This window comes from Mesorhizobium sp. LjNodule214, assembly GCF_964252735.1.
Classification (GTDB): Bacteria; Pseudomonadota; Alphaproteobacteria; order Rhizobiales; family Rhizobiaceae; genus Mesorhizobium.
In genome coordinates, this window is record NZ_CAXUPE020000001.1 from 2,640,572 (window position 1) to 2,695,469 (window position 54,898).

A 54,898-nucleotide genomic window follows, 5' to 3' on the forward strand; every position below is an offset into this window, starting at 1 on the left:
GCGATCATGCAGCCGGAACGGCCGGTCGTGCCAGAACTCGATCGTCTGCGGCACGATGCGGAAACCCGACCAATGTTTCGGGCGCGGAATCTCGCCGATCGGATAGCGCGCCGTGTATTCGGCGACGGCCTTTTCCAGTGCAAAGCGGCTTTCCAGCGGCCGCGACTGTTTTGAGGCCCAGGCACCGATGCGGCTGCCGCGCGGCCGTGTCGCGTAATAGGCATCCGCCTCGGCATCGCTGACGATCTCCACCGGTCCGCGCACGCGCACCTGCCGGCGCAGCGATTTCCAGTGGAAGCACATCGCCGCCTTCATGCTGCCAAGAATCTCGCGGCCCTTGGCGCTCTCGAAATTCGTGTAGAAGACAAACCCGCCTTCATCGAACCCCTTGAGCAGCACCATCCGCACATCCGGCATGCAGTCGGCATCGACGGTCGCCAGCGCCACGCCGTTGGCGTCGTTGATCTCGCTCTTCGTCGCGTCGTCGAGCCATGCGGCGAAAAGGCGGAATGGCTCGGCGGCCTCGGTAAAGTCACCGCTTGTTAACTCAGTTTCGCTCATAGTTTTTCTCAAATTGTCACGATGGCTGGGGAGGTTGCCGATTGTTGCGTATCGCGCAAGCTTTTGACAGCAGGCAATGGGGCGTTATCGCTTCGGCCAGCGCCAAGGCCTGGATCGTGATGGTCGCGCTGCCTCTTGCCGCTTGCGGCGCCGGCGGCTTCAGCCTGGAAAGAGCCGAGGTCGACCGTTCGATCCTGACCAGCAGCACGCCTGCTTCCGCCACGCCGACCGATCAGGACCGCGATTCGGATCAGACAACGATCGGCAATGCTGTGTCTTCCGCCGACATCGAACAGCTTGGCGGCCAGGCCGTGCCATGGGCCAACGCCGGCACCGGGTCGCGCGGATCGATCACCGAACTGGTCGAGCTGAAGGACGCGGGTCAGACCTGCCGCCGCTTCACCGCCTCGCGCGAGAGCTTCGACGGCGTCTCGATGTTCAAGGGCGAGTTGTGTATCGCCGGCGCCGGCAGCTGGCACATGCAGGACTTCAAGGCGCTCTGATTTTCCACCGCCATTTCTCTCCTTGCGCTACTGGAATTTCTTCCTATGCAAGCGCATATAGGGGGCAACCATGGACTCACTCCTTCTCCAGGGCAGGAAGCATGCGCGACCCCTATGAGGTCCTGGGCGTTGCCAAGAACGCATCGGCCAAGGACATAAAATCGGCGTACCGCAAACTCGCCAAAAAACATCATCCGGACCAGAATCCGAATGATCCCAAGGCGAAGGATCGTTTTGCCGCCGCCAACCAGGCTTACGAGATCGTTGGCGACGAAAAGGCGCGCGCCGCTTTCGATCGCGGCGAGATCGACGCCAACGGCAAGCCGCGCTTCCAGGGCTTTGAGGGCGCGGCCGGTGGTGGCGATCCGTTCGCGGGCTTCCGCCGCCAGCAGGGCGCCGGCGGCTCGCGCTTCGAGTTCCGCTCGGGGCGTCCGGGCGGCGATCCGTTCGACGGCAACAGCGACATCTTCAGCCAGATCTTCGGCGACGCCTTCTCCGGCGCGCGCGGGCCTGGTGCGGGCGACCGCCGCCAGCCGGCGGCAGGCGCCGACCTCAACGTGACGCTCGATGTGACCATCGAGGAGGCGGCCACAGCCGAGAAGGTGACGGCGATGTTCCCCGACGGCCGCAAGGTGGCGGTCAAGCTGCCGGCCTATGTCGAGGACGGCCAGACCATCCGCCTGAAAGGCCAGGGCGAGCAGGGGCCGGGACAGCCGGGCGACGCGCTGGTCAAGATCCGTTTTCGCCGCCATCCGCGCTACCGTCTCGAGGGCCGCGACCTGCATGCCGACCTGCCGGTGGCGATGGCCGATGCCGTGCTAGGCGCCAAGGTGGCGGTCGAAACGCCGACCGGCCGGCTGGCGGTCAATATCCCGGCATGGTCGAGCTCGGACAAGGTGCTGCGGCTGAAGGGCAGGGGCCTGCCGGAAAAAACCGGTGGCCATGGCGATCTCTATGCCCATGTCAGGCTGATGCTGCCTGAGGGCGGCGACAGCGAGCTCGAAGTGCTGATGCGCCGTCGAAAAGGCTGATCGAGAGACTTTTCTCCCATGAACTGTCCGTTTTGAACGCTTGATGGGGCCTTGTGCCTGTGCGATAGGGCTCTCCACAAAGCAGACATTCTTGCGGAGAGTGCTCACATGGCGGGTGGACAGGGTCTTATGGCCGGCAAGCGCGGGCTGATCCTCGGCGTCGCGAACAATCGGTCGATCGCCTATGGCATCGCCAAGGCCTGCGTCGATCACGGCGCCGAAATCGCGCTGACCTATCAGGGCGAAGCCTTCAAGAAGCGCGTCGAGCCGCTGGCGGCCGAACTCAACGCCCATGTCGCCGGCCATTGCGACGTCACCGATCCGGAAAGCCTCGACGCGGTGTTCGCCGACATCACCAAGCACTGGGGCAAGCTGGACTTCCTCGTCCATGCCATCGCCTTTTCCGACAAGGACGAGTTGACCGGCCGCTATGTCGAGACGACGCGTGACAATTTCCTGCGCACCATGGACATTTCGGTGTTTTCCTTCACCACCATCGCCAAGCGCGCCGAGCCGCTGATGACCGATGGCGGTTCGCTGCTGACGCTGACCTATTACGGCGCCGAAAAGGTGATGCCGCACTACAACGTCATGGGCGTTGCCAAGGCGGCGCTCGAAGCCAGTGTGCGCTATCTGGCCGTCGACCTCGGCGCCAAGAAGATCCGCGTCAACGCCATCTCGGCCGGTCCGATCAAGACGCTGGCCGCATCCGGCATCGGCGACTTCCGCTACATCCTGAAGTGGAACGAATACAATTCACCGCTGAAGCAGACGGTCACCCAGGAAGAAGTCGGCGATTCCGGCGTCTATTTCCTGTCCGACCTCTCGCGTGGCGTCACCGGCGAGGTGCATCATGTCGATTCAGGCTACCATGTCGTCGGCATGAAGGCGGTCGACGCCCCCGATATTTCGACCGTCAAGGACTGAAGCAATTCCAGGAAAAGTGTGTAGCGGTTTTCCGTCCGGAATTGCGCAAAAACAAACGGTTAGCTTCCGACTGAAATCCCCTTGCGTCCAAGTCTGGCCCGAGCCTCGGAAGATCTGATGTACCCGCTCGTCTACTTCGTGCGCCACGGCCAGACGCAATGGAACGCCGAGTCCAGGCTGCAGGGGCAGGCCGACACCGATCTCAACGCGCTCGGCCGCGAGCAGGCGAGTCGCAACGGCAAGCAGCTGGCCGAACTCGTGCACAATCCGGAAGATTTCGACTTTGTCGCCAGCCCGATGCGGCGCACGCGCGAGACGATGGAGCGCCTGCGCGCCGCCATGAAGGTCGATCCGCACGCCTACCGTACCGAGCCGCTCCTCGTCGAGTTGAGCTTTGGCGACTGGCAGGGTTTCACCTTTGCCGAGCTCGAAGCCAGGGATCCCGGTTCGACCAGGCTGCGCAGCCTCGACAAATGGAACTTCCAGCCGCCTGGCGAGGGCGCCGAAAGCTACGAGATGCTGCTCGAGCGGGTGAAGCCGTGGTTCGAAGCGCTCGATCGCGACACCGTCTGCGTGACCCATGGCGGCGTCGTGCGCGCGCTGTTCCGCGTCGTGCTGGGGATGCCCACGCGAGAGGCGGTCAGGATGGACGTGCCTCAGGATCGCCTGCTCCGACTACAGGGCCGGAGCCTGGAGTGGTTGTAGCTGTCATTCGATATAGGTCACCGCACCTGTTTCGAGATCATAGATCGCCGCAACGACCTTCAGCTTTCCGTCCCGGGTGAGACCGGCCAACAGCTTGCTCGAAACGGACAGGCGCGTCGCGGTCCTGCGCGCGCTCTCCCTGGCGGTGTCGTCGACGAAATCGCCCGACTCACCTCGCACTGCGATCGCCGCGGGAAGGATTGGTTCGATCATCGGACCGATCGCGCCCGGATAGGTCGCGTTCTTGGCGACCACGTCGCAAGCCGCCTTGACGGCGCCGCAGCTTGTGTGCGCAAGGACGACGATCAACGGCGAGCCGAGCACCGCCGCACCGTATTCGACAGTGCCGAGCGTCGCCGTGTCGACGAGATTGCCGGCATTGCGGGCGACGAACAATTCTCCAATGCCATGGCCGCCGAAGATCAGCTCCGGCGGAACGCGACTGTCGGCGCAACTGATGATCGTGGCCCAGGGCGCCTGATGTGCGGCGACGGCGCTCCGCTGCGCGGCAAGGTCGATCAAGCAGAGTTCCGGGTGGCTGACATAGCGTTCGTTGCCGGATTTCAGCGCGGCGAGCGCTTCATCGGGGGATAGCGCGGGCGCAGCAGCCTCTGCCGCACGTGCCGACCAGGAAGCCCCGCCAAAACCGATCGCGACAAGCCCCGCGCCGGCCTTGAGGAAATCCCTACGGCCGACCCTCTTGCCCTCGCAGCCGCTGCACATTGTTCGGCCCCGTCGCCGATCTTCCGCTAGTGGTGGAAATCCACCTGATAGCTCAATCAGCGAACCGAGATTGCTCCCAAGAAACGGCGCTGGCAAGTGCCAGCCCAAAGCGCCTCAGCGCCGGGAGTCGAAACGGGTGATGACAGAGGGCGGGCGGCTCAACTGGCCGTTCCAGGTCTTCGCAAGCGCCTTGCAAAGGCTGGCGCCCGCCACCGGAGCGCCGTAAAATCTTACTCGGTGTCCGGCAGTTCCATGTCGGTGACGACATTCTCGCCATTCGTCACGTCATAGGCGAGGACGATGTCCATGCCGGGCTTCAGTGCATCGAGATCGGTTTCGGCGTTCAGCTTGTAGGACTTGCCGTCTTCCAGCGTCAGCGTCAGCGTATCCTTGTCGATCTTCTTGATCAGGCCTTCGGTCTGGCCGGCAAAGGCGGCAGTGGAAATCAGCAGCGTGGCGGCAACAGCGCCAATCAGGGTACGCATCGTCGTCCTCATTATCATTGCGCCAGCATGGTTAGCGGCGGATCCTCAACGGCGGATGGAAGAGAGCAGAAACCAACCGAATGTGTCAAAACTAAAACCGCCAGATCACAGTTTGACCACTGTGGAAAACGCCAATAGAAGGCAGACTTGAACCGGCTCCGCCGCCGGGCAGGGCACTTCTCCATGTCTCACAACACGTTCGGCCACCTGTTCCGCGTCACCACCTGGGGCGAAAGCCATGGGGCTGCCCTCGGCTGCGTTGTGGACGGCTGCCCGCCCGGCATCCGCTTCGCCCGTGAAGAAATCCAGGCCGAGCTCGACAAGCGCCGGCCGGGACAGTCACGTTTTGTGACGCAGCGTCGCGAACCCGACGAGGTCAAGATTCTCTCCGGCTTCATCCTCGACGACGACGGCGAGACGATGATCACCACCGGCACACCGGTGTCGATGCTGATCGAGAATGTCGACCAGCGCTCCAAGGACTATGGCGAAATCGCCCGCCAGTATCGGCCGGGCCACGCCGACTACACCTATGACGTCAAATACGGCCTGCGCGACTACCGCGGCGGCGGCCGCTCCTCCGCCCGCGAGACGGCGGCGCGCGTCGCGGCCGGCGCGCTCGCCCGCAAAGTGGTGCCCGGGATGGTGGTGCGCGGCGCGCTGGTCTCGATGGGCGAAAAGTCGATCGATCGCGCCAACTGGAACTGGAGCTTCATCGGCGACGCCGAAAATCCGTTCTTCACTCCCGATCCGGCTTCCGTTCCCGTCTTCACCCAGTATCTAGACGGCATCCGCAAGGCCGGCTCCTCGGTCGGCGCGGTGATCGAGATCGTCGCCGATGGTGTTCCTGCTGGCCTCGGAGCGCCGATCTACGCCAAGCTCGACCAGGACATCGCGTCGGGCCTGATGTCGATCAACGCCGTCAAGGGCGTCGAGATCGGCAACGGCTTCGAGGCCGCCCGCATCACCGGCGAACAGAATGCCGACGAGATGCGCATCGGCAATGACGGCAAGCCGGTCTTCCTGTCCAACAATGCCGGCGGCATCCTTGGCGGCATCTCGACCGGCCAGGCGATCGTCGCCCGTTTCGCCGTGAAGCCGACCTCCTCGATCCTGACGCCACGCAAGTCGATCGATAAGGACGGCAAGGACGTCGAGGTCATGACCAAGGGCCGTCACGACCCTTGCGTCGGCATCCGTGCCGTGCCGATCGGCGAGGCGATGGTTGCCTGCGCGATCGCCGATCACTATTTGCGTCATCGCGGCCAGACCGGGCGCGTCTGACCTTCAACCTGCAAGCGGAAGCGAGCGTCGATGCCCTACGACCAGAAGAAAATCGTCGAAGCCCTGCGCGCCTTCGAACGCGGCGAGATCGTCGTCGTCATGGACGATGACGGGCGCGAGAACGAGGGCGACCTGATCGTCGCCGCTGTCCACTGCACGCCGGAGAAGATGGCCTTCATCGTCCGCAACACGTCCGGCATCGTCTGCACGCCGATGCCGCGCGAGGAGGCAAAGCGTCTCAACCTGGCACCGATGGTGGCCGACAATGATTCCGCCCACACGACGGCTTTCACCGTCAGCGTCGATTTCAAGCACGGCACCACGACCGGCATCTCGGCCGACGACCGCACGCTGACCGTGCGCAACCTCGCCAACGGCAATGTCGGTGCTTCCGATTTCGTCCGCCCCGGGCACATCTTTCCGCTGATCGCGCGCGAAGGCGGCGTGCTGATGCGCTCGGGCCATACCGAAGCCGCGGTCGATCTCTGCAAGCTCGCCGGCCTGCCGCCGATCGGCGTCATTTCCGAGCTGGTCAACGATGACGGCACCGTCAAGCGCGGCCCGCAGGTGCAGGCCTTCGCCGAGGAGCACGGCCTGAAGCAGATCTCGGTCGCCGACCTGATCGCTTATCGCCAGCGCAAGGAAACGCTGGTCGAACGCGTCGCCTGCTCCGACATCGAGACGGCGGGCGGCAAGGCGCAGGTTTTCACCTACACGCTGCCCTGGGATTCGATGCACCACGTGGCGATCGTCTTCGGCGACATCCGTGACGGCGAGGGGGTGCCGGTACGGCTCCATTCCGAGGATGTGGTGAGCGACGTGTTCGGCACCAGCCATCGGCTCGACGCCATCATGAAGGCGATGGGCGAGCGCAAGCGCGGCGTCATCGTCTATCTGCGCGAAGGCTCGGTCGGCGTCGCCCATCAGGAGCGCAAGCGCCCGGCGAGCGACGAGCGCGAGGACCATGAAGAGGCGCGCCGCCGCGAGAACGAATGGCGCGAAATCGGCCTCGGCGCGCAGATTCTCAAGGATCTCGGCATTTCCTCGATCAACCTGATCGCCTCGCGCGAACGCCACTATGTCGGCCTCGAAGGCTTTGGCATCCACATCGCCAAGACCGAGATTCTCTAGGGTCAACCGTCAACGGATCGCGCCCGGCTCGCGCAAAGCCGGGTGCTTCGAGGATCATTCCGCGGGAACGACGCCTGCTTCGCAATAGGCGAGATCGCAATCCGGTCCGCCAGGCTGCGCTGGCCGATGAGCACGGTGGCCAGCGCGATTGCGCCCGCCGCCACCGATACGAAAAACCCGTTCTGCGCGCCGAACGCGTCCACCACCGCGCCGGCGGCGAAGGAACCCAGTGCCATGCCGATGCCGATGCCGGTCGTGACCCAGGTGACGCCTTCGGTCAGCATCGCCGCTGGCACACGCCGCTCGATCAGGCCGAATGCCGTGATGAAGGTCGGCGAGATCGCCACGCCGCTAACGAAGACCGCCAGCGCCAGAAGCGGCACCGTGTCGGCGACGAGCAGCGGCAGCGTAGTGAGCGCAATGACGGCGACCGCGATTGCAAGCTGGCGCTGCAGCGGCATCCTCAGGTTCAGGGCGCCGATGACGATACCGAGGACGAACGAGCCGAGTGCGTAGACGCCGATGATCAGGCTGGCGGCGCCCGGCTGGCCCAGGTCCTTGGTGATCGCCACGGTGCTCACCTCCGTGGTCGCGAAGGTCGCGCCGATGAAGGTCAGGGCGAAGGTGATGATCTGAACCGGCCGCAGGCGGATTGCCGAGCCTTGCGAAGCTGAAGTCACCGGACGCACGCGCGGCTCGCTCGAGCGCTGCAGGATGAAGGCCGTCGAGCCCAAGGCGAGGAACAATGTGCTGACCAGCATTCCCGCTTCGGGGAACAGGGCGACGCTCAGGCCCACCGACAGCGACGCCCCGGCGATATACACCAGCTCGTCCGCCGCCGACTCGAAGGCGAACGCGGTGTTCAGCTCCGGACGATCGCGGAAAATCTCGGTCCATCGCGCGCGCACCATGGCAGGGATGCTGGGCATGGCGGCGGCCAGCAGCGCCGAGGCGAACAGCGTCCATATCGGCCAATGGCGGTTGGCCGCCGCAATCAGCACTACGAAAGCGAGCACGGAGATGATCGTTGTGGGCACGACAATCCGCGTCTGGCCGAGGCGGTCGACCAGCCGCGAGATCTGCGGCGCGACGAAGGCGTTGGCCAGCGCGTATGTCGCGGAGACGGCGCCAGCCAGCCAGTATTCGCCATTCGTCTGCGACAGCATGGCGACGATGCCGATCGGCGCCATGGCGATGGGCAGCCGGGCAATGAAGCCGGCCGCGGCGAAACCTTTGGTGCAGGGAGCACGAAAGATTTCCGCATAGGGGTTTTGCATGGTCTGGCTCCTCGACAATTGCAGGATCGACATTTACATACGTGGCGTATGAGTATCAAATAGCTCATACGTCGCGTATGTCAATTGGCATACGAGACGTATGTTAATAGGGCCAGAGCCATGCACAGACCCCGCAAGGAGATGATCGCCGAGACGCGCGCCAAGTTGATCACCGCGGCCCGCCATGCCTTCGGCACGATCGGCTATGCGGAAGCCTCGATGGATGATTTCACTGCCTCGGCCGGGCTGACGCGCGGCGCGCTCTATCATCACTTCGGTGACAAGAAGGGACTGCTGCAGGCGGTCATTGCCGAGATCGACGGCGAGATGGCGGCGCGGGTCAATGAGGCGGCGGCGCTGGCGCCGACCCGCTGGCAGCACTTTGTCGACGAATGCACCACCTATATCGAGATGGCGCTGGAGCCGGAAATCCAGCGCATCATGTTCCGCGACGGTCCGGCGGTGCTCGGCGATCCGGCACAGTGGGCGAACGCCAATGCGTGCGCGGCTTCGATCACCAATCACCTGACCAGGCTGCAGGAGGAGGGCGTGGTCGTAGCCGACCTCGACCCCGAGACCGCCGCACGGCTGATCAACGGCGCGAGCAGCCAGGCGTCTCAGCGGATCGCCAATTCACAAGACCCCGAGGCGACGTCGAAGAAGGTGGTGGCGGCCTTCAAGCAGCTGCTCGAAGGCTTGCTCAAAAAAGACTGACAGGCCCGCTGACCGCGCTGGTCGCCCAAGGCTGTGCACCGGTTTGCGGCCGCGTGGCGCTCCCGAGATTGACAATCGCCGACCGAGGTTCATCCTTTCCGCCCATCTCTGAGGCGGGAGATTCGGGGCATGTGGGACTTCAGCATCGGCAGGTCGGTGTCCATCATGATCAGGACATGGCCCTTCATCGTCTTCCGCATGATCGTCTATTTCGGCATCACGCTGGCCTACATCATGGCCACCGGCACCGGCGCCAGTGTCGGCTACGGCGTCGGCCACATCTCGACCGACCCGGATGGACCGCTGTCCTTTGCGCTGTGGGGCGGCGTGGTCGGCTTCGGCGTCGTTTCGATCGCCGTATACTGGATCCGCGAATACATCCTCTACATCGTCAAGGCCGGCCATATCGCGGTCATGGTCCACCTGATCGATGGCCAGGACGTGCCTGGCGGGCAGGACCAGATCTCCTATGCCAGGGCCGTGGTGACCGAGCGTTTCGCCGAGGCCAATGTGCTGTTCGTGCTCGACCAGCTGGTCAAGGGCGCCATCCGCGCCATCACCGGCCTGATCGGCGGCATCGCCGCCTTCCTGCCCATTCCGGGCCTGAGCGGCCTGGTCAGCTTCATCACCACCGTCATCCGCATGTCGCTGACCTACGTCGACGAGATCATCCTCGGCTACAACATCCGCATCAATTCCACCTCGCCCTTCGAGACGGCCAGGCAAGGCATCGTGCTCTACGCACAGAACGGCAAGACCATGGTCAAGAACGCGATCTGGCTGTCGGTGATCATGTGGGGCGTGTCCCTCGCTATCTTCCTGCTGATGCTGGCGCCCGCCGGCGCCATCCTCTGGTTCATGCCGGGCCAGCTCGGCGGCTGGGCCTTCGTGATGGCCATCGTCTTCGCCTGGGCCTTCAAGGCCGCCTTCATCGAGCCCTTCGCCATCGCTTCGCTGATGCAGGTCTATTTCAGCACCATCGAGGGCCAGGTGCCCAATCCCGACTGGGACCGGCGGCTGTCGGAAGCCTCCTCGAAATTCAGGGAACTCAAAGACAAGGCGCTGGCCTCGTTCGGCGGCTCGCGCTGGACCCAGCCGGCACCCAATAATTAATAGCCCCACCCAATCCCTGTTGAACATTGCGCGACGAAGGCGCGAAAACATGGTCAAAGCGCCCGTACGCGCCTATATCGGGGCATGGTCACCAGGCTCTACACCCATCCGATCTTCCTCGAACACCTGACGCCATCGGGCCATCCGGAGCGGCCAGACCGCTTGCGCGCCATAGAGCGCGTGCTCGACGACGAGGCCTTTGCCGCGCTGGATCGCGTCAAGGCGCCTGAAGGCGACGAGGCAACCATCCTTTATGCGCATCCCGAGGATTTCGTCGCGCGGGTCCGCGCCGCGATCCCCGAGACCGGCATCGTCTCGATCGACGCCGACACCAGCGCCAGCCCCAAAAGCTGGCAGGCAGCGGTGACGGCGATCGGCGCGGCCAATGCCGCCGTCGACGACGTCTTCGAGGGCCGCGCCGCCAATGCCTTCGTCGCCGCGCGGCCGCCCGGCCACCATGCCGAGAAGACCACGGCGATGGGCTTCTGCCTGTTCAATACCGCGGCGATCGCGGCGCGTTACGCGCAAAGGAAGCATCAGGCCGAGCGCGTCGCCGTCGTCGACTGGGACGTCCACCACGGCAACGGCACGCAGGACATTTTTTGGGACGATCCGTCGGTGCTTTATTGCTCGACGCACCAGATGCCGCTCTATCCCGGCACTGGCGCGAAGAACGAAACCGGCGCCGGCAACATCGTCAACGCGCCGCTGGCGCCGCAGACCGGCAGCGAGGTGTTTCGCGATGCCTTCCTGTCGCGCGTCCTGCCGGCGCTCGACGATTTCGCCCCCGACCTGATCATCATCTCCGCCGGTTTCGACGCCCACCATCGCGATCCGCTGGCCGAGATCAACCTGACCGAGGAGGATTTCGACTGGGCGACGGGCCAACTGATGGAGCGCGCAGGGCGCCACAGCGGCAACCGGCTCGTCAGCCTGCTCGAGGGCGGCTACGATCTGCAGGGATTGGCATTTTCGGTCGCCGCCCATGTCGGGCGGCTGATGAAGGGATAGGGTATGGCAGGCGAAGGCAACGACGACGTCAAGGCGATGAGCTTCGAGCAGGCGCTCGACGCGTTGGAAAAGATCGTCGACGATCTGGAGCGCGGCGACGTGCCGCTCGACCAGTCGATCCGCATCTACGAGCGCGGCGAGGCGCTGAAGGCGCATTGCGACCGGCTGCTGAAGGCGGCAGAAGACAAGGTCGAGAAGATCAGGCTGTCGCGCGACGGCAAGCCGGTGGGAACGGAGCCGCTCGACGCGGACTAGGAATTGGAAGGGCTGGGCGAGGATAGCAGGTAAGGAGTTCAAGCGATGTGCAGAAACATCAAGACCCTGTTCAATTTCGATCCGCCGGCGACCCATGACGAGATCCGCGATGCCGCGCTCCAGTTCGTGCGCAAATTGAGCGGGACGACCCGGCCCTCGAAGCGCAACCAGGAGGCCTTCGACCGCGCCGTCGAGGCGATTGCCGAATCGGCGCACGAACTGCTCCATTCGCTTGAAACCACGCATCATCCGCGCAATCGCGAGGAGGTGGCGGCCAAGGCAAAGGCCAAATCCGCACTCCGTTTCGCCTGAGGAGATTCCATGAGTTTCTTTCCCGGCAACGATCCTTCGCCCGGCGATGCTTTCGCCTGCGACCAGATCGAGCTGATGGTCATTCCGAATGCCAAGGACATTGGCGGTTTCCAGGTTCGCCGTGCCTTGCCAACCGCCAGGCGCCGGCTGGTCGGTCCCTTCATCTTCTTCGACCGCATGGGCCCGGCCATTTTGCGGGCCGACCAGGCGCTCGACGTGCGCCCGCACCCGCATATTGGCCTGTCGACGGTAACCTATCTGTTCGACGGCAAGATCAGGCATCGCGATTCGCTCGGCACCGAAATGGTGATCGAACCCGGCGACGTGAACCTGATGACTGCCGGCCGCGGCATCGTTCATTCCGAGCGCACGCCGGAGGAATTGCGCGGTGCGCCGATGTCGATCTCCGGCTTGCAGACCTGGCTGGCACTGCCCGACGGCAAGGAGGAGGTCGCGCCGGTCTTCGAGAACACTGCCGCCCTTCATTTGCCCAAGATCGATGCCGAAGGCGTCAGCGGCCGCGTCGTCATCGGCGCGCTTTCCGGGCTGCGATCGCCGGTCACCACGTCCTCGGACACGCTCTATGCCGACCTCAGGCTGACGCCCGGCGCCAGTGTGAAAATCCCCGCCGATGCCGAGGAACGCGCCATCTACACGCTGGAAGGCGAGGTTTCGATCTCCAGTGACCGTTTCCCGGCGGAGCGGCTTCTGGTGTTCCGGCCCGGCGACGAGATCGTCGTGTCGTCGGAGACGGGCGCCCATTTCATGCTGTTCGGCGGCGCCTCGCTCGGCTCCAAGCGCTACATCTGGTGGAATTTCGTTTCGTCCTCGAAGGAACGCATCGAACAGGCAAAAGAAGAATGGAAGACCGGCCGCTTCGATATCGTTCCTGGAGATGAGGAAGAGTTCATTCCGTTACCGGACAATTAACGCCAGAGCTACCCGCGTCACTGACACGCATTTACATTCGCCGGCAGGCGGCATATTTCGCCCATGATCGACGCGCATGAACATCAGGTTTCAGCAGGCCCCTTAACAGTGAACGCAACGCTGCATACGCCGCTTCTCGACAAGGTTCGCATTCCGGCCGACCTGCGCACGCTTGACGAAAGCCAGTTGCCGCAGCTCGCTTCGGAACTACGCGTCGAGCTGATCGATGCCGTCTCGCACACTGGCGGCCATCTCGGCGCCGGCCTTGGCGTCGTGGAACTGACGGTGGCGCTGCACTATGTCTTCAACACGCCGGACGATCGGCTGATCTGGGATGTCGGCCACCAGGCCTATCCGCACAAGATCCTGACCGGACGTCGCGACCGCATCCGCACGTTGCGTCAGGAGGGGGGCCTTTCCGGCTTCACCCGCCGCGCCGAGAGCGAATACGACCCGTTCGGCGCCGCCCACTCTTCGACCTCGATCTCCGCCGGCCTCGGCATGGCGATGGCGCGCGACCTTTCCGGTGGCCGCAACAACGTCATCGCCGTCATCGGCGACGGCGCCATGTCAGCCGGCATGGCCTATGAAGCGATGAACAATGCCGGCGCGCTCGACGCCCGCCTGATCGTCATCCTCAACGACAACGACATGTCGATCGCGCCGCCGACCGGTGCGATGAGCGCCTATCTGGCGCGTCTGGCTTCGGGCAAGGCCTATCTCGGCCTGCGCGATTTCGGCAAGAAGCTGACCTCCTACCTCGGCAAGCGCGCCGATCGCGCCATCACCAGGGCGGTTGAACACGCGCGCGGCTACGTCACCGGCGGCACGCTGTTCGAGGAACTCGGCTTCTACCACATCGGCCCGATCGACGGGCACAATCTCGAACACCTGATCCCGGTGCTGAAGAACGTCCGCGACAATGGCGACGGTCCGGTGCTGATCCATGTCGTGACCCAGAAGGGCAAGGGCTATGGCCCGGCCGAGGCCGCCGCCGACAAATATCACGGCGTCAACAAGTTCGACGTCATCACCGGCGCGCAGGCCAAGGCGCCGGCCAACGCGCCGAGCTACACCAAGGTCTTCGCCGAAAGCCTGGTCCAGGAAGGCCGCGAGGACGACCGTATCGTCGCTGTCACCGCCGCGATGCCGAACGGCACCGGCCTCGACCTCTTCGGTGAGGCGTTCCCGTCCAGGACCTTCGATGTTGGCATTGCCGAGCAGCACGCCGTGACCTTCGCCGCCGGTCTCGCCACCGAAGGCTATAAGCCCTTCGCCGCCATCTATTCGACCTTCCTGCAGCGCGCCTACGACCAGGTCGTCCACGACGTGGCGATCCAGAGACTGCCGGTGCGCTTTCCCATCGACCGCGCCGGTTTCGTCGGTGCCGACGGCGCCACCCATTGCGGCGCTTTCGACACCACCTTCCTGGCAACGCTGCCGGGCTTCGTCGTCATGGCGGCGGCGGACGAAGCGGAACTGCGCCATATGGTGCGCACCGCCGCCCACTATGATGACGGCCCCATCGCCTTCCGTTACCCGCGCGGCAACGGCGTTGGCGTCGACATGCCGGAGCGCGGCTCCGTGCTCGAAATCGGCAAGGGCCGCGTCGTCCGGGAAGGCACCAAGGTGGCGCTGCTGTCCTTCGGCACGCGGCTGCAGGACTGTCTGCTGGCGGCCGAGGAGCTTGGTGCCGCCGGTCTTTCCACCACTGTCGCCGACGCCCGCTTCGCCAAGCCGCTCGACGAGGATCTGATCCGCCGGCTCGCCCGCTCGCACGAGGTTCTGGTGACGGTGGAGGAGGGCGCCGTCGGCGGCTTCGCCAGCCACGTGCTGCAGTTCCTCGCCCATGAAGGCTTGCTCGAAAGCGGGCTCAAGGTGCGTCCGCTGGTGCTGCCGGACGATTTCACCGACCACGCCAAGCCCGAGAAGATGTATGCCGACGCCGGGCTAGACTCGGCCGGCATCGTGCGCACCGTCTTTGCCGCGCTCGGCCACACCGCGCACGCGCAGCGCGCCTGAATCAAAACCTCAAGCCTCTGAATCAGTTTGCCGGCTTGCGGCTGTAACGCCCTGTTTACGCTGCCATTTGGCGTTTTGCTTACCGTGTCTTTTGGCCGTTTCTCAACGCCGCCCTGCTAGAAGGCTGTCCGGCAGGGGGACGACGAAAAATGAAAACGCTTTTGTATGGCATGGCCCTTTCGGCCGTCATCGCAGCACCTGCGATGGCCGAAACGCGCTACGACCGCAATCTCGAAAAGGCGGCCATGGACATCGTCGCCGGCAAGATCGGCGGCATCCGCGGCGGCTTTTCCTACAAGCAACGGCCGCAATTCGTCGTCCTGCCGGAGACTGTCGCAGCGCCGGCAGTTCCTGCCGAGCGTCCGGGCAGGCAGGCTTCCGGCGACCCCAATGACGGTCTGGCGCCGGCCGTCGAACGGCCGGTTTCGCGAACCATCTTCTAGATCTGCGGCTTCCAACATCCTTGCGTTCATCACCGGCTTTCGCCATGAAGGCCGATGAACTCCCCTCTGCCAGCCAGCGCGCGCCAGCGGCTCGACGAACTGCTCGTCGAACGCGGCCTGTTCGCTAGCCGCTCGCGTGCCCGCGACGCGATCGAGCGCGGCACGGTGACGGTCAATGGCACCATCGCCCGCAAGCCTGGCCAGACCGTCCCGCCGCAATGCCTGATCGCGATCGACGACCCGGCACAGGGGTATGTGTCTCGCGCGGCGCTGAAGCTGATCGCCGGGCTCGACCATTTCGGTCTCGACCCGGCCGGCAGCGAAGCGCTCGACATCGGCGCCTCGACCGGCGGCTTCTCCCAGGTGCTGCTCGAACGCGGCGCGGCGCATGTCACGGCGATCGATGTCGGCCACGGCCAGATGCATCCTGATATCGCAGGCGATCCACGCGTGACTGTCATCGAGGGCCTCAATGCCCGCGACCTCACCGTCGCCGATCTCGGCGGTCGTATTCCGGATTTCATTGTCTGCGACGTCAGCTTCATCTCGCTGAAGCTGGCGCTGCCGCCGGCGCTCGCATTGGCCGGCAGCGGCGCCCGCACGGTGCTTCTGGTCAAGCCGCAATTCGAGGCCGGTCGCGCGGCGATCGGCAAGGGCGGCCTGCTCAAGGATCCCTATGACGCCGCCCGCGTTGCCGGCGTGCTGCAGGACTGGTTCGACAGCATGCCCGGTTGGCGCTCGCTGGGGCTGCATCTGTCGCCGATCGAGGGCGGCGACGGCAATCGCGAATTCCTGCTCGGTGGGATCAAGGATCGATGAGCGCGCGCTTCACCATCGCAAGGCTGGGCTCGCAAGGCGATGGCGTCGCCGCGACCGAAACCGGCGAGGTCTTCATTCCCTTCACGCTGCCGGGCGAGATTGTGACTGCCGCGCGCGAAAAGGATCGCGCCACGCTTATGTCTGTGCTGGAGGCTTCGCGGCTGAGGATCGATCCAGCCTGCCGGCATTTCACCGAATGCGGCGGCTGCGCCGTCCAGCATCTGGAGGCCGAAGCCTACCGCCAGTGGAAGCGCGACAAGGTCGTGCATGCGCTGAAAAGCAAGGGCATAGCCGGCGACATCGGCGCCTTGGTGCCGTGCGCGCCGGCGACGCGCCGCCGCGTCGTCTTCTCCGCCCGGCGCACCGAGGCCGGCATGCGACTGGGCTTCGTGCGCGCCCTGTCGTCGGAAATCATTGCCATCGAGGAATGTCCGATCTCGCTGCCGGCGATCGTCGCCGCGCTCGATAGTCTGAAAAAACTCGCCGAGCTGGTCTGCGCCACCACCAAATCGTTCCATATGACGGTGACGGTCACCGGGTCCGGCCTCGACGTCGCGGTCCACGAATCCGGCAAGCTCGGCGAGAACCAGCGTCGCATCGCTTCGAACTTCGTCATTGCGGAGGGGTTGGCCAGGCTGTCGGTCGACGGCGAGATCATCGTCGAGCCGAAGAAGCCGACAGTGCAGTTCGGAACCGTGGCGGTCGCGGTGCCGCCGGGCGCATTCCTGCAGGCCACCGAGGCTGCAGAGCAAACCATGGCCGATATCGTCGGCCAGCATCTGTCACGCGCAAAAAAGGTCGCCGACCTTTTTGCCGGCTGTGGCAGCTTCGCGCTGCGCCTGGCCGCGAAGTCGGAGGTGCACGCGGCGGAAGGCGATGCGGCGGCGCTTTCTGCACTTGACCGTGCCTTCCGTTTCGCCACTGGCCTGAAGCGGGTTACCAGCGAACGCCGCGACCTGTTCCGGCGCCCGCTCACCTTCAAGGAGTTGAATGCCTTCGACGGCCTTGTCTTCGACCCGCCCCGCGCCGGCGCCGAGGACCAGTCGAAGCAGATCGCCCGCTCCGACGTGCCGTTCGTCGCCGCCGTTTCGTGCAATCCGGTGACGCTCGCGCGGGATCTGCGCATCCTCATCGATGGTGGCTACACCTTGAAAAGTGTCACGCCGATCGACCAGTTCCTGTGGTCGCCGCATGTCGAAGCTGTTGCATTGCTGGAGAAGCCGAGGAAGAGACGGTAGGTCAGTCGCGAGTATGGCGGCGTCGAGCTTCCGCGAGCACACCCGCTTCCATTTCTCTCAAGGTCTTCGGCTTGCCTCTGTTGGGCAGGGACCCGAACACATCCTCTGGTCGCGTTATGGGAAAAACCGGAGCAGGTTGTGTGACCTGGCTCTCGGTCGAAATGGTGACGACGAACTTTCTGCAGTGGCCATCGCATCAAACCCGCGTGCCGCCGACCGTCATCTGGTTCATCCTGAGATGCGGCTGGCCGACGCCGACCGGCACGCCCTGTCCGGCCTTGCCGCACATGCCGATGCCGTTGTCGAGCTTCATATCGTTGCCGACCATGCTGACGCGGTGCATGGCGTCCGGCCCGTTGCCGATCAGCATGGCGCCCTTGATCGGCTGCGTCACCTTGCCGTTCTCGATCATGTAGGCCTCTGTGCAGCCGAACACGAACTTGCCCGAGGTGATATCGACCTGGCCGCCGCCGAAGGAGACGGCATAGATGCCGTTCTTGACCGAGGCGATGATCTCGTCCGGTTCCATGTCGCCCGAGGTCATGTAGGTGTTGGTCATGCGCGGCATCGGCTGATGCGCATAGCCTTCGCGCCTTCCGTTGCCGGTCGCCTTCATGCCCATCAGCCGGGCGTTCTGGCGATCCTGCATGTAGCCGACCAATTTGCCGTCTTCGATCAGCACATTGCGGGCCGAGGGCGTGCCTTCGTCGTCGACGGTCAGCGAGCCGCGCCGTTCGGCAATGGTGCCGTCATCGACGACTGTAACGCCTTTGGCCGCCACTTGCTGGCCCATCAGGCCGGCAAAGGCCGAGGTCTTCTTGCGGTTGAAATCGCCCTCGAGCCCGTGGCCGACGGCCTCGTGCAACATGACGCCCGGCCAGCCGCTGGAGAGCACGATGTCGAATGTGCCGGCCGGCGCCGGAACCGCCTCGAGATTGACCAGCGCCTGGCGCAGCGCCTCCTTGGCGGCATGCTTCCAGCTCTCCTCGACCAGGAACTCGCCGAACGCCTTGCGCCCGCCCATGCCGTAGGAGCCGCTCTCCTGGCGGTCGCCGCTGCCGACGACCACGGAGACATTGATGCGGACCAGCGGGCGGATATCGCGCACCATCTGGCCGTCGGCGCGCACGATCTCGACATGCTGCCAGGAAGCGGCGAGCGAGGCCGTGACTTGGCGCACGCGAGAATCCTCGGCGCGCAACCAGGCATCGATTTCCTGCAGCAGCTTGGCCTTGGTCTCGAAGGAAGGCGAGGGGATCGGGTTCTCCTCGCCATAGAGATGGCGGTTGGTGCGTGCGGGCGCTGCCGCAAGCGTGCCGGAATAGCCGCCCTTGACCGTCGAAACGGCGTCGGCCGCGCGCAGCAGCGAGGCTTCGGAAAGATCGCTCGAATGCGCATAGCCGCTGGCCTCGCCGGCAACAGCGCGCAGACCGAACCCCTGGTCGGTGTTGAAGTTGGCGGTCTTCAGCCGGCCATTGTCGAACATCAGCGCTTCGCTCTCGCTGTATTCGAGGAACAGTTCGCCGTCGTCGGCGCCGTTGATGGTTTCGGCGACGATGCGCTTGATGCGATCGTCGGAAATGTCGAATTGGCCGATCAGGCTGTTCATGGCAGGTCCGTCCGCGGGAGGATTGGGCGTTTTCCCCGATGTAGGCGCGAAGGCGTGCCGAGACAATCGGCAAGGGCGCCAATCACAATGACGTCAGACAGGTGGCGCCAAACGCAATGACGATATTCTTCGCCGCTCAGGGCAGCGCGGCGAAGCCGTCGGCAAAGCCCTTGAGGTCGACGGGAATGCCGATGCCTTCCTCAGGCGTCTGGAAAACGATGAAGGTGGCCGAGGTGCCGGTCTTCAGCGTGTCGAGCAGCGGCTTTTCGAGAATGACCTCGGCATAGCAGCCGTCCTGGAAGCAGCGCACGAAATAGGCGCGGCCGATATCCTTGCCGTCGACATTGAGGCCAAGCCCGTTGGGCAGCAGCACGCCGAGCGGCGCCAGCACGCGCAAGATCTCCGCCTTGTTGTCGGCGGTGCGCAGCACGACCACCGACAGCCCCATCTCCGGACGGTCCTCGGCAACGACGTTCTGCATCATCACGCATTGTTTTGATGTCGCGCCAGCCGGCGTATCGCAGATGATCGACCACGCGCCATGCGTCGAGCGCACCGTGCCGCTTGGCTGTGCGGCATTGGCCGAACCGATGCCTGACAGGCCGGTACCAAACAGGGCGGCAAGAAAAATGGCCTTAGCCAAAGTTCTCGAACACCCAAGTTTTGAAAGCCAAGAGTTCATGACGGCTCCATTGCGAATCACGGCACTTTAAGCCGCGCCAAGGCCAAGTAAAGGACGAGACCGTCGCCCGTCCGTCCGGACACCTGCAATAATGCGCTTTTCCAAGCCAAATTCGCCCGAATTGCGACCGCCCGGCGGATAGTGCGAAGCATTCCGGAAAGTAGCGGTTGCCGTCCATGCGTCATCGATCGACGAAAGGCCTCATGCCACCAAAAGCGACGGTCGAGGCTTGCGCGCAAAAATGCCGCACGGTTTCGGCCGCTCCTTTCTTGCGGAGGGAAATAGAGTATGGTTTGAACCACCCTTGGGACTGTCCGGGATTCCCATCCCGGCGTGGTTCGTTATTCTTGCGGTCCGATCGCGAGGAACTGGGAGATGATGAGGGCGATGAGAAAATTCCTAGCTGGCGCCAAGTCTCTAGCAAGCGCCAAGTCTCTAGCAAGCGCGGGAGCCGCCGCCATGATCGTGGCCGGTGCGAGCGCCGCCAATGCGGCCCAGCCCCAGCCGTGGGAGATCGGCTTCCAGCCGCCCGCAACCGACATGATGCGGCAGATCGAGTGGTTCGGGAACTATACGATGTGGTTCATCGTCCCGATCACCATTCTGGTGCTTGTTCTGCTCGCCGTCTGCATCTGGAAATTCCGTGCAAGCGTGAACCCGGTCCCTTCGCAGACCAGCCACAACACGCTGATCGAAGTGATCTGGACGGTCGGCCCGGTCGTTATCCTGCTCTTCATCGCCATCCCTTCGTTCCAGTTGCTGACCGCGCAATACACGCCGCCGGAAGAAGCCAAGCTGACCATCAAGGCGACTGGAAACCAGTGGAACTGGGACTATGAGTACCAGGTCGACAAGACGCTTTCCTTCAACTCGGCCATCCTTCAGGACGGCGATCGTAAGGCCGCCGGCAAGGAAGATCGCAAGGTCTATCCGCGTCTGCTCGCCGTCGACAACGAGATGGTGGTGCCGGTCAACACCATGACCCGCGTGCTGGTCACCGCAACCGACGTCATCCATTCCTTTGCCATGCCCGCCTTCGGCATCAAGATGGACGCGGTTCCCGGACGCACCAACGAAACCTGGTTCAAGGCGGAAAAGGAAGGCCTCTACTACGGCCAGTGCTCGCAGCTCTGCGGCAAGGACCACGCCTTCATGCCGATCGCGATCCGCGTCGTCTCCGATGCGCAGTACAGCACCTGGCTGGCAGCAGCCAAGACCGACCTTCCTGGTGCCAACAAGGCGCTGATGGCCGAGGTCGACGGCACAAACAAGGTTGCGGCCGCCGGCAACTGATGCCGCGACCGAAATAAGATCAGGGAACGGAGCCGAACATGGCAGACGCTGCAGCTCACGACGATCACGACCACAAGCCGTATCACGGCTGGGTCCGGTGGGTGTATTCGACCAACCACAAGGATATCGGTACGCTCTATCTGATCTTCGCGATCTTCGCGGGCATCGTCGGCGGCGCCCTGTCGGTCGTCATCCGCATGGAGTTGCAGGAGCCGGGCATCCAGATCTTCACCGGTCTGGCGCAGATGGTCTACGGCATGAACGGCGATGCCGCGATCGACGGCGGCAAGAGCATGTACAACGCCTTCGGCACCGCGCACGCGCTGATCATGATCTTCTTCATGGTCATGCCGGCGCTGATCGGCGGCTTTGCCAACTGGATGGTGCCGATCATGATCGGCGCGCCTGACATGGCCTTCCCGCGGATGAACAACATCTCGTTCTGGCTGCTGCCGCCGGCCTTCATCCTGCTGATCGCTTCAGCCTTCATGCCGAGCGCGCCGGGCGCCTACGGCGTCGGTGGCGGCTGGACGCTCTATCCGCCGCTGTCGACCTCGGGCCAGCCCGGACCGGCCATGGATTTGGCGATCCTGTCGATCCACATTGCCGGTGCGTCGTCGATCCTCGGCGCCATCAACTTCATCACCACCATCTTCAACATGCGCGCGCCTGGCATGACACTGCACAAGATGCCGCTGTTTGCCTGGTCGGTGCTGATCACCGCCTTCCTGCTGCTCTTGTCGCTGCCGGTTCTGGCCGGCGGCATCACCATGCTGCTCACCGACCGCAATTTCGGCACCACCTTCTTCGCGCCGGACGGCGGCGGCGACCCGATCCTGTTCCAGCATCTGTTCTGGTTCTTCGGTCACCCGGAAGTCTACATCCTGATCCTGCCGGGCTTCGGCATCATCAGCCACATCGTCTCGACCTTCTCGAAGAAGCCGGTGTTCGGCTATCTCGGCATGGCCTATGCCATGGTCGCCATCGGTGCGGTGGGCTTCATCGTCTGGGCGCACCACATGTACACGACCGGCCTGTCGCTCGACACGCAGCGCTATTTCGTCTTCGCGACGATGGTCATCGCGGTGCCGACGGGCGTGAAGATCTTCTCCTGGATCGCGACGATGTGGGGCGGGTCGATTTCGTTCAAGACGCCGATGCTGTGGGCGCTGGGCTTCATCTTCCTGTTCACCATCGGCGGCGTCACCGGCGTCCAGTTGGCCAATGCCGGCCTCGACCGCTCGCTGCATGACACCTATTTCGTCATCGCCCACTTCCACTACGTGCTGTCGCTGGGCGCGGTCTTCGCCATCTTCGCCGGCTGGTACTACTGGTTCCCGAAGATGACCGGCTACATGTACTCTCCGGTCATCGCCAACACCCACTTCTGGGTCACCTTCGTCGGCGTCAATCTGATCTTCTTCCCGCAACACTTCCTCGGTCTCGCCGGCATGCCGCGTCGCACCATCGACTATCCGGACGCGTTTGCCGGTTGGAACTGGGTGTCGTCCATGGGGTCCTATATCTCGGCCGTCGGCGTGATGATCTTCCTCTATGGCGTGTTCGAAGCCTTCCAGAAGAAGCGGATCGCCGGCGCCAACCCATGGGGAGAGGGTGCAACGACGCTGGAATGGCAGCTGCCTTCGCCGCCGCCGTTCCACCAGTGGGAACAGCTGCCGAAGATCAAGTAAGCGGCTGCCCGCGAATACGAAACCGCCGGCACGCCGGCGGTTTTGGCCAACGGAATGATGGACTTAAGTACGCATGGCCCTTGTCGACAAACCATTGATTGACGAAGCGGGCTTTCGCATGTCGGAAGCCACCGCAGGCGATTTCTTGGCCCTGCTGAAGCCGCGCGTCATGTCGCTGGTGGTGTTCACGGCCTTTGTCGGGCTGGTCGCGGCGCCCGTGACCATCAACCCGCTGCTGGCGGTGATCGCGATCCTGTCGATTGCGATTGGCGCCGGCGCCTCGGGCGCGCTCAACATGTGGTATGACGCCGACATCGATGCGGTCATGACCAGGACCGCAAGCCGCCCGGTCCCTGCCGGCCGCATCCAGCCCGGCGAGGCGCTGACCTTCGGCCTGGTGCTCTCGGTGCTGTCGGTGATGACGCTCGGCGTCCTCGTCAACTGGCTGTCGGCCAGCCTGCTGGCCTTCACCATCTTCTTCTACGCCGTCATCTACACGATGTGGCTGAAGCGCTGGACGCCGCAGAACATCGTCATTGGCGGTGCCGCCGGCGCCATTCCGCCTGTGATCGGCTGGGCCGCGGTGACCGGCACGGTCAGCCTCGAAAGCCTTGTCCTGTTCCTGATCATCTTCCTGTGGACGCCGCCGCATTTCTGGGCGCTGGCGCTCTTCAAGTCCGAGGACTATGCCAGGGCCGGCATCCCGATGATGCCGAACGTCGCCGGTCAGGCTTCGACCCGGCGCCAGATCTTCGCCTACGCGCTGATCCTGGCGCCTGTCGGCGTGCTGCCATGGGTCCTCGGCTTCACCACGCCGGCCTATGGCATCGCCGCGCTGCTGCTCGGCGCGGGCTTCGTCTGGTATGCATGGAAGGTGCTGCGCATGAGCGACGGCGACCGCGAGATGAAGCCGGCCAAGGCATTGTTCGGCTACTCGCTACTCTACCTCTTCGCCATCTTCGCCATCTACCTTGCCGACAGCGTCGTCAGTCGCGCGCTTGCGATCGGCGGAGCATGATCATGGTCGACAAGAAACTCGAACTCATCACGTTGACGGAACGCCAGAAGAAAGCCCAGCGCAACCGCTCCGCCGCCATTGGCCTGGCGCTGGCGGTGCTTGTCGTCATCTTCTACGTCGCCACCATCGTGAAATTCGGCCATACCGGCGGCGCGGCGATGTGAGGCCGAAGATGACCCGCCAGACAGTCACCGATCCCGCAAAGAAGAACACCAACCGCATCGTCGCGGGCGTTTGCATTGCGTTCTTCACCGGCATGATCGGCATGGCCTACGCCGCCGTGCCGCTCTATGCGATGTTCTGCCAGGCGACCGGTTATGGCGGCACGACCAAACGCGCCACCCAGCAATACGCGAACCGCGTGCTCGACCGCGATGTCGCCATCCGCTTCGATGCCAACACCGCGGGCGTTCCCTGGCAGTTCCAGCCGGTCACCCGTTCGATCACCATAAAGATCGGTGAGACGGTCCAGGCGCACTACACCGCGACCAACAAGTTCGACCGCCCCGTTACCGGCCGCGCGACCTTCAACGTGCAGCCGGAACTCGCCGGGCCCTACTTCAACAAGGTGGAGTGCTTCTGCTTCACCGACACGACGCTGAAGCCCGGCGAGACGCTGGACATGCCGGTCGTGTTCTACGTGGATCCCGACATCGTCAACGTGCCGGAACTGAAGGACTTGAAGACCATCACCCTGTCCTACACCATGTTCCCGGTCGAAAAGAACAAGCCGGTCGCGTCGTCAGCGCCGGCCGCAAGCAGCAACGAAGTTCCAGATACCGAAGCAAATCTCGGGGGTTGATATGGCCGACGCGCACGCAAAACCACAGCATGACTACCATCTCGTCGACCCGAGCCCGTGGCCCTTCCTGGGCTCCATCGGCGCGCTGGTGACCGCTATCGGCGGCGTCGCTTATATGCAGTATCTCAAGGCCGGCGATTTCCCGATCTTCGGCTACAACATCGCCAATCCGTGGCTGTTCTTCATCGGCCTCTTGATCGTCATATACACGATGTTCGCCTGGTGGTCGGACACCATCAAGGAAGCGCATGAGGGCCATCACACCCGCGTCGTGTCGCTGCATCTGCGCTACGGCATGATCATGTTCATCGCTTCGGAAGTGATGTTCTTCGTCGCCTGGTTCTGGGCCTTCTTCGACGCCAGCCTGTTTCCCGGCGAGGTCCAGAATTACGCCCGCACCACCTTCACCGGCGGCGTCTGGCCGCCGAAGGGCATCGAGGTCCTCGATCCCTTCCACCTGCCGCTCTACAACACCATCATCCTGCTGCTGTCGGGCACGACGGTCACCTGGGCGCATCATTCGCTGCTTCACGGCGACCGCAAGGGCCTGATCAACGGCCTGGTGCTCACCGTCGGCCTCGGCATGCTGTTCACCATGGTGCAGGCCTACGAGTACATGCACGCGCCGTTCGCCTTCAAGGATTCCATCTATGGCGCCACCTTCTTCATGGCGACCGGCTTCCATGGTTTCCATGTCATCATCGGCACCATCTTCCTGGCTGTCTGCCTGGTGCGCGCCATGAAGGGCGACTTCACCCCGAAGCAGCATTTCGGCTTCGAGGCGGCGGCCTGGTACTGGCACTTCGTCGACGTGGTCTGGCTGTTCCTGTTCAGCGCGGTCTATGTCTGGGCCTCGAACGGCGCGCTGATCGAAGGCCACTGACAGCTTTCGCTCGGAAATCGACAAGGCGGCTGCGGCAACGTGGCCGCCTTCTTCATTTCGGCATAATCATCATCAATCGATGGCCGATGCGTTCGAGACACTTTTTTGTCATTTGTGCCGGCTTTGCCGCAGTAGTCCCAGCCTTCGCAAGCGAACGCGTCGATCTGGTCCGCGTCGACAAGTCGGAGCGGCGGCTGGAACTGGTCGGCGATGGCAAAATATTGCGCACCTACGGCATCGCTCTGGGTGGCGACCCTGTCGGGCAAAAGCACAGGGAAGGTGACCAGCGCACGCCAGAGGGGCGCTATTTGCTGGATTGGCGCAACCCCGACAGCATCGCCCACAAGTCGATCCACATCTCCTATCCGAATACCGAGGAGATGGCGGCTGCGAAGGCGGCCGGCGTCGACCCCGGCGGCATGATCATGCTCCATGGCCAGCCCAACGGCTATGGCTGGTGGATCTGGCTGCTTCAATTGGTCGACTGGACCGACGGCTGCATTGCCGTTACGGACTCCGATATGAATGAAATCTGGGCCATGGTGGCCGATGGAACGCCAATCGAGATCGGGCCGTAAAGCATGAGCGACGACAAGGCGATCTGGCCACCCATTGAGCCGATCTCGGCCGGCCTGCACGGCCGCTGTCCGCGCTGCGGTGAGGGACGGCTGTTTTCCGGGTTCCTGACCGTCGGCAAGCGCTGCATGAATTGTGGCCTGGACTATTCCTATGCCGATGCCGGCGATGGACCGGCGGTGTTCGTCATCCTGATCATCGGCTTCATCGTCGTCGGGCTGGCTCTGTGGGTGGAGGTGACGCTGAGCCCGCCGCTGTGGCTGCATCTGCTGGTCTGGATACCGCTGGCACTGGTGCTGTGCCTGACGGCACTCAGGCTGATCAAGGGCGTGCTGTTGACGCTGCAATACGCCAACAAGGCGGCCGAGGGCAGGCTGGACCGCGGCGAATGAGCGAGGCTTCGGCCAAGAGTGCCGGCCGTTCGCGGCCGAAGACGGCATTGCTGCTCGGCCTCGGCCTGGTGGTGTTCGTCATCCTGCTGGCGCTCGGCACCTGGCAGATGCAGCGCCTGCACTGGAAGGAAGGTCTTCTCCAGACCATAGACCAGCGCACGCATTCGGCGCCGCGGCCGCTGGCCGAGGTCGAAAGTCAGTTCGCTTCCTCTGGTGATATCGACTACACGCCGGTGACGGTGTCAGGCACTTTCCTGCACCAGGGCGAGCGGCATTTTTATTCGACCTGGGACGGTGCTGCCGGTTTCGACGTCATCACGCCGCTGCAACTGGACGATGGCCGTTTCGTGCTGATCAATCGCGGCTTCGTGCCCTATGACCTGAAGGACGCCACCAAGCGACCGCAAGGGCAGGTGGCGGGCAAGGTGACGGTGACCGGACTTGCCCGCAACCCGCTGCCCGCGAAGCCGTCGATGATGGTTCCCGACAACGACGTCCAGAAGAACATTTTCTACTGGAAGGATCGCGATGTGATGGCGGCGAGCGCCGGCCTGCCTGGCGCTGCCCGCCTGGTGCCGTTCTTCATCGATGCCGACAAGACGCCAAACCCCGGCGGCCTGCCGGTCGGCGGCGTCACCATCATCGACCTGCCGAACAGCCATCTGCAATATGCTTTCACCTGGTACGGCCTTGCCGCTGCCCTTGCCGGCGTCCTCATCTTCAGGCTTCGCCGTCCGGCGAAAGCGGAATGATCGTTGCCGCCGCCCTTGACAGGGCAGGGGTGCGCACCTCATTTCGGCTCTGAACAACCGGCCCGGATTCATGCTTCACACCACGACCAAGCCCCCACTGACGATAAGGCTCTGCCAGCCGCGTGGCTTTTGCGCAGGCGTCGACCGCGCCATCCAGATCGTCGTGCTGGCGCTGAAGAAATACGGCGCGCCGGTCTATGTCCGTCACGAGATTGTCCACAACCGCTATGTCGTCGAGGGCCTGCAGAGCCTGGGTGCCGTCTTCATCGAGGAACTCTCGGAAATTCCGGCCGAGCATCGTCAGAGCCCGGTCGTGTTTTCGGCGCATGGCGTGCCGAAATCGGTGCCGGCCGATGCGCAGGCCCGCAACCTGTTCTATCTCGACGCCACCTGTCCGCTGGTCTCCAAGGTCCACAAGCAGGCAATGCGCCACCAGCGCCTCGGCCGCCACGTGCTTTTGATCGGCCATGCCGGGCATCCCGAAGTGATCGGCACCATGGGCCAACTGCCGGACGGCGCCGTCACGCTGATCGAGACCGAGGCGGACGCCACGAAGCTTGCGCCTGCCGATCCCGAGGCACTCGGCTTCGTCACCCAGACGACGCTGTCGGTCGAGGACACCGCCGGCATCATCCGGGCATTGCAGGATCGCTTTCCCGCTCTGTATGCGCCGGCAGCGGAATCGATATGCTACGCCACCACCAACCGCCAGGAGGCGGTCAAGGAAACCGCGGCGGGTGCCGATCTCTATCTGATCGTCGGCGCGCCCAACTCCTCCAATTCGCGCCGTCTTGTCGAAGTCGCGGAACGCGCCGGTGCCAAGATGTCGCTTCTCGTGCAGCGCGCTTCTGAAATTCCGTGGAATGACATCGCCGGCATCTCGACGCTTGGCCTGTCGGCTGGCGCGTCGGCGCCGGAAATTATCGTCGACGAAATCATCGATGCCTTCCGCCAGCGCTTCGATGTGACCATCGATCTGGCGATCACGGCAACGGAAACGGAGGACTTTCCGGTCATGCGGGTTTTGCGCGATGTCGAACTGACGAAGGCCGACATGGCTTTCGTCAACGGAGCCGCGTGAACAGCCCATGGCGGTCTACACCGACGTCAGCGAGGGCGAGCTTGGCACGTTCCTGCAGGCCTATCCGGTCGGCGAACTCCTGTCCTACAAGGGCATTGCCGAAGGCACCGAGAATTCGAATTTTTTGCTGCACACGACGAGCGGTTCCTACATCCTGACGCTCTACGAGAAGCGCGTCGACAAGGCCGACCTGCCGTTCTTTCTGGGCTTGATGGGCCATCTCGCCAGGAAGGGCATTTCCTGCCCGCTTCCGGTGACCGCGCATGACGGCACCGTCATCGGCGCGCTGGCCGGCCGCCCAGCGGTCATCATCACCTTCCTCGAGGGCCTGTCGCTGCGGCGGCCGACGGCGGCGCATTGCGGCGAGGTAGGCAAGGCACTGGCCGAACTGCATCTTGCCGGCCAGGATTTTTCCATGACCCGGCCGAATGCGCTTGCCATCGATGGCTGGCGCAAGCTGTGGAACGCCTCCCATGCCCGCGCCGACGAAGTCGAGCCGGGGCTGGCGGCCGAGGTCGATGCCGATTTAGCCGATTTCGAACGCAACTGGCCGAAGGACCTGCCGCAAGGCATCATCCATGCCGACCTTTTTCCCGACAATGTCTTCTTCCTCGGCGAGAAACTCTCCGGGCTGATTGACTTCTATTTCGCCTGCGACGACCTCTATGCCTATGACGTCGCCACCTGTCTCAATGCCTGGTGCTTCGAGAAGGATTTTTCGTTCAACCTGACCAAGGGCACCGCGCTGCTGGCCGGTTACCAGAGCGTGCGGCCCCTGAGCGGCGAGGAGAAGGCCGCGCTGCCGATCCTGGCGCGGGGATCGGCGCTGCGCTTCATGCTGACCCGCCTCTATGACTGGCTGACCATTCCGAATGGCGGGCTGGTCATGAAACGTGACCCGACCGAGTATATCCGCCGCATGCGCTTCCACCGGGCGATCAAATCTCCTTCCGAATACGGGCTGACATGACCGACATGACCAAGCGTGTTGAAATCTTCACCGACGGCGCCTGTTCGGGCAATCCGGGCCCCGGCGGGTGGGGAGCGATTCTGCGCTTCAACGGCAAAACCAAGGAACTGTCGGGCGGCGAGGCCGAGACGACCAACAACCGCATGGAGTTGCTCGCTGCCATCTCGGCGCTCAATGCGCTGAAGGAGCCGTGCGCGGTCGACCTGCACACCGACAGCAAATACGTCATGGACGGCATTTCCAGGTGGATCCATGGCTGGAAGAAGAACGGCTGGAAGACCGCCGACAAGAAGCCGGTCAAGAATGGCGAACTCTGGCAGGCGCTGGACGAGGCCAACAGGCGCCATCAAGTGACCTGGAACTGGGTCAAAGGCCATGCCGGCCATATCGAGAACGAGCGCGCCGACGAACTGGCGCGGGAAGGCATGGCGCCGTTCAAGAAGGGCCCGTCAAGGCCTACAGTGACGCCGCAGCCAGCTGCGCAGGCGGTCGCAAAGGCGCGGCGTTCGAACCAGAGTTATTGAATTCGGGCGCGGGTCCGCTGACTGGCAGAAAGACCTCCATCGTGCCTGTCGCATACTATATCACGCATCCCCAGGTTCAGATCGATGCTGGCATTCCGGTGCCGCAGTGGGGGCTATCCGACATCGGGCGAGCGAGAGCCTCTGCAATACTCGACCAGCCATGGATAGGGTCGATCCGGCGTATCGTGTCGTCAGGCGAACGCAAGGCGATAGAGACCGCCGAGATCCTCGCAAGGCATCTGCGCCTTGCGGTCGAGGTGAGGGACCGGATGCATGAGAACGATCGGTCGGCAACGGGTTTCCTGCCACCGCCGGAGTTCGAAGCGGTTGCGGACCAGTTCTTCGCCAATCCACAAAGCAGCATTCGCGGATGGGAGCGGGCCATCGATGCCCAGCATCGCATTGTGAGCGAGGTCGAAGCCGTGCTTGGCGCAAACGGCGCCGACGATATTGCCTTCGTGGGCCATGGCGGCGTGGGAACGCTCCTGTTGCTGTCTCTCAGCGGTCGGGGAATCAGCCGCGAAGCGGATCAGCCCGCGGGCGGCGGCAACTACTTCGCTTACGATATCGGAGCGCGCCGCGTTCTCCACGGATGGCGGCCAATCGACAGGCCGGTGCAACTCGGTGCCGGCCAATTCAGCTAGCGGATCAGGAGCGCCGTGCCGTAGAGCCCAAGCGCGAATACCGTGTGCGATACCAGATTGAGCGCCCGGATCTGCATCGGGTTGGGGCGCTTTGAAGCCGCCCAGCCGGCACCCATGCCGGGCGCCAGCAGGAACCAGCCGGCGCCGACTGTCACCATGCCCAGGATGAAGGCCGGCAGGAAGGTCGGTGCGGCAAGCCACGCCGTTCCCGCCAGCAGGACCAGGATGATGCCGTAGGCGATGCCGACGGCATAGTGGAAGGCCCAGCCCAGCGCCACTTCATGTGCGTAAGGCAAGGCCTCCGCGATGTCGTCGTGAAACACCTTGTTTCTCAAGTGCCAGACCCAGCGGCCGACCGGTCCCCAGTTCGGCCGCGGCTGGGCAAAAGCCACATGAAGGAAGAAGGCCCAGATATCCATCAGCACCGTCGCGCCAATGCCGATCGCTACGCTGCGCCAGACAATATCGAACATCGCTGAGGTCCCCCAAAAGTGAAGATCCAGAAGCACCTACACGCGCGGCCGTCACGCCAAGGCGAACCTGACGCCTTGGCCCGACTGCCGTCGAGCTCAGAGCTGGCCGAGAATGTGAGCCGCACCCGACTCGTCGACACCTGGCTTGGTCTCGACATTGAACGCGGTGACCTTGCCGTCGTCGACGATCATCGAAAAGCGCCTCGAGCGCAGCCCCATACCGTCGCTGGCGTAGTCTAGGCCGACCGCCTTGGCAAAATCGCCATTGCCGTCGGCGAGATAGAGGATCTTGCCCTCGCCGCCGGTGAAGCGCGCCCAGGCGCCCATGACATGCACATCGTTGACCGAGACGACTGCGATGGTGTCGACGCCACGCGCGAGGATAGCGTCATGGTTCTCCAGATAGCCGGGCAGGTGGTTGTTGCTGCAGGTCGGCGTGAAGGCGCCGGGAACGCCGAACAGCACGACCTTCTTGCCGGCAAAGATCTCGGCCGTCGTGACCAGCTTGGCGCCGTCGGCGGTCATCGTCTTGAAGGTCGCGTCGGGCAGCTTGTCGCCAACGGAGATGGTCATGAATGCCTCGTTCGATGTGTTGGGGAGGGACGTGTCCTTGCGATAGCGAAGTCAGGCGTCGCTCGCAACTGCCATGGCGCCTGGCGCAATGGATGTTGCAGTCTGCGCATCCCCCGGCGCCGACGTCACGGGAAAGGCAGCATGCCTTCGACCGCGCCTTCGGCACTTGTCAGCGTGTAGTAGAGCCCGCCATCGGTCGGCGTCGTCGACGGCCGGTCGAGGATCGGCACCGTGAACAACAGCTTGCCGTCTTTTTCGCTGCGAACCGGGGCTCCGAACATATAGTCGCGTTCGCCGGCGACGAAGAAGTCGGCGGCTTCCGGGTCGCCTGGAAAGCTCGCCTCGACGACCAGTGTCTCGTGGTCGCCGGGCAGCACGTTGATGCCGAAATCGGGTCGTGAAGCAGCCGGCAGGGTCGCAAGCGCCGCCTTCACCTGTGCAGCATCCTGGGCATTGTCCGGATCGGACCCGGGATCGACGCTCAGCCTTGTCTGCACCGGAATGCAGATCGTCTCGCAAATGCCGAGGAAAATGTTGGCGTCGATGACCGCCGGCTGATCCTGCGCCGACAGCGTGAAGGTAATCGGCAGCGAGACCGGATGGTCGTAGCCGGCCCACTTGCCGTAACCGTCGTCGTGACGCTGCGGCGGCGGAAATGAAAACCGCGCGTCGGAGATGTTGGTGCTGGCCGAGATGTCGATTTGCGGTGGCACGCCGGCGTCGCCAGGGTCGCGCCAATAGGTTTTCCAGCCGGGCTTGAGCGCAATGTCGAGCACGCCCTGGATGCGTCCGGCTTCGTCGGGCTTGCCGCTGGTCACAAGCCGCACCTTGCCGCCCTCGCTGTTGTACCAGACCGAGGAGGAAGCCAGGGCCGGAAGGCCCGTTCCCAAGACGGCAGCGGCGCTGGCAAGCAGGATTTTCAAGCTTTGCATGGCCGTGATTTGATCGTCCGTTCGTGGCAGCGCAATGATCTCGTGACCCCTTAGGTATCATATTTGCGTGACATCAGCGCAGAGGATGGTCAAGCTGTGGAATTCCATCCGAGGAACCCCAACTCAAGAATCTTTTGCTTCGGGCACTGCAGGAGCCCGCAATCCCGCGCGCGCATCTTTTCGGCGCCCCGGAAACGCGTTACCCTCACGCCATGGACTTGTTGCGCCACAAGAAGACGGCTGCTGGACGCGGCTTTCTCGACGACCAGTTCCTGATTGCCATGCCCGGCATGAAGGACGACCGCTTCACGCGCTCCGTCATCTACGTTTGCGCCCACAGCGATGAGGGCGCGATGGGCCTCATCATCAACCAGACGCAGCAGATGCTGTTTCCGGACCTTCTTGTGCAACTCGGCATCATGAACGAGCAGGAGGCGATACGCCTGCCGGCGCAGGCACGCGACTTCGTCGTGCGCAACGGCGGACCGGTGGATCGCAGCCGCGGCTTTGTCCTGCATAGCGGTGACTACCGGGTTGAATCGTCTCTCAGCGTCTCCGACGACATCTGCCTGACCGCGACCGTCGACATATTGCGCGCCATTTCATCTGGCCGCGGGCCCCGCCGCGCGCTGATGGCGCTCGGCTATTCGGGCTGGGGTGCCGGCCAGCTGGAAAGCGAGATCGCCGAGAACGGATGGCTGACCTGCCCGGCCACCCCCGAGCTTCTGTTCGACGCCGACATCGAGCGCAAATACGACCGCATCCTGGCCTCGATCGGCATCGATCTGGCGCATCTCAGCCTGGCCGCCGGTCACGCCTGAACATCATGCTTGCGTAAGCGGATATTGCTCCTTCAGCGTCTTCAGCACTTGGTCGCCTGGCATTGGCGCGCCGAACATGAAGCTCTGCACATATTCGCAGCCCATCTGGCGCAGCTCCAGCGCATCGCTTTCGTCGGAGATGCCTTCGGCAACCACCGACAGGCCGAGCTCATGCGCCATGTTGACCATGGATTTCAGCAGCACCGCGCGCTTCGGCGTCGCATCGTCGACGAAGCTCTTGTCGATCTTGATCGTGTCGAAGGGGAAGCGCGTCAGATAGGACAGTGACGAATATCCAGTGCCGAAATCGTCCAGCGACAGGCCGATGCCGAGCTGCTTCAGCTTGGTCAGCACATGCGACGCCTGCTCGGGATTGTCCATCACCAGCGATTCGGTGAGCTCGAGACGGAAGCAGCGCGGTTTCAGATTGGCGCGCGCGATGACCGAGCGGACGTCGCTGACCAGGTCGCGGCGGATGAGTTGGCGGCTGGAGAGGTTGACCGAAACCGACAGCGGCGCGTCGCCGATCTGCTTCTGCCAGGTCGCCAGATCCTCGGCCGCCTGCTGCATGGCGAACAGGCCAAGCTGCACGATCAGGCCGCAATTCTCGGCGACCGGAATGAAATCCCCCGGCGGGATCATGCCGCGGCGCGGATGGTCCCAGCGCAGCAGCGCCTCGAAGCCGGCGACGCTGCCGTCCTCGAGGCGCACGATCGGCTGGTAGGCAAGCGTGAATTCGCGCCGCTCGATGGCGCGGCGCAGGTCCGATTCGAACTGCAGTCGGTCGGTGCCGACGGTGCGGAAGGCGGGCCGGAACGGCTCGATCCTGTCGCCGCCGAAGCGCTTGGCCTGGTGCATGGCAAGCTCGGCGTCCTTGACCATGTCCTCGGCTGAAGTCTGCGCCGTGGTCCAGGTGATCAGCCCGATCGAAGCGGTGAGCACGATCTCGCGCTTGGCGAAGGTGATCGGGTTGTTGATCGCATGCTTGATGGCGTCGGCCACTGCCGCGATGCGAGCCGGGTCCTGTTCCGACAAAAGCATCAGTGCGAACTGGTCGCCGGCAAAGCGCGACAGCGAATCCTTCGGCTTGAGCAGCCGGTGCAGCCGGCGGGCGATGGTCAGCAGGATGGTGTCGCCGGCCGAGATGCCCAGGCCGTCATTGACCTGCTTGAATCGGTCGATGTCGATGACGAAGACGGTCGGACGCACCTTCTCCTCGGTGCGCGCGATCGAGATGATCGCCTCCAGCCGGTTCATGTACAATTCGCGGTTCGGCAGGCCGGTCAGATTGTCGTGCACGGCGTCGTGCAGCAGCCGCTCCTCGGACTTCTTCTGCTCGGTCACGTCGACCATCGTGCCGACGCAGCGGATCACTTCGCCATCCGAGCCGATCACCGGCCGGGCGCGTAGCGAAAACCAGTGATAATGCCCGTCGGCGCCGCGCAGGCGGAAATTCTGCGAGACCCGGCCGCGCCGGTGCTCCAGCACCACGTCGAGCGTGGTGCGGAACGTGTCGCGGTCGTCGGCATGCAGCACCGGCAGCCAGTTGCGCGCGGCGCCCCCCAGGCTGTTGGGCGCCAGGCCAAGCTGCACGCTGACATCGGGCTTGGTCACCACGCGGTCGCGCAGCACGTCCCAGTCCCAGACGATGTCGCCCGATCCGGCAACGGCCAGCGCCTGGCGCTCGAGGTCGGAGAACAGGCCCTGATGCAGCGCGCCGCCGGCAAAGGCATGCTGCATGACGGTGAAGCCGATCAGCAGGATGATCAGAATCAGGCCACCGCCGAGTGCCGGCTGGGCGATGTCGTTGTCGAGCATGCCGGTGATCGCCATCCACGACCCGCACAGCCATAGCAGCACCATCACCCAACTGGGCACCAGCATGATGGCTCGGTCATAGCCGCGTATGCCGAGGAAGATGATCAGGCCGAGCCCGGTCACTGCGGTGGCGGCGAAGGACAGCCTGGCGATGCCGGCGGCGACCGCCGGATCGATGATGGCGACACCAGCGATCAGCACCAGCCCGAGGATCCAGACCAGCGCGCCATAGCTGAAATGGCCGTGCCATCGGTTGAGGTTGAGATAGGCGAACAGGAACACCACGAAGGTCGCCGCAAGCGCCACCTCCGTTCCGGCCCGCCACATCTGCTCATTGCCCGGCGATATCTCGATGACCTTGTTGAGGAAGCCGAAATCGACGCAGATATAGGCAAGCACCGCCCAGGCCAGTGCCGCGGTCGCCGGGAACATCGAGGTTCCCTTGACGACGAAAAGGATGGTCAGGAACAGCGCCAGCAAGCCGGCGATGCCGATGACGATGCCGCGAAACAGCGTGTAGGAATTGACCGAGTCCTTGTAGGATTCCGGATCCCACAGATAGACCTGCGGCAGTTTCGGCGAGGCCAGTTCGGCGATGAAGGTGATCACCGTGCCGGGGTTCAGCGTCACCCGGAACACGTCCGCGTCGGGGCTGGTCTGGCGGTCGAGCGCGAAGCCTTCGCTGGGCGTGATGGCGGCGATGCGGGTCGAGCCGAGATCGGGCCAGAAAATGCCCGAATTCACCAGCCGGAAATGCGGCGCGACGATCAGCCGGTCGAGCTGCTGGTCGGTGGTGTTGGCCAGCGCGAACACCGCCCAGTCGCCTGTCGAGCGCGCGTCATTGGCCTCGACCTCGATGCGCCTGACGATGCCGTCGGGCCCCGGTGCGGTCGAGACCTGGAAGTTTTCGCCCTGGTTCCGGTAGATTTCGACGGCGCCGGACAGGTCGAGCGCCACGTCGTCGCGGGCGATCTTGATCGGTTCGACGGCGAAGGCCGAAGTCGCCGCGCAAAGCGTCACGATCGTCGCCAGGAGAAGCGCGAACAGCGAGCCGATTCGCAGGAAATTCGTCAAAAATCAGCCCTTCGTTCCATCGCCCGGCGGATCGTCCGCGATCCGGGCGTAGAGGTAGTGGTCCTGCCAGATGCCATTGATCCTGAGATAGGATCGCAGAAGTCCTTCGCGCCGGAATCCGACTTTTTCAAGCACGCGGATCGACCGGGCGTTGTCGGGAATACAGGCAGCCTCGATCCGGTGCAACCTCAGCGTATCGAAGGCGAATTGCGACACCAGCTTGACCGCTTCGGTCATCAGGCCGCGGCCGCCATAGCGCTCGCCGATCCAGTAGCCGATATGGCCGCTCTGCGCGACGCCGTGGCGGATGTTGCCGAGCGTGATGCCGCCGGCAAGCTTGCCGCTCGCCTTCTCGAAGATGAAGAAGGCGATGGCCGTTCCTTGCGCATAGTCCTCGCGGTAGCGGCTGATGCGCAGCCGCCATGCCGTGCGGTCAAGCTCGTCCGGCGTCCAGCGCGGCTCCCACGGCTCGAGGAAGGCGCGGCTTTCGCCGCGCAGCGCCGCCCATTCGCGGTAGTCGTTGGTCAGCGGCACGCGCAGCGTAATCCGGTCACCCTTCAGTGCCGGCAGGTCGCGGCGAAAGAAAGGGAGCGCGAACATGGCGCTTGGGAGGTCTTAGACGGCGAGCTTGCGGGCCGTCGTCTGCGTGCCCGAAAGCGAATCGAGGATCGCCTCATAGGGTGCAAGCGTACCCACGGGGCCGACGGCGGTGAGCGTCGGCTTGGTCGAAAACAGCCGCGCCGACAGGTCGGTCAGCCGCTCGATGGTCAACGCCGACAGCCGCTCCATCAGTTCTTCCTTGGCGATCGGCCGGCCGAACAGGAGCAGTTGCCTGGCGATCTGCGAGGCGCGGCTGGCCGGGCTTTCGGCCGACATGATCAGGCCGGCGCGGTATTGCGCGCGGGCCCGGTCGAGCTCCTCCTGCAGGATGTTCTCGCCCGCCTTCTGCAACTCGTCGATGATGACGGGCACCAGCTTGGCGATGTCGCTCTGTCCGGTCGCGGCATGGACGCCGAAGATGCCGGTGTCGGAAAAACCCCAGTGGAAGGCATAGACCGAATAGCACAGGCCGCGCTTTTCGCGGACCTCCTGGAACAGCCGGGACGACATGCCGCCGCCGAGGATCATCGACAGCACCTGCGAGGCGTAGAAGTCGCGCACATGATAGGCGCGGCCCTCGAAGCCGAGTACGATCTGCGCGTCCATCAGATCGCGATCCTCGCGGAAATCGCCGCCGACATATTGTGCATATTGCGGAATGTTGCTCTCGGCCTTGGCACGGAAGCCGCCCAGATGCTTCTCGACCTCGCGCACGAAATTGTCGTGCTTGATGTCGCCGGCGGCCACGACCACCATGCGCTCGGCGCCATATTGGCGCTCGATGAAATTGTGCAGCTGCTTGGAGGTGAAGGACTTGACCGTCTCCGGCGTGCCGAGGATGGAGCGGCCGATCGTCTGGTGGCGGAAGGCGGTTTCGGTGAAACGGTCGAAGACGATGTCGTCGGGCGTGTCGTGCGCGGCGCCGATCTCCTGCAGGATCACATGCTGCTCGCGCTCCAGCTCCTCGGGGTCGAATTCGGACTCCTGCAAGATGTCGGCGAGGATATCGACCGCCAGCGGCACGTCGTCGGAGAGCACCCTGGCGTAATAGGAGGTGGTCTCGACGCTGGTGGCGGCATTGATCTCGCCGCCGACATTCTCGATTTCAGAGGCGATTTCGAAGGCGGTGCGCCTTTTCGTGCCCTTGAAGGCCATATGCTCGAGCAAATGGGCCATTCCGTGCTCTTCTTCGCGCTCATTGCGGGCGCCTGACTTGACCCAGGCACCAAGGGCAACGGATTCGAGACTTGGAAGGGTTTCGGTTGCGACTGTCAGGCCGTTCGACAGACGGCTTACCTCAACACCCATATGGCTAGTACTCCCTAACGCGCCGCCCGCGTGTGGCGTGTAACATAATCTTCCACCATTTTCAGGTCGGATGGAAGTACCGTGTATTTTTCGTCGGCTGACATCAAGGAGCCTAGCCATGCGGGCAGGGCCGGCGACACGCCGCAGGCCTCTTCGACGGCGGCCGGGAACTTGGCCGGATGGGCGGTGCCCAGCACCACCATGGGCACGGCACTGACGGCCTTGCCGGCCGCAACATGCATGGCCGCGGCGGTGTGCGGGTCGAGCAGATAATTGCTGGCTTCGAGCGTCGAGCGGATGGTGGCGGCGACCTCGTCGACACCGGAGCGGCCGGCGTCGAATTCGGCTCTAATCCTTGCGATCTCGTCTGTTTCGATGGTGAAGGCGCCAGATTGCTTGAGCCCGTTCATGTAGCGACGCACTGTCGCGGCATCGCGGCCTGCCGCCTCGAACAGCAGGCGCTCGAAGTTCGACGATACCTGGATGTCCATCGACGGCGAGGTGGTGGCGAAGACGCCCTTGGTGCGGTATTCGCCGCTCGCAAGCGTGCGCGCCAATATGTCGTTGTCGTTGGTGGCGATGATCAGCCGCTCGATCGGCAGGCCCATTTTCTTGGCGGCATAGCCGGCGAAGATGTCGCCGAAATTGCCGGTCGGCACGGTGAAGGACACTGGCCTGTCCGGCGCGCCGAGAGACAGCGCCGAGGAGAAATAATAGACGATCTGGGCCATGATGCGGGCCCAGTTGATCGAATTGACACCCGACAGCGACACCCGATCGCGAAAACCGTGGTCGTTGAACATATCCTTCACAAGGCCCTGGCAGTCGTCGAAATTGCCTTCAAGGGCCAGCGCATGGACATTGGCGGCGGTCGACGTCGTCATCTGCCGCTGCTGCACCGGCGAGACCCTGCCATGTGGGAAAAGAATGAAGATGTCGGTGCGGTTGCGCCCGGCAAAGGCGTCGATGGCAGCACCACCAGTGTCGCCGGAGGTGGCGCCGACGATTGTTGCGCGCTGGTCGCGCTCGGCCAGGACATGGTCCATCAGCCGGGCCAGCAGTTGCATTGCCACGTCCTTGAAGGCCAGCGTCGGGCCGTGGAAGAGTTCCAGCACGAAGGTATTGGCACCGGTCTGCACCAGCGGGCAGACGGCCGCGTGGCGGAAGGTCGCATAGGCTTCGCGGACCAGCTTCTCGAACACTGGTGTCGCGATTTCACCGCCGAGGAACGGCGTCAGCACGCGGATGGCGAGGTCGGGATAGGCAAGGCCGCGCATGGCGCGGATATCGGATGCCGAAAACTGCGGCCATTCGCGCGGCACATAGAGCCCCCCGTCGCGCGCCAGCCCGGCCAGCACCGCGTCGGAAAATCCAAGCACGGGCGCATCCCCGCGGGTACTCACATATTGCATCGTCACATTCCGTTGCTGGCGGGCGTTTCATTCACCGCAAGGTGGTTAATTTTCCGAGGCGGATCAGTCGCATTTTTGCCGCGCGGTTGATATACGTCACCAGCTTTGCGAGAGGGAAGTGCAGTTTCATGGCGTTTTATTCGTTCAACAACCGCTTTGTCGCGGGTCTGGCGCTCACCGGCTTTATGCTTGCCGCCGCCGGCTGCCAATCGAGCGACAATGGCGTTCTCAACCTCGGTTTCGGCAAGAAGGACACCCAAGCGCCACCGCCGCCGCAGGATCCGAAGGTGCTCGCCAGCCAGTTGCGCGCCTACTGCCCGAGGGTGACGTTGCGCGACGGCACGGCCTTCTTCAGCACCTATGCCAAGGGCTCCGCCAAGCCCAGGAAGAAGACCGACGCCGCTCAGGATGCCGCGGCTGCCGCCCAGCCGGCGCCCGACGGCACCATCGTCGATCCCGATCGCGATCCCGCCAAGGTCATCTACCAGGCCTCGATCACCGACGTGACCCGCGACTGCAGCAACGCCAATGGCCAACTGTCGATGAAGATCGCCGTCGCCGGCAAGGTCGTTCCGGGACCGATGTTCGCGGCGGGCACGATCACCATGCCGATCCGCGTCGCGGTGATGCACGGCACCGAGGTGCTCTATTCGCAGATCCATCCTTACCAGGTCCAGGTCACCGACCCCTCGGCCGCCACACAATTTGTCTTCACCGACCAGAACGTCGTCGTGCCGGAACCGACCGCGCAGGACTACCAGGCCTTTGCCGGCTACGACGAGGGCGCCCCGAAAGCCACGACGGACAAGCCTAAGGGCAAGAGGAAGAAGGTCGCCGCCGCGACGAACTGACCGGCTTAAAGCGGCTGCGGACAGCCCTTCAGGCGTCCGCGGACCACTCAGACAAAGCGGCGATCACGCTCTTCAGCTCCGCCCAACGGCGGATGACGGTTTCCGCGCCGGCCTCGGTCAGCGCATCGGCATGGCCGGGATAGCTGTGCCCGGCGCCGGTGAAGCCGATGACGCGCATGCCGGCCGCCCTGGCGCCGGCGACGCCGTGCACGGAATCCTCGATGACGAAGGTGTTTTCCGGCTTTGCGTTGAGCTTTTCGGCGGCAAACAGGAACACGTCCGGGGCTGGTTTGGTTTTGCCGGTCGGTGTTTCCATCGCCGAGAAGATGCGGCCGGCGAAGAACGGCAACAGATGCACTTTCTCCAGCATGAACTCGATCCGCTCGGAGCGTGAGTTGGAGCAGATGCAGCGCGGCACGGTCACCGCCGCGACCGCCTCGCGCACGCCGTCGATAGCGCGCACGTCGCTGCGCAATTTTCGGTCGACCAGCTCTTCGGCGCGGTCGATCAGCGAGACCTGGAATGGGATAGCGGACTTCTGCTCGACCCGCATCATGATGTCCTTGAAGGTCAGCCCGGCATAGGTCTCGGCAAGTTCCTCCGGCGATATCTCGTAGCCGGCCGAGGTCAAAAGCTCGGCTTCGATGCGCGCGGCGATGATTTCGGAATCGACGAGCACGCCGTCGCAATCGAAGATGACAAGGTCTGGGTGGGGCATGGCAATCCGAAACAAGGGAAGGATGGTGGGCGGCCCGACAGGGCTCAGGCGGCGCGGCATACACCAACAGGCCGGGCTTCGCAAATTAACCGGACCTAGGCGGCCGAACCGGTTCCGCCCTTCACCGAATATTTACGCTGATCGGTAACCATAACAGGAAGTAAAACAGTAACGCGTGCCTTGGGTGTAACAATGTCAGCCGTGCGTCTTCTCGACGAGCTTTCCCTCGCTCCCCAGCAATCCGAATGGCTGGACACGATCCTCAAGGGCGACTGCGTGGCGGCACTCGACCGGCTGCCCGAAAAGTCGATCGACGTCATCTTCGCCGATCCACCCTACAACCTTCAGCTCGATGGCGATCTGCACCGGCCCGACCAGTCCAAGGTCGACGCCGTCGACGACGACTGGGACCAGTTCGAGAGCTTTGAAGCCTACGACGCCTTCACCCGCGCCTGGCTGCTGGCGGCGCGCCGCGTGCTGAAGCCGAACGGCACCATCTGGGTCATCGGCTCCTATCACAACATTTTCCGGGTCGGCGCCAGGATGCAGGATCTCGGCTTCTGGATCCTCAACGACGTCGTCTGGCGCAAGACCAACCCGATGCCGAACTTCCGCGGCCGTCGTTTCCAGAACGCGCATGAGACGATGATCTGGGCCTCGCGCGACCAGAAGGGCAAGGGCTACACCTTCAATTACGAGGCGCTGAAGGCATCCAACGACGACGTCCAGATGCGCTCCGACTGGCTCTTTCCGATCTGCACCGGCGGCGAGCGGCTGAAGAACGAGAACGGCGACAAATTGCATCCGACGCAGAAGCCGGAAGCACTGCTGGCCCGCATCATGATGGCCTCGACCAAACCGGGCGACATCGTGCTCGATCCCTTCTTCGGCTCCGGCACCACCGGCGCGGTGGCAAAACGCCTCGGCCGCCACTTCGTCGGCATCGAGCGCGAGCAGGCCTATATCGATGCCGCCAACGAGCGCATCGACGCCGTTCGTCCGCTGGACGGTGACGATCTCACCGTGCTTACCGGCAAGCGCGCCGAGCCGCGCGTTGCCTTTGTCAGCCTCATCGACACCGGTCTTATGCTGCCCGGCGCCACGCTCTATGACGCCAAGAAGCGCTGGGCGGCCAGGGTGCGCGCCGACGGCACCGTGGCCATCGGCGACAGCGCCGGCTCGATCCACAAGATCGGTGCCGAAGTGCAGGGGCTGGACGCCTGCAACGGCTGGACCTTCTGGCACTATGAGCGCAGCGGCGGCCTGACCCCGATCGACGAGCTTCGTCGCATCGCCCGCCTCGGCATGGAGCGGGCAGGGGCCTGATTCAGCTCACCTTGATACCCAGACGCTCGAGGTCCGCCTCGAGCGTCTTTGCGTCGGTGAACAGCACCGCCTGCCAGCCTGCCGCCTTGGCGCCCTCGACATTCTTCGGGCTGTCGTCGATGAACAGCGTCGCTTCTGGCTCGAGGCCGAACGCAGCGACGTGATGATCGTAGATGGCGCGGTCGGGCTTGATCTGGCGGATGTCGCCCGACACGGTCACGCCGCGCGGATGGTTGAGAAAATCGAAGCGCTGCCGGGCTTCGGCAAGCGTGTCGGTGGCAAAGTTGGTCAGCATGGTCACGTCGTGACCGGTATCGATCAGCTTCTCCATGATGGCGACGCTGTCGTCATAGGCGTGCGGCACCATGTCGTGCCAATGGCGGCGGAAATTGCGAATGTTTTCAGCGTGATCGGGGTGCTCGGCGATCAGCAGCGCCTCTGCCTCTTCCCAGGTCCGGCCACGGTCCTGCTCGATGTTCCAGTCGCTGGTGCAGACATTGTCGAAAAACCACTTTCTCTCTTCGGCATCCGGAATCAGGTGGCTGAACGGGATATTCGGATCGTAATGGATCAGCACTCTGCCGATGTCGAAAACGATGTGGCGGATTTCAGTCATGCAGGCCTCTTTGCGGTATGTGGCGACGGCTTTTTCGTCGCGCCGGGTATCGCAACCTCGATTGCCTTTTTCATGACAGTCGGCAACGCCTCGCCTGAAATGTCTGTTGGCAGCGACCAGAAATGGCCAACTGGGGTGTCGCCGCTCACCTGCGCATGAAAGACGTCGAGTTCGAGCGCGAAATGCGTGAAAACATGCGCAATCTGTCCGGCACGCCGCCAATTGGCGGGGAAGGGCGCCGCGGCCTCCGTGGTCGCACCGTCCACCCGCGCCGTCCAGGCCGTGGTCGGCACTTCGGTCATGCCGCCGAGCAGGCCTTTGTCCGCACGCTTGCGCAACAGGATGGCGCCATCGCCACGCACGGCCACGAAGGCTGCCCCGCGCCGCAGCGGCTTCTCCGCCTTCGGCAGGCGGACCGGAAAACGTTCGGGATCGCCGGAAAGGATGGCGCTGCAATCCGCCCGCAGCGGGCACAGCACGCAGCGTGGCCGGCGCGGCGTGCAGATCGTCGCGCCGAGATCCATCATCGCCTGGGCGAAGTCGCCCGGCCTTTTGTCCGGAACCATGCGCTCGACCAGCGCGCGGATCTCGGGCTTGGCCTCGCTGATCGGCGTGGCGATCGAAAACAGCCGGGAGACCACGCGCTCGACATTGCCGTCGACGACGGCCGCCGGCCGGTCGAAGGCGATCGCCGCGATCGCCGCCGCCGTGTAGGCGCCGATCCCCGGCAGTTCCCTGAGGCCGGCTTCCGTATCCGGAAAGCTGACGCCTCGGCGCGCAACGAGATCGGCGCAGGCCTTGAGATTGCGCGCCCTTGAATAGTAGCCGAGCCCGGCCCACGCCTTCATCACGTCCTCGGTCGGCGCAGCGGCCAGCGCCTCGACATCAGGCCATTTCTCGACGAAAGCGCGAAAATAGGCTTTGACCGCCTCGACCGTGGTTTGCTGCAGCATCACCTCTGAGAGCCAGACGCGGTAGGGGTCGGGTCTTGTGCCGGACGCCAACGCGCGCGGAGCGATACGCCACGGCAATTCGCGGTGATGCGCGTCGTACCAGGCGAGCAGGCGGGACGCGATATCGGATCCGGCTTCGCCGGTATCCCCGGATCCGGCTTCGCCGATATCCAGGGACGCAGCTTTGCTGCTGTCTCCGGATGCGGCCTTGCGGGTCTGGTCTAGCGGTGCCATTGATCGGGTGCCGGCTTGGCCGATATCTGGTGAAGGGCGGACTGGAGAACGCACATGGCAGGGAAAAAGCCCTTCGGCAATCCCGTTCCAGTGAGCGATCTCGCGACCGAGATCCTCGATCCGGTGCTACGCAAGCGCGCCGGCATCTCGATCGGGCTGGTCCAGTCATGGGAGGAGATCGCTGGACCCCGGCTTGCAGGCCGTTCGCGTCCCGAGAAGATCCAGTGGCCGCGCCGCCTGCATGAGGACGATCCATTCGAGCCGGCGATGCTGGTCATCGCCTGCGAGGGCATGGCCGCACTCCATTTGCAGCACGAGGCCGGGGAGATCATCAACCGCGTCAATGCTTTCCTCGGGTTCAATGCCATCGGCCGCATCAAGATCCTGCAGAAGCCGGTGCTGACCGAGAAAGCCCGGCCGAAACCGGCTCTCAGGCCGCTGACATCAGCCGAGAAGGCCAAATTGTCCGATACGGTCGGCAAGATCGAGGACGATGGCTTGCGTGCCTCGCTGGAGCGGCTCGGCGCCACTATTCTTGGCGAAAGCAAACCGCGGGGGTCATGAATGCGTCATCTATCTCGCGCATTCGTGATCATGCATGTAGTCTTTGGCGATTGGAATGGGGACGGCGATGCCTTAATTCGCGCCAACTCTCGCCTTTTCTAGCCTTTGCATTGCAAAATCCAACATTGTCAGGTGATTCGCATGAACCGTTCCCCGTTTGGCCAAAGCTTGTCCCGCAGAAACCTCTTGTCTTCGCTGGCCGCCGTTCCGGCTGTGGTTCTGCTTGCTGCCTGCAGCGACTCGGACGAGGAGGCCAAGGCGGCAGATGTGAAGCCTGCCGCACCCGCCACCCCTGCGACACCAGCCACGCCGGCCGCCGTCAAGGTGCCGGAAGCGCAGGGCACGGTCGACATGGCCGAACTGCTGAAGCCCGGCGCGCTGCCCGACAAGCAACTCGGCAAGGACGACGCCAAGGTCACCATCGTCGAATACGCCTCGATGACCTGCCCGCATTGCGCGCATTTCAATGAGACGACCTTCCCTGAGTTGAAGACGAAATACATCGACACCGGCAGGGCCCGCTACATCCTGCGCGAATTTCCGTTCGATCCGAGCGCCGAGGCCGGTTTCATGCTGGCACGCTGCGCCAAGGACAACTATTTCCCGATGGTGGACGTGCTGTTCAAGCAGCAGGCCAACTGGGTTGGCGTCAACAACACCAAGGACGCATTGCTGCAAATCTCGAAGCTCGCCGGTTTTACACAGGAGTCCTTCGAGGCCTGCTTGACGGACCAGAAACTTCTGGACGATGTGAGAGCGGTCCAGAAGCGCGGCGCCGATGAATTCAAGGTCGACTCGACGCCGACCTTCTTCATCAATGGGAAGACCTACAAAGGGGCGATGTCGATTGAGGAAATGTCGGCCATCCTCGACCCTCTGCTCTGACGTCCAGGCAGCGCCGAAGCGGCTGCGCTTCGGCGTGCGCACGCCTATGCCTTGCCGTGGGTTCAACCGCGGAACACCCTTGCTGAAACAGCTTATGGGGCGGCGCGAATGAAGTTTTCGCGCCTTCGCCTCCTCGGTTTCAAGTCCTTCGTCGAACCCGGCGAGTTCGTCATCGAACGCGGCCTGACCGGGATTGTCGGGCCGAACGGCTGCGGCAAGTCGAACCTGGTCGAGGCGCTGCGCTGGGTGATGGGCGAAAGCTCCTACAAGAACATGCGCGCGTCCGGCATGGACGACGTCATCTTTTCCGGCTCGGGAACGCGCCCGGCCCGCAACACCGCCGAAGTCACGCTTTTCCTCGACAACAGCGACCGCACCGCGCCTTCGGCCTTCAACGACGCCGATGAACTGCAGGTGTCGCGCCGCATCGAGCGCGAGGCCGGCTCGCTCTACCGCATCAACGGCAAGGAAGCCCGCGCCAAGGACGTGCAGCTTCTGTTCGCCGACCAGTCGACGGGCGCGCGCTCGCCTTCGATGGTCGGGCAGGGCCGCATCGGCGAACTGATCCAGGCCAAGCCCCAGGCGCGCCGTGCTCTGCTGGAAGAAGCGGCGGGCATTTCCGGCCTGCACACGCGCCGCCACGAGGCCGAGCTTCGGCTCAAGGCGGCCGAGCAGAACCTGGAACGGCTGGACGACGTCGTCGGCGAGTTGGAAAGCCAGATCGAAAGCCTGAAGCGCCAGGCGCGCCAGGCCTCGCGCTTCAAGAACCTGTCGGCCGACATCCGCAAGGCCGAGGCGACGCTGCTGCATCTGCGCTGGACGTTGGCCAAGACCCAGGAAGGCGAGGCGCGTTCGGCGCTGGCGGTTGCCACGGCGCTGGTCGGCGACCGCGCCGCCGCCCAGATGGCGGCCGCGAGGGAGCAAGGCATCGGCGCCCACCGGCTGCCGGATTTGCGCGACGCGGAAGCCGCCGCCGCCGCTGCCTTCCAGCGCCTGTCGATCGCCAAGACGCAGATCGAGGAGGAAGCGGGCCGCATCCGTGCCCGCCAGGCCGAACTCGAGCGCCGGCTGCAGCAGCTTGATGGCGACATCGCCCGCGAGGAGCGGATGGTGCGCGACAATGCCGACATCCTCGAACGCCTTCGCACCGAGGAGGCTACGCTCAATTCCGAAAATGCCGGTGCCGCCGAGCGCGAGGCCACCACGCGTGGCGCCTTCGAGCAAGCGGCGGCCACGCTCTCGCAGAGCGAAGCGAAGCTTGCCGCGCTGACCGCCGAACGCGCCGAGGCGGCCGCCTCGCGCAACCAGATCGAGCGCACCCTGCGCGAGACCGCCGAGCGGCGCGACCGTTTTGCCCGCCAGCTTGCCGAGGTCGACCGCGAACTGTCCGACATCGTCTCGCGAATTTCCGGCCTGCCCGATCCCGCCGAGAAGCGGCTTCTGGTCGAGGACGCCCAGGCGCTGCTGGAAGAGGCCGAGGCCAATGCGATATCAGCCGAACAGGCGGTCGCCGAGGCGCGCGCGGCCGAAAGTGCCGCCCGCCCGCCGCTGCAGGACGCCAAGGCCGAGTTGGCGCGCATCGAGACCGAGGCGCGCACGCTGGCCAAGATTTTGAATGCCGCGAGCGGCGATCTCTTCCCCTCCGTTCTCGAACAGATCAGCGTCGAGCGCGGCTATGAGACAGCGCTGGGTGCCGCGCTTGGCGAGGATCTCGACGTCCCGCTCGACCGCAGCGCGCCAGTGCATTGGGGGGAGAGCCAGATCCACCCCAGCGATGCCGCGCTGCCGGAAGGCATCAGGAGCCTTGCCAGTGTGGTTCGCGCCCCGGCGCAGCTTGCCCGCCGCCTGGCGCAGATCGGCATTGTCGATGCCGCCGACGGCCGGCGGCTGCAGGCCTTGTTGTCTCCGGGACAGCGCCTAGTCAGCCGCGAGGGCGCGCTGTGGCGCTGGGACGGGCTGACCGCCAGTGCCGACGCGCCGACCGCGGCCGCGCAGCGGCTGGCGCAGAAGAACCGGCTGGCCGAGCTCGACGCCGAGGCGATCCAGGCGACCCTCGTCCTGCGCGAGGCCGAAGCCGCACTTGCCCTGGCCGAGCAGGCGCTTCGCCAGGCGAGCGAGGCCGAACGCAACGCCCGCCAGGCGGGCCGCGACGCCCAGCACGGGCTGGACGCTGCCCGCAATGCGCTGGCCGAGGCCGAAAAAGCCGGCGGCGAGCTGGTGAGCCGGCGCGCGGCCCTCGACGAGGCGCGCGCCCGCGTCGTCGACAGCCATGAAGAGACGGCAGCCGCCTTCGTCGAAGCGGAAATGCTGCTGCAGAGCGCCCCCGACCTCGGCGACCTGCAACTGCAGCTCGAACAGGCCTCAGCCAATGTCGCAAAAGACCGCGCCACGCTCGCCGACGCCCGTGCCGTCCATGAAGGGTTGCGGCGGGAAGCCGAGGCGCGCACGCGCCGCCTCGAGGCCATTGGTGCCGAACGACGCAACTGGCTGGAGCGGGCCGAGAACGCATCGACGCAGATTGCCGCCCTTGGCGAGCGCAAGGCCGAGGCCGAGGCCGAGCGCGAGCGGCTGGCCGACGCGCCCGACGAGATCGACGCCAAGCGGCGCGCGCTGCTGTCGCAGCTCGCCGAGGCCGAGTCGCTGCGCCAGGCGGCGGGCGATCGCCTGCAGGAAGCAGAGAACAAGCAGGCCGAACTGGACAAGGCCGCAACCGCGGCGATCCAGTCGCTGGCCGAAGCCCGCGAATCCCGCGTTCGCGCCGAGGAGCGGCTGACCGCGGCCGACGAGCGGCGGCTGGAGGTCGAGGCGCGCATCCAGGAAACGCTGAACACCCCGCCGCATCTGGTCATCCGCCACACCGGCCTGGAAGCCGACAGCCCGATGCCCGAAATGGCCGAGATCGAGCGCCAGCTCGACCGACTGAAGATCGAGCGCGAACGGCTTGGCGCCGTCAATCTGCGCGCCGAGGAGGAGCAGAAGGAACTGTCCGACCGGCTGGAAACCATCGTTTCCGAGCGCGAGGACATCATCGAAGCGATCCGCAAACTCAGGCAGGCGATCCAGAGCCTGAACCGCGAAGGCCGCGAGCGCCTGCTCGCCGCCTTCGAGGTGGTCAACGGCCATTTCCAGCGGCTGTTCTCGCATCTGTTCGGCGGCGGCACGGCGGAACTGCAGCTGATCGAATCCGACGACCCGCTCGAGGCAGGGTTGGAGATCCTCGCCCGCCCGCCCGGCAAGAAGCCGCAGACCATGACGCTGCTCTCCGGCGGCGAGCAGGCGCTGACGGCGATGTCGCTGATCTTCGCCGTGTTCCTCACCAATCCGGCGCCGATTTGCGTGCTCGACGAAGTCGACGCGCCGCTCGATGACCACAATGTCGAGCGCTTCTGCAATCTCATGGACGAGATGGCCAAGACCACCGAGACGCGCTTCGTCATCATCACCCACAACCCGATCACCATGGCGCGCATGGACCGGCTGTTCGGCGTGACCATGGCCGAGCAGGGCGTCAGTCAACTGGTCTCGGTCGACCTGCAAGCCGCCGAGGCGATGCGCGAGGCGAGCTGAGGCGCCTGATCGGCAGCTGTCCGCTCGTTCATTTCCCTGAAATTATGGACGATGTCCTTGAGATTGGCTGGGGCGCCAGGATTCGAACCTGGGAATGTCGGTACCAAAAACCGATGCCTTACCACTTGGCGACGCCCCATCAGAGTCGCTTGTGCGGCGCGTTATTAGCAGAGCGGCCAAAAAGCACAATGGCAATGAGGGGTGGTGTCGCCCACCTGATTTTCGCAGTCCACAGCCGCGGCCAGGAGCGGCGTCTACTCGCTCCAGACCGCCATTTCGTTGCCGGCCGGATCGGTGAAATGGAAGCGCCTGCCGCCAGGGAACGAGAAGATCGGCTTGACGATGGTGCCGCCGGCATTTTCGACGGCGTCCAGCGTTTCTTCCAGATCCTTGGAGTAAAGCACCGGCAGGGGCTTGGCTGGCGCTTCGCCGGCATCGGCCTGAAAACCGCCATCGAGCCCTTCGGCAAAGGCCGAATAGGTCGGTCCGTAGTCGGTGAACGACCAGGAAAAGGCGGCGCTGTAGAAGGCCTTCACACTGTCCAGCGTGCCTCCGGTCGCCGGCATTTCCAGATAGTCGAGTTTTCCGGTCAGTTTCATGGCGCCACTCCACACATCGTTCTTGTTATGTTCTATTTCGTTACCTCCGATGCCGCAAGTCTTTTTGACGCAGCCTTTGCTTAATCGGTTGTAGGGGTTTCTCTTAATCGATTGTAGGGGTCGGTCGCTTTGCCGACGCCTTGCCTTTCGCAGTGCAGCATCATATCGCTCGGTCCGGACGCTGCGGAGACCGGGCCTAGTCCGTGCTTCGCCAATCTTTCCATCTCCAAGACCTGGAGGGCGAGCATGACCAAGTGGGTTTACACTTTCGGCGATGGTGCGGCGGAAGGCCGTGCCGGCGACCGGAACCTTCTGGGCGGCAAGGGCGCCAACCTGGCCGAGATGTGCAGCCTCGGCCTGCCGGTGCCGCCTGGCTTCACCATCACCACCGAGGTCTGCAACGCCTACTACGCCAACGGCCGTACCTATCCGGCTGAGCTGGAACCAAATGTCACGGTGGCGCTGGATCATATCGGCCGGCTGACCGGGCGCCGTTTCGGCGACCCGTCGAAACTGCTGCTGGTTTCGGTGCGCTCCGGCGCTCGCGCCTCCATGCCCGGCATGATGGACACCGTACTCAATCTCGGCCTCAACGACGAGACGGTCGAGGCGCTGGCCGCCGATTCCGGCGATGCGCGCTTCGCCTATGACAGCTACCGCCGCTTCATCCAGATGTATTCCGACGTCGTCATGGGCCTCGACCATGACGTGTTCGAGGAGATCCTCGAGGACCAGAAGGCGAGCCTCGGCCACGAACTCGACACTGAACTGACGGCGCTGGAGTGGCAGGGCGTCATCGCGCTCTACAAGGCCAAGGTGGAGGAGGAACTCGGCAAGCCGTTCCCGCAGGATTCGCACGAGCAGCTGTGGGGCGCGATCGGCGCGGTGTTTTCCAGCTGGATGAACAACCGCGCCATCACCTACCGGCGCCTGCACGACATTCCCGAAAGCTGGGGTACGGCGGTCAATGTCCAGGCCATGGTGTTCGGCAATATGGGCGATACCTCGGCCACCGGGGTCGCCTTCACCCGCAATCCCTCGACCGGCGAAAAGCAGCTTTACGGCGAATTCCTCGTCAATGCGCAGGGCGAGGACGTCGTTGCCGGCATCCGCACGCCGCAGAACATCACCGAAGCTGCTCGCATTGCCGCCGGCTCCGACAAGCCGTCGCTGCAGAAGCTGATGCCGGACGCCTTCCAGTCCTTCGTCACCATCTCCGACAGCCTGGAAAAGCACTACCGCGACATGCAGGATCTCGAATTCACCATCGAGCGCGGCAAATTGTGGATGCTGCAGACCCGTTCCGGCAAGCGCACCGCCAAGGCTGCGCTCAAGATCGCCGTCGAGATGGCCAGGGATGGCCTGATCACCAAGGAGGAGGCGGTCGCCCGCATCGATCCCGCCTCGCTCGACCAGCTGCTGCATCCGACCATCGATCCGAAGGCCGCGCGTGACGTGATCGGCATCGGCCTGCCGGCTTCACCGGGTGCCGCTACCGGCGAGATCGTCTTTTCCTCAGGCGATGCCGAGGACGCCAAGGCGCAAGGCCGCAAGGCGATCCTGGTGCGCATCGAGACCAGCCCCGAGGACATCCACGGCATGCACGCGGCGGAAGGCATCCTGACCACGCGCGGCGGCATGACCAGCCATGCCGCCGTGGTGGCGCGCGGCATGGGCAAGCCTTGCGTGTCGGGCGCCGGCTCGCTGCGTGTCGACTATAAGGCTGGCACGCTGATGGCGATGGGATCGACGTTCCGCAAGGGCGACATCATCACCATCGATGGCGGCAACGGCCAGGTGCTGAAGGGCGCGGTGCCGATGCTGCAGCCTGAATTGTCCGGCGATTTCGCCGCCATCATGGAATGGGCCGACGCCGCACGCCGCATGAAGGTGCGCACCAACGCCGAAACCCCCCTCGATGCGCGCATGGCGCGCTCCTTCGGCGCGGAGGGCATCGGTCTCTGCCGCACCGAGCATATGTTCTTCGACGGCGACCGCATCGTCGCCATGCGCGAGATGATCCTGGCCGACACCGAGAAGGACCGGCGTACAGCCCTTGCCAAGCTCCTGCCGATGCAGCGCTCGGATTTCCTCGAGCTGTTCGAGATCATGGCCGGCTTGCCGGTGACCATCCGCCTGCTCGATCCGCCGCTGCACGAATTCTTGCCGAAGACCGAGGCGGAAATTGCCGAAGTCGCCGCCGCCATGAACGTGTCGCCGGAAAAGCTCAGGCAGCGCACCGAAGCCCTGCACGAGTTCAATCCGATGCTCGGCCATCGCGGTTGCCGCTTGGCCGTCTCCTACCCCGAGATCGCCGAAATGCAGGCGCGCGCCATCTTCGAGGCTGCCGTGGAGGCGGGCCAGAAGGCTGGCGCGCTGGTGGTTCCCGAAATCATGGTGCCGCTGGTTGGCCTGGTGAAGGAACTGGACTACGTCAAGGCGAGGATCGATGCCGTCGCCAAGAGTGTCATGGAAGAGACCGGCATCAAGATCGACTATCTCACCGGCACGATGATCGAACTGCCGCGCGCCGCGATCCGCGCCCATGTCATCGCCGAGGCGGCCGAATTCTTCTCCTTCGGCACAAACGACCTGACCCAGACCACCTTCGGCATCTCGCGTGACGACGCCGCCTCGTTCCTGGAGACCTATCGCCAGAAAGGCATCATCGAGCAGGATCCGTTCGTGTCGCTCGACATAGACGGCGTCGGCGAACTGGTGCGCATGGCGGCCGAAAAGGGCAGGGCGACCAGGCCCGAGATCAAGCTCGGCATTTGCGGCGAGCATGGCGGCGATCCCGCTTCGATCCGCTTCTGCGAGGAGGTCGGCCTCGACTATGTGTCGTGCTCGCCCTACCGCGTACCGATCGCCAGGCTGGCCGCGGCGCAGGCAGCGGTGCTGGTGGCAAAGGCATCTGCGCCGCGCGCCTGATGGCCGCGACTATTGCCATGGATGACCGATCGATGACTGTCGATTGGCTCCGGCTGCGCGGTTGCCAACTTACGATTTTGTGAGCAAAGTCACGCGAAGTTGCGTGTGACGGTCCTCAATCTCGACATCGTTTCCGCCCAGTTTCCCAAGCCCGACCCCCGGTGCCCGAAACAGATGCTACAGTCTTCCCCCGCCCCCTTCCGATCGATCCTGATCCTCCAGACCAAGTTCATGGGCGATATTGTTCTCGCCTCCACGCTGGTGAAAAACCTGCAGCTCGAATATCCGGGCGTCAGGATCGTGTTCCTCTGCGAGGCGCGCTTCGCAAGCTTCCTCACCGCCCACGGCATCGCCTCCGACGTCGTCACCGTCAGCCGCGCGCGCCTGCGTGGTTCACCGCTGCAACGCGGGCGTGAGCTCTATTCGATGGTGCGCCGGCTGCGCCAGCACCGCTTCGACATGACGATCGACCTGAGCGATTCGAAAACCTCTCGGGTCGTCGTCAGGCTCGTCAACGCCAGGACCAGACTGGGCTATCACCCGACTGACAGGCCCTTGCGCTGGTACGAGCGCAATCCGGCCAATATTCGGGTCACGCGGTTCGGCTACGGTGAAACGCACTATCTCTACCGCTACCTTTCGCCGCTGGAGGCGCTTGGGATCGATCTGCGCGTCAGAGTGCCTTCGATCAAGCCGCTGCCGCTGGAAACGGCTCGCGCCCAGGACTTATTGAACAGGCACGGGCTCCGGCGAAACGCCTTCGTCGCGGTGCATGCCGGAGCCAGCTTCCGCGGCCGGCAATGGCAGCCGGAACGCTTCGCCGCCGTGATTGACGAAATCGCGCGCGAGACCGGGCTGGACTTCGTGCTTGTCGGCGGCCCGGACGAGCGCAAGCCGGCCGAACGGATTGTCGCCGGGACCGCCTCGGCCGTCGTCGACCTCGTCGGCGTCCTGTCGCTCGAGACGCTGCTGGCGCTGCTGAAGGAAGCGCGGCTGTTCCTCGGCAATGAGAGCGGCCCGATGCATATGGCAGCGGCGGCGGGAACCCCTGTTGTCGGCCTTTTCGGCCAGACAAGGCCAACCCGTTGGGCGCCGGTCGGCGCGCCGAGCATTTGCCTCCAGCCTTCCATGCCGTGCGAATGCGTTGCGCGCGATTTGTGCCGTTGGCCGGACCCAAGCAAATCCTGCTGCGTCTGGCGCCTGGAGGTCGAGCCTGTCATCGAGGCCGTGCGGGAAATCTTGTCGCAGACCGAGGTCGCGGTGCAACCGCCGCCCGTGGTTCGCGCCACTCGCTGAAAAGTCACACGCCAGGAAAAATTGTCGCGGTGACCGCCTGTCGCGTGCGCGCCGTCCCGATTTCGCCTCGATGCGGGTCTTTTTGGCGCGGCTCCCGCGGTGATCCGCTTCTACATATCTGTCCGGAAATCAATCATGCGCCTGCTCGGAAAATGTCTTTGCGCGATCGCGATCTCGGCCTGCGCCGTGTCGGCAGGTCACGCTGCACCGCTTCTGGAGCCTACGCTGCACCTGACGCCGCAGGCGGGCAGCGGCCGCGTGGCGCTGACGCTCGACGCCTGCGGCGGTCAGACCGACACCAGGATCCTCTCGGCGCTGGTCGACAACAGGATCCCGGCGACGATTTTCGTCACCGGCATCTGGCTGAAGCGCAATGCCGCGGCGGTCGAGATCATGCGCGCGCATCCCGATTTGTTCGAGTTGGAGAACCATGGCGGCCGCCATATTCCAGCGGTCGACACGCCGCAAAAGATCTATGGCATCCGCAGCGCCGGCAGCCCCGACGCCGTGCTGGCCGAGGTCGAATCGGGCGCCGCCGCACTTACCCGCACCGGTGAGCCGGCGCCGAAATGGTTTCGCGGCGCGACCGCCGAATACAGCTCGTCCGCCATCGCCATGATCCGCAAGCTTGGCTTCAAGATCGCCGGCTTTTCGATAAACGGGGACGGCGGTTCGTTGCTGGGTGCGAAGGAAACCGCCCGGCGCATCGCCGCCGCCAAGGACGGCGACGTCATCATCGCCCATATCAACCAGCCTACCCATGCCGCAGGCGAAGGCGTGGTGCAGGGCCTGCTGGCGCTCAAGCAAAAGGGCCTGACCTTCGTGCGGCTCGATGAAGCCGATGGCATCGGCAACGACGGCACCACCGAGTGATCGGATCGGCCTGACCCTGGGTCTGCATCTTGGGTGAGTTCGCTCCGAACGCTCAGTCGGGAGTGGCTTCGAT

Annotated in this window: 56 protein-coding genes, 1 tRNA gene and 1 pseudogene (2 of these 58 cut by a window edge); 38 read left to right on the top strand and 20 right to left on the bottom strand. The window is 64.2% G+C overall.

The features are described from left to right. Positions 1 to 573 carry the 5' portion of a pyridoxamine 5'-phosphate oxidase gene (gene pdxH, locus ACSQ3Z_RS12315; RefSeq protein ID WP_436171535.1) on the bottom strand. 57 nt of this gene lie to the left of the window's left edge, so 573 of the gene's 630 nt are visible here — the first part of the coding sequence; its start codon is at positions 571 to 573; its stop codon lies off the left edge, out of view. A 29-nt stretch (positions 574 to 602) separates the two neighbouring features. Here pdxH and ACSQ3Z_RS12320 point away from each other — a divergent pair, with 29 nt between their 5' ends. From ACSQ3Z_RS12320 to ACSQ3Z_RS12335, 4 genes are all read left to right on the top strand, one after another. Then, positions 603 to 1,064 carry an RT0821/Lpp0805 family surface protein gene (locus ACSQ3Z_RS12320; protein WP_436171536.1) on the top strand — a complete coding sequence of 154 codons (462 nt, stop codon included), beginning with the start codon at positions 603 to 605 and terminating at the stop codon, positions 1,062 to 1,064. A 101-nt stretch (positions 1,065 to 1,165) separates the two neighbouring features. Continuing rightward, the gene (locus ACSQ3Z_RS12325) at positions 1,166 to 2,095 is read left to right on the top strand and encodes a DnaJ C-terminal domain-containing protein (protein ID WP_436171537.1); all 930 of its coding nucleotides are present in this window, start codon (positions 1,166 to 1,168) and stop codon (positions 2,093 to 2,095) included. A gap of 108 nt (positions 2,096 to 2,203) precedes the next feature. After that, entirely contained in the window at positions 2,204 to 3,022 is an 819-nt protein-coding gene (gene fabI / locus ACSQ3Z_RS12330) for an enoyl-ACP reductase FabI (RefSeq protein ID WP_436171538.1), read from the top strand. A 117-nt stretch (positions 3,023 to 3,139) separates the two neighbouring features. Beyond that, a complete protein-coding gene (locus ACSQ3Z_RS12335; protein WP_436171539.1) occupies positions 3,140 to 3,727 on the top strand; it encodes a histidine phosphatase family protein in 588 nt (195 codons plus the stop codon). 3 nt (positions 3,728 to 3,730) lie between these two features. On the opposite strand, the gene ACSQ3Z_RS12340 is transcribed toward ACSQ3Z_RS12335, so the two are convergent. Together ACSQ3Z_RS12340 and ACSQ3Z_RS12345 are read right to left on the bottom strand one after the other, a co-directional pair. Beyond that, entirely contained in the window at positions 3,731 to 4,450 is a 720-nt protein-coding gene (locus ACSQ3Z_RS12340) for a carbonic anhydrase (RefSeq protein ID WP_436171540.1), read from the bottom strand. A gap of 230 nt (positions 4,451 to 4,680) precedes the next feature. Further along, positions 4,681 to 4,935 carry a DUF1344 domain-containing protein gene (locus ACSQ3Z_RS12345; RefSeq protein ID WP_006204310.1) on the bottom strand — a complete coding sequence of 85 codons (255 nt, stop codon included), beginning with the start codon at positions 4,933 to 4,935 and terminating at the stop codon, positions 4,681 to 4,683. Between the two features lie 183 nt (positions 4,936 to 5,118). Between ACSQ3Z_RS12345 and aroC the strand changes: the two genes are divergently transcribed. Continuing rightward, positions 5,119 to 6,219, top strand: a complete 1,101-nt coding sequence (gene aroC, locus ACSQ3Z_RS12350; protein ID WP_436171541.1) for a chorismate synthase — start codon at positions 5,119 to 5,121, stop codon at positions 6,217 to 6,219. A gap of 30 nt (positions 6,220 to 6,249) precedes the next feature. After that, positions 6,250 to 7,350, top strand: a complete 1,101-nt coding sequence (ribB, locus tag ACSQ3Z_RS12355; RefSeq protein WP_436171542.1) for a 3,4-dihydroxy-2-butanone-4-phosphate synthase — start codon at positions 6,250 to 6,252, stop codon at positions 7,348 to 7,350. Between the two features lie 2 nt (positions 7,351 to 7,352). Here the strand turns inward: ribB and ACSQ3Z_RS12360 are convergent, their stop codons facing one another. Then, entirely contained in the window at positions 7,353 to 8,627 is a 1,275-nt protein-coding gene (locus tag ACSQ3Z_RS12360; protein ID WP_436171543.1) for an MFS transporter, read from the bottom strand. Positions 8,628 to 8,747: 120 nt separating this feature from the next. Here ACSQ3Z_RS12360 and ACSQ3Z_RS12365 point away from each other — a divergent pair, with 120 nt between their 5' ends. From ACSQ3Z_RS12365 to ACSQ3Z_RS12410, 10 genes are all read left to right on the top strand, one after another. After that, a complete protein-coding gene (locus tag ACSQ3Z_RS12365; RefSeq protein WP_436171544.1) occupies positions 8,748 to 9,341 on the top strand; it encodes a TetR/AcrR family transcriptional regulator in 594 nt (197 codons plus the stop codon). Positions 9,342 to 9,470: 129 nt separating this feature from the next. Further along, complete coding sequence (locus ACSQ3Z_RS12370; protein WP_436171545.1) at positions 9,471 to 10,454, top strand: hypothetical protein; 984 nt, start codon at positions 9,471 to 9,473, stop codon at positions 10,452 to 10,454. Between the two features lie 84 nt (positions 10,455 to 10,538). Next, a complete protein-coding gene (locus ACSQ3Z_RS12375) occupies positions 10,539 to 11,465 on the top strand; it encodes a histone deacetylase family protein (RefSeq protein ID WP_436171546.1) in 927 nt (308 codons plus the stop codon). 3 nt (positions 11,466 to 11,468) lie between these two features. Beyond that, positions 11,469 to 11,720, top strand: a complete 252-nt coding sequence (locus tag ACSQ3Z_RS12380) for an exodeoxyribonuclease VII small subunit (protein WP_192183651.1) — start codon at positions 11,469 to 11,471, stop codon at positions 11,718 to 11,720. Positions 11,721 to 11,765: 45 nt separating this feature from the next. Then, a complete protein-coding gene (locus ACSQ3Z_RS12385; RefSeq protein ID WP_436171547.1) occupies positions 11,766 to 12,032 on the top strand; it encodes a DUF2277 domain-containing protein in 267 nt (88 codons plus the stop codon). A gap of 9 nt (positions 12,033 to 12,041) precedes the next feature. Next, positions 12,042 to 12,962: a pirin family protein gene (locus ACSQ3Z_RS12390; protein WP_436171548.1), complete on the top strand. Its 921-nt coding sequence runs from the start codon at positions 12,042 to 12,044 to the stop codon at positions 12,960 to 12,962. Positions 12,963 to 13,025: 63 nt separating this feature from the next. Further along, the gene (dxs, locus tag ACSQ3Z_RS12395) at positions 13,026 to 14,984 is read left to right on the top strand and encodes a 1-deoxy-D-xylulose-5-phosphate synthase (protein ID WP_436171549.1); all 1,959 of its coding nucleotides are present in this window, start codon (positions 13,026 to 13,028) and stop codon (positions 14,982 to 14,984) included. 149 nt (positions 14,985 to 15,133) lie between these two features. After that, a complete protein-coding gene (locus ACSQ3Z_RS12400) occupies positions 15,134 to 15,427 on the top strand; it encodes a hypothetical protein (RefSeq protein ID WP_436171550.1) in 294 nt (97 codons plus the stop codon). Positions 15,428 to 15,481: 54 nt separating this feature from the next. Then, positions 15,482 to 16,246, top strand: a complete 765-nt coding sequence (locus ACSQ3Z_RS12405; RefSeq protein ID WP_436171551.1) for a TlyA family RNA methyltransferase — start codon at positions 15,482 to 15,484, stop codon at positions 16,244 to 16,246. Continuing rightward, the gene (locus ACSQ3Z_RS12410) at positions 16,243 to 17,484 is read left to right on the top strand and encodes a class I SAM-dependent RNA methyltransferase (RefSeq protein ID WP_436171552.1); all 1,242 of its coding nucleotides are present in this window, start codon (positions 16,243 to 16,245) and stop codon (positions 17,482 to 17,484) included. Before ACSQ3Z_RS12405 ends, ACSQ3Z_RS12410 begins: the two co-directional genes overlap by 4 nt. Before the next feature lies 1 nt (position 17,485). Here the strand turns inward: ACSQ3Z_RS12410 and ACSQ3Z_RS12415 are convergent. The 3 genes and pseudogenes from ACSQ3Z_RS12415 to ACSQ3Z_RS12425 form a co-directional block, all read right to left on the bottom strand. Next, positions 17,486 to 17,623, bottom strand: a pseudogene (locus ACSQ3Z_RS12415) (AbrB/MazE/SpoVT family DNA-binding domain-containing protein); the annotation flags it as partial. Between the two features lie 57 nt (positions 17,624 to 17,680). Continuing rightward, positions 17,681 to 19,093, bottom strand: a complete 1,413-nt coding sequence (gene tldD / locus ACSQ3Z_RS12420) for a metalloprotease TldD (protein ID WP_436171553.1) — start codon at positions 19,091 to 19,093, stop codon at positions 17,681 to 17,683. Between the two features lie 136 nt (positions 19,094 to 19,229). After that, the gene (locus ACSQ3Z_RS12425; RefSeq protein ID WP_436171554.1) at positions 19,230 to 19,775 is read right to left on the bottom strand and encodes an invasion associated locus B family protein; all 546 of its coding nucleotides are present in this window, start codon (positions 19,773 to 19,775) and stop codon (positions 19,230 to 19,232) included. Between the two features lie 375 nt (positions 19,776 to 20,150). Between ACSQ3Z_RS12425 and coxB the strand changes: the two genes are divergently transcribed. The 13 genes from coxB (at position 20,151) to ACSQ3Z_RS12490 (ending at position 30,401) form a co-directional block, all read left to right on the top strand. Continuing rightward, positions 20,151 to 21,068, top strand: a complete 918-nt coding sequence (gene coxB, locus ACSQ3Z_RS12430) for a cytochrome c oxidase subunit II (protein ID WP_436171555.1) — start codon at positions 20,151 to 20,153, stop codon at positions 21,066 to 21,068. Between the two features lie 38 nt (positions 21,069 to 21,106). Next, entirely contained in the window at positions 21,107 to 22,759 is a 1,653-nt protein-coding gene (gene ctaD, locus ACSQ3Z_RS12435) for a cytochrome c oxidase subunit I (RefSeq protein ID WP_006206344.1), read from the top strand. A gap of 73 nt (positions 22,760 to 22,832) precedes the next feature. Beyond that, a complete protein-coding gene (locus ACSQ3Z_RS12440) occupies positions 22,833 to 23,777 on the top strand; it encodes a heme o synthase (RefSeq protein WP_436171556.1) in 945 nt (314 codons plus the stop codon). 2 nt (positions 23,778 to 23,779) lie between these two features. Then, positions 23,780 to 23,941, top strand: coding sequence for a hypothetical protein (locus ACSQ3Z_RS12445; protein WP_081482316.1), 162 nt, complete (start codon positions 23,780 to 23,782; stop codon positions 23,939 to 23,941). 8 nt (positions 23,942 to 23,949) lie between these two features. Further along, the gene (locus ACSQ3Z_RS12450) at positions 23,950 to 24,579 is read left to right on the top strand and encodes a cytochrome c oxidase assembly protein (protein WP_436171557.1); all 630 of its coding nucleotides are present in this window, start codon (positions 23,950 to 23,952) and stop codon (positions 24,577 to 24,579) included. A 1-nt stretch (position 24,580) separates the two neighbouring features. Beyond that, positions 24,581 to 25,462 (top strand): cytochrome c oxidase subunit 3, encoded by an 882-nt coding sequence (locus tag ACSQ3Z_RS12455; protein ID WP_436171558.1) that lies wholly within the window; start codon positions 24,581 to 24,583, stop codon positions 25,460 to 25,462. 86 nt (positions 25,463 to 25,548) lie between these two features. Further along, positions 25,549 to 26,040 (top strand): L,D-transpeptidase family protein, encoded by a 492-nt coding sequence (locus ACSQ3Z_RS12460; protein ID WP_436171559.1) that lies wholly within the window; start codon positions 25,549 to 25,551, stop codon positions 26,038 to 26,040. A 3-nt stretch (positions 26,041 to 26,043) separates the two neighbouring features. Continuing rightward, positions 26,044 to 26,430 (top strand): DUF983 domain-containing protein, encoded by a 387-nt coding sequence (locus ACSQ3Z_RS12465; protein ID WP_404277219.1) that lies wholly within the window; start codon positions 26,044 to 26,046, stop codon positions 26,428 to 26,430. Continuing rightward, positions 26,427 to 27,182, top strand: coding sequence for an SURF1 family protein (locus ACSQ3Z_RS12470; RefSeq protein ID WP_436171560.1), 756 nt, complete (start codon positions 26,427 to 26,429; stop codon positions 27,180 to 27,182). Before ACSQ3Z_RS12465 ends, ACSQ3Z_RS12470 begins: the two co-directional genes overlap by 4 nt. 70 nt (positions 27,183 to 27,252) lie before the next feature. Further along, positions 27,253 to 28,263, top strand: coding sequence for a 4-hydroxy-3-methylbut-2-enyl diphosphate reductase (gene ispH, locus ACSQ3Z_RS12475; protein ID WP_436171561.1), 1,011 nt, complete (start codon positions 27,253 to 27,255; stop codon positions 28,261 to 28,263). Between the two features lie 7 nt (positions 28,264 to 28,270). Further along, complete coding sequence (locus ACSQ3Z_RS12480) at positions 28,271 to 29,233, top strand: homoserine kinase (RefSeq protein ID WP_436171562.1); 963 nt, start codon at positions 28,271 to 28,273, stop codon at positions 29,231 to 29,233. A 5-nt stretch (positions 29,234 to 29,238) separates the two neighbouring features. Then, complete coding sequence (rnhA, locus tag ACSQ3Z_RS12485) at positions 29,239 to 29,757, top strand: ribonuclease HI (RefSeq protein WP_436171907.1); 519 nt, start codon at positions 29,239 to 29,241, stop codon at positions 29,755 to 29,757. A gap of 41 nt (positions 29,758 to 29,798) precedes the next feature. Next, positions 29,799 to 30,401, top strand: a complete 603-nt coding sequence (locus ACSQ3Z_RS12490) for a histidine phosphatase family protein (protein ID WP_436171563.1) — start codon at positions 29,799 to 29,801, stop codon at positions 30,399 to 30,401. On the opposite strand, the gene ACSQ3Z_RS12495 is transcribed toward ACSQ3Z_RS12490, so the two are convergent. The 3 genes from ACSQ3Z_RS12495 to ACSQ3Z_RS12505 all read right to left on the bottom strand — a co-directional run bounded on the left by ACSQ3Z_RS12495 (position 30,398) and on the right by ACSQ3Z_RS12505 (position 32,379). Then, entirely contained in the window at positions 30,398 to 30,874 is a 477-nt protein-coding gene (locus ACSQ3Z_RS12495; protein WP_436171564.1) for a DUF2938 domain-containing protein, read from the bottom strand. The two genes, ACSQ3Z_RS12490 and ACSQ3Z_RS12495, sit on opposite strands and share 4 nt — an antisense overlap. 96 nt (positions 30,875 to 30,970) lie before the next feature. Then, positions 30,971 to 31,447, bottom strand: a complete 477-nt coding sequence (locus ACSQ3Z_RS12500; protein WP_436171565.1) for a peroxiredoxin — start codon at positions 31,445 to 31,447, stop codon at positions 30,971 to 30,973. Between the two features lie 125 nt (positions 31,448 to 31,572). Beyond that, on the bottom strand, positions 31,573 to 32,379 hold the full coding sequence (locus ACSQ3Z_RS12505) for a protein-disulfide reductase DsbD domain-containing protein (protein ID WP_436171566.1): 807 nt from the start codon (positions 32,377 to 32,379) through the stop codon (positions 31,573 to 31,575). A 212-nt stretch (positions 32,380 to 32,591) separates the two neighbouring features. Here ACSQ3Z_RS12505 and ACSQ3Z_RS12510 point away from each other — a divergent pair, with 212 nt between their 5' ends. Next, complete coding sequence (locus ACSQ3Z_RS12510; RefSeq protein ID WP_436171567.1) at positions 32,592 to 33,200, top strand: YqgE/AlgH family protein; 609 nt, start codon at positions 32,592 to 32,594, stop codon at positions 33,198 to 33,200. Positions 33,201 to 33,203: 3 nt separating this feature from the next. On the opposite strand, the gene ACSQ3Z_RS12515 is transcribed toward ACSQ3Z_RS12510, so the two are convergent. Genes ACSQ3Z_RS12515 through thrC form a run of 4 tightly spaced genes read right to left on the bottom strand, consistent with a single transcriptional unit; the run spans position 33,204 to position 39,412 of the window. Next, a complete protein-coding gene (locus tag ACSQ3Z_RS12515; protein ID WP_436171568.1) occupies positions 33,204 to 36,092 on the bottom strand; it encodes an EAL domain-containing protein in 2,889 nt (962 codons plus the stop codon). 3 nt (positions 36,093 to 36,095) lie between these two features. After that, a complete protein-coding gene (locus ACSQ3Z_RS12520) occupies positions 36,096 to 36,692 on the bottom strand; it encodes a GNAT family N-acetyltransferase (protein WP_436171569.1) in 597 nt (198 codons plus the stop codon). Positions 36,693 to 36,707: 15 nt separating this feature from the next. After that, complete coding sequence (locus ACSQ3Z_RS12525; protein ID WP_120014271.1) at positions 36,708 to 38,000, bottom strand: M16 family metallopeptidase; 1,293 nt, start codon at positions 37,998 to 38,000, stop codon at positions 36,708 to 36,710. Positions 38,001 to 38,014: 14 nt separating this feature from the next. Further along, positions 38,015 to 39,412, bottom strand: coding sequence for a threonine synthase (gene thrC, locus ACSQ3Z_RS12530; RefSeq protein WP_436171570.1), 1,398 nt, complete (start codon positions 39,410 to 39,412; stop codon positions 38,015 to 38,017). 128 nt (positions 39,413 to 39,540) lie between these two features. Between thrC and ACSQ3Z_RS12535 the strand changes: the two genes are divergently transcribed. Next, positions 39,541 to 40,263 carry a hypothetical protein gene (locus tag ACSQ3Z_RS12535; protein WP_436171571.1) on the top strand — a complete coding sequence of 241 codons (723 nt, stop codon included), beginning with the start codon at positions 39,541 to 39,543 and terminating at the stop codon, positions 40,261 to 40,263. Between the two features lie 28 nt (positions 40,264 to 40,291). Here the strand turns inward: ACSQ3Z_RS12535 and ACSQ3Z_RS12540 are convergent, their stop codons facing one another. Beyond that, positions 40,292 to 40,981: an HAD family hydrolase gene (locus ACSQ3Z_RS12540; RefSeq protein WP_436171572.1), complete on the bottom strand. Its 690-nt coding sequence runs from the start codon at positions 40,979 to 40,981 to the stop codon at positions 40,292 to 40,294. Positions 40,982 to 41,173: 192 nt separating this feature from the next. Between ACSQ3Z_RS12540 and ACSQ3Z_RS12545 the strand changes: the two genes are divergently transcribed. Continuing rightward, the gene (locus tag ACSQ3Z_RS12545) at positions 41,174 to 42,307 is read left to right on the top strand and encodes a site-specific DNA-methyltransferase (RefSeq protein ID WP_436171573.1); all 1,134 of its coding nucleotides are present in this window, start codon (positions 41,174 to 41,176) and stop codon (positions 42,305 to 42,307) included. Position 42,308: 1 nt separating this feature from the next. Here the strand turns inward: ACSQ3Z_RS12545 and ACSQ3Z_RS12550 are convergent, their stop codons facing one another. Further along, entirely contained in the window at positions 42,309 to 42,923 is a 615-nt protein-coding gene (locus ACSQ3Z_RS12550; RefSeq protein ID WP_436171574.1) for an HAD family hydrolase, read from the bottom strand. Continuing rightward, complete coding sequence (gene mutY / locus ACSQ3Z_RS12555) at positions 42,920 to 44,110, bottom strand: A/G-specific adenine glycosylase (protein WP_436171575.1); 1,191 nt, start codon at positions 44,108 to 44,110, stop codon at positions 42,920 to 42,922. The genes ACSQ3Z_RS12550 and mutY overlap by 4 nt, the downstream gene beginning before the upstream one ends. Before the next feature lie 54 nt (positions 44,111 to 44,164). On the opposite strand from mutY, the gene ACSQ3Z_RS12560 reads away from it, so the two are divergent. From ACSQ3Z_RS12560 to smc, 3 genes are all read left to right on the top strand, one after another. Next, the gene (locus tag ACSQ3Z_RS12560) at positions 44,165 to 44,674 is read left to right on the top strand and encodes a DUF721 domain-containing protein (RefSeq protein WP_436171576.1); all 510 of its coding nucleotides are present in this window, start codon (positions 44,165 to 44,167) and stop codon (positions 44,672 to 44,674) included. Between the two features lie 141 nt (positions 44,675 to 44,815). Further along, positions 44,816 to 45,559, top strand: coding sequence for a DsbA family protein (locus ACSQ3Z_RS12565; protein WP_436171577.1), 744 nt, complete (start codon positions 44,816 to 44,818; stop codon positions 45,557 to 45,559). A gap of 108 nt (positions 45,560 to 45,667) precedes the next feature. Beyond that, positions 45,668 to 49,126: a chromosome segregation protein SMC gene (gene smc, locus ACSQ3Z_RS12570; protein ID WP_436171578.1), complete on the top strand. Its 3,459-nt coding sequence runs from the start codon at positions 45,668 to 45,670 to the stop codon at positions 49,124 to 49,126. 64 nt (positions 49,127 to 49,190) lie between these two features. On the opposite strand, the gene ACSQ3Z_RS12575 is transcribed toward smc, so the two are convergent. Together ACSQ3Z_RS12575 and ACSQ3Z_RS12580 are read right to left on the bottom strand one after the other, a co-directional pair. Continuing rightward, positions 49,191 to 49,265, bottom strand: a tRNA-Gln gene (locus ACSQ3Z_RS12575). A 115-nt stretch (positions 49,266 to 49,380) separates the two neighbouring features. Next, the gene (locus ACSQ3Z_RS12580; RefSeq protein ID WP_436171579.1) at positions 49,381 to 49,725 is read right to left on the bottom strand and encodes a VOC family protein; all 345 of its coding nucleotides are present in this window, start codon (positions 49,723 to 49,725) and stop codon (positions 49,381 to 49,383) included. Between the two features lie 246 nt (positions 49,726 to 49,971). Between ACSQ3Z_RS12580 and ppdK the strand changes: the two genes are divergently transcribed. From ppdK to ACSQ3Z_RS12595, 3 genes are all read left to right on the top strand, one after another. Beyond that, entirely contained in the window at positions 49,972 to 52,656 is a 2,685-nt protein-coding gene (gene ppdK / locus ACSQ3Z_RS12585; protein WP_436171580.1) for a pyruvate, phosphate dikinase, read from the top strand. Positions 52,657 to 52,887: 231 nt separating this feature from the next. Then, a complete protein-coding gene (locus ACSQ3Z_RS12590) occupies positions 52,888 to 53,952 on the top strand; it encodes a glycosyltransferase family 9 protein (protein WP_436171581.1) in 1,065 nt (354 codons plus the stop codon). 135 nt (positions 53,953 to 54,087) lie between these two features. Further along, complete coding sequence (locus ACSQ3Z_RS12595; protein WP_436171582.1) at positions 54,088 to 54,825, top strand: polysaccharide deacetylase family protein; 738 nt, start codon at positions 54,088 to 54,090, stop codon at positions 54,823 to 54,825. Between the two features lie 52 nt (positions 54,826 to 54,877). Here ACSQ3Z_RS12595 and ACSQ3Z_RS12600 read toward each other — a convergent pair whose 3' ends face one another. After that, positions 54,878 to 54,898, bottom strand: partial view of a DUF427 domain-containing protein gene (locus tag ACSQ3Z_RS12600; RefSeq protein WP_436171583.1) — the final stretch only. It continues 369 nt past the right edge of the window; 21 of the gene's 390 nt are visible here — the last part of the coding sequence; the start codon falls outside the window, past its right edge — the gene reads right to left on this strand; the stop codon is at positions 54,878 to 54,880.

Coding starts and splice junctions, on each gene's coding strand:
- ACSQ3Z_RS12465 (WP_404277219.1), top strand. CDS start 26,044: ATGAGCGACGACAAGGCGATCTGGCCACCCATTGAGCCGATCTCGGCC.
- tldD (WP_436171553.1), bottom strand. CDS start 19,093: ATGAACAGCCTGATCGGCCAATTCGACATTTCCGACGATCGCATCAAG.
- ACSQ3Z_RS12455 (WP_436171558.1), top strand. CDS start 24,581: ATGGCCGACGCGCACGCAAAACCACAGCATGACTACCATCTCGTCGAC.
- ACSQ3Z_RS12360 (WP_436171543.1), bottom strand. CDS start 8,627: ATGCAAAACCCCTATGCGGAAATCTTTCGTGCTCCCTGCACCAAAGGT.
- ACSQ3Z_RS12510 (WP_436171567.1), top strand. CDS start 32,592: ATGGACTTGTTGCGCCACAAGAAGACGGCTGCTGGACGCGGCTTTCTC.
- ACSQ3Z_RS12385 (WP_436171547.1), top strand. CDS start 11,766: ATGTGCAGAAACATCAAGACCCTGTTCAATTTCGATCCGCCGGCGACC.
- ACSQ3Z_RS12520 (WP_436171569.1), bottom strand. CDS start 36,692: ATGTTCGCGCTCCCTTTCTTTCGCCGCGACCTGCCGGCACTGAAGGGT.
- ACSQ3Z_RS12565 (WP_436171577.1), top strand. CDS start 44,816: ATGAACCGTTCCCCGTTTGGCCAAAGCTTGTCCCGCAGAAACCTCTTG.
- ACSQ3Z_RS12540 (WP_436171572.1), bottom strand. CDS start 40,981: ATGCCCCACCCAGACCTTGTCATCTTCGATTGCGACGGCGTGCTCGTC.
- ACSQ3Z_RS12595 (WP_436171582.1), top strand. CDS start 54,088: ATGCGCCTGCTCGGAAAATGTCTTTGCGCGATCGCGATCTCGGCCTGC.
- ACSQ3Z_RS12370 (WP_436171545.1), top strand. CDS start 9,471: ATGTGGGACTTCAGCATCGGCAGGTCGGTGTCCATCATGATCAGGACA.
- ACSQ3Z_RS12580 (WP_436171579.1), bottom strand. CDS start 49,725: ATGAAACTGACCGGAAAACTCGACTATCTGGAAATGCCGGCGACCGGA.
- ACSQ3Z_RS12525 (WP_120014271.1), bottom strand. CDS start 38,000: ATGGGTGTTGAGGTAAGCCGTCTGTCGAACGGCCTGACAGTCGCAACC.
- ACSQ3Z_RS12460 (WP_436171559.1), top strand. CDS start 25,549: ATGCGTTCGAGACACTTTTTTGTCATTTGTGCCGGCTTTGCCGCAGTA.
- ACSQ3Z_RS12545 (WP_436171573.1), top strand. CDS start 41,174: ATGTCAGCCGTGCGTCTTCTCGACGAGCTTTCCCTCGCTCCCCAGCAA.
- ACSQ3Z_RS12450 (WP_436171557.1), top strand. CDS start 23,950: ATGACCCGCCAGACAGTCACCGATCCCGCAAAGAAGAACACCAACCGC.
- ACSQ3Z_RS12345 (WP_006204310.1), bottom strand. CDS start 4,935: ATGCGTACCCTGATTGGCGCTGTTGCCGCCACGCTGCTGATTTCCACT.
- ACSQ3Z_RS12325 (WP_436171537.1), top strand. CDS start 1,166: ATGCGCGACCCCTATGAGGTCCTGGGCGTTGCCAAGAACGCATCGGCC.
- ACSQ3Z_RS12480 (WP_436171562.1), top strand. CDS start 28,271: ATGGCGGTCTACACCGACGTCAGCGAGGGCGAGCTTGGCACGTTCCTG.
- ACSQ3Z_RS12505 (WP_436171566.1), bottom strand. CDS start 32,379: ATGCAAAGCTTGAAAATCCTGCTTGCCAGCGCCGCTGCCGTCTTGGGA.
- ACSQ3Z_RS12470 (WP_436171560.1), top strand. CDS start 26,427: ATGAGCGAGGCTTCGGCCAAGAGTGCCGGCCGTTCGCGGCCGAAGACG.
- ACSQ3Z_RS12405 (WP_436171551.1), top strand. CDS start 15,482: ATGAACTCCCCTCTGCCAGCCAGCGCGCGCCAGCGGCTCGACGAACTG.
- mutY (WP_436171575.1), bottom strand. CDS start 44,110: ATGGCACCGCTAGACCAGACCCGCAAGGCCGCATCCGGAGACAGCAGC.
- ribB (WP_436171542.1), top strand. CDS start 6,250: ATGCCCTACGACCAGAAGAAAATCGTCGAAGCCCTGCGCGCCTTCGAA.
- ACSQ3Z_RS12375 (WP_436171546.1), top strand. CDS start 10,539: ATGGTCACCAGGCTCTACACCCATCCGATCTTCCTCGAACACCTGACG.
- ACSQ3Z_RS12365 (WP_436171544.1), top strand. CDS start 8,748: ATGCACAGACCCCGCAAGGAGATGATCGCCGAGACGCGCGCCAAGTTG.
- ACSQ3Z_RS12500 (WP_436171565.1), bottom strand. CDS start 31,447: ATGACCATCTCCGTTGGCGACAAGCTGCCCGACGCGACCTTCAAGACG.
- ACSQ3Z_RS12445 (WP_081482316.1), top strand. CDS start 23,780: ATGGTCGACAAGAAACTCGAACTCATCACGTTGACGGAACGCCAGAAG.
- ACSQ3Z_RS12495 (WP_436171564.1), bottom strand. CDS start 30,874: ATGTTCGATATTGTCTGGCGCAGCGTAGCGATCGGCATTGGCGCGACG.
- coxB (WP_436171555.1), top strand. CDS start 20,151: ATGATGAGGGCGATGAGAAAATTCCTAGCTGGCGCCAAGTCTCTAGCA.
- rnhA (WP_436171907.1), top strand. CDS start 29,239: ATGACCAAGCGTGTTGAAATCTTCACCGACGGCGCCTGTTCGGGCAAT.
- ACSQ3Z_RS12550 (WP_436171574.1), bottom strand. CDS start 42,923: ATGACTGAAATCCGCCACATCGTTTTCGACATCGGCAGAGTGCTGATC.
- ctaD (WP_006206344.1), top strand. CDS start 21,107: ATGGCAGACGCTGCAGCTCACGACGATCACGACCACAAGCCGTATCAC.
- thrC (WP_436171570.1), bottom strand. CDS start 39,412: ATGCAATATGTGAGTACCCGCGGGGATGCGCCCGTGCTTGGATTTTCC.
- aroC (WP_436171541.1), top strand. CDS start 5,119: ATGTCTCACAACACGTTCGGCCACCTGTTCCGCGTCACCACCTGGGGC.
- ACSQ3Z_RS12335 (WP_436171539.1), top strand. CDS start 3,140: ATGTACCCGCTCGTCTACTTCGTGCGCCACGGCCAGACGCAATGGAAC.
- ACSQ3Z_RS12425 (WP_436171554.1), bottom strand. CDS start 19,775: ATGAACTCTTGGCTTTCAAAACTTGGGTGTTCGAGAACTTTGGCTAAG.
- dxs (WP_436171549.1), top strand. CDS start 13,026: ATGATCGACGCGCATGAACATCAGGTTTCAGCAGGCCCCTTAACAGTG.
- ACSQ3Z_RS12400 (WP_436171550.1), top strand. CDS start 15,134: ATGAAAACGCTTTTGTATGGCATGGCCCTTTCGGCCGTCATCGCAGCA.
- ACSQ3Z_RS12535 (WP_436171571.1), top strand. CDS start 39,541: ATGGCGTTTTATTCGTTCAACAACCGCTTTGTCGCGGGTCTGGCGCTC.
- smc (WP_436171578.1), top strand. CDS start 45,668: ATGAAGTTTTCGCGCCTTCGCCTCCTCGGTTTCAAGTCCTTCGTCGAA.
- ppdK (WP_436171580.1), top strand. CDS start 49,972: ATGACCAAGTGGGTTTACACTTTCGGCGATGGTGCGGCGGAAGGCCGT.
- fabI (WP_436171538.1), top strand. CDS start 2,204: ATGGCGGGTGGACAGGGTCTTATGGCCGGCAAGCGCGGGCTGATCCTC.
- ACSQ3Z_RS12380 (WP_192183651.1), top strand. CDS start 11,469: ATGGCAGGCGAAGGCAACGACGACGTCAAGGCGATGAGCTTCGAGCAG.
- ACSQ3Z_RS12410 (WP_436171552.1), top strand. CDS start 16,243: ATGAGCGCGCGCTTCACCATCGCAAGGCTGGGCTCGCAAGGCGATGGC.
- ACSQ3Z_RS12340 (WP_436171540.1), bottom strand. CDS start 4,450: ATGTGCAGCGGCTGCGAGGGCAAGAGGGTCGGCCGTAGGGATTTCCTC.
- ACSQ3Z_RS12440 (WP_436171556.1), top strand. CDS start 22,833: ATGGCCCTTGTCGACAAACCATTGATTGACGAAGCGGGCTTTCGCATG.
- ispH (WP_436171561.1), top strand. CDS start 27,253: ATGCTTCACACCACGACCAAGCCCCCACTGACGATAAGGCTCTGCCAG.
- ACSQ3Z_RS12390 (WP_436171548.1), top strand. CDS start 12,042: ATGAGTTTCTTTCCCGGCAACGATCCTTCGCCCGGCGATGCTTTCGCC.
- ACSQ3Z_RS12560 (WP_436171576.1), top strand. CDS start 44,165: ATGGCAGGGAAAAAGCCCTTCGGCAATCCCGTTCCAGTGAGCGATCTC.
- ACSQ3Z_RS12590 (WP_436171581.1), top strand. CDS start 52,888: ATGGGCGATATTGTTCTCGCCTCCACGCTGGTGAAAAACCTGCAGCTC.